The sequence below is a fragment of the Rhodopseudomonas rhenobacensis genome (genome assembly GCF_014203125.1).
Lineage (GTDB): Bacteria > Pseudomonadota > Alphaproteobacteria > Rhizobiales > Xanthobacteraceae > Rhodopseudomonas_A > Rhodopseudomonas_A rhenobacensis.
The window spans coordinates 55,813-113,483 of sequence record NZ_JACHIH010000003.1 but is presented as its reverse complement, the minus strand read 5'-3'; the positions used below and the strand labels follow the sequence as shown (position 1 = coordinate 113,483).

The following is a 57,671-nucleotide window of genomic DNA, read 5'->3' as shown; positions in this document are numbered from 1 at the left end:
TCCGGTCGTCTCGCCATTCGCCTGAGGGAGAACGGGATCTGCGGGGCGGGCGCCTGGCTGGTGCTGCGTTGGTCACGAGCCCGGCAGGCGCACGCCGATCGCCGCCAAGCGGCCACGCTCCGCCCCCGCGCGTGATCGGACGTTCCCCATCCGCACGACGGATTCGGCGCCACGCTGAGTTCGGATCCGCCATTCCCATCCCCTGTTCGGAGGCCCACCGACCCATCGCGGTAAGGCGGCTTGCGTTATCAACATACCGCGACACTCTGCATGCCAGGCGTGATTCGCAATTGATAGTTGATCGTTTTAGCAAGACACAATTTTTAATTGCTTTATTTATCTTTTGAAATGATTACGTGAAAATACTGATAATAAAAGAAAATATCCCAGTTGCGATTCAGTTTCTCTAGCTGTAAGCCGGCTTCTACAACTTTTGATGGAGGAATCGCCATGGCTAATATGTTTATGACAATCTCCCGTTGTCACGTGAAGGCTGGCAGCGAGAAGGACGCGCGCGCGCTTCTCGAAAAGGAAATGCTTCCTACCGACGGCAAGAAGCCGAAGGACGTCATCGAAGGTCTGGTCGGCTTTGGACTGATGAAGTCCAAGAAGGACCCGTCGATGTATGGCGTCGCCACGGTGTGGGAAAGCGAAGCTGCTTTCGACAAGATGTCCACCAATCCGCGGGCCAAGGACGGCGGCGGAATCGTCGAGAAGCTGCAGAAGCTTTGCGACGGCGACATCAAGGGCGAAGGCTTCTACATCGAAAGCCTCTGACGATTCCGGCGGCGGTCGATGACCGCCGCCAACTATCGCGCAAGTCGCTCGCAAATGCTGGTATCAAGATGCCAGGTTGCGGGTCGGGTGGTGATTCGCGCGCGACCGACACGTCGCGGCGCGAGGGCGATTCCAGGCATTTCGGCGCGGAATCATGACTTGAGGTCGACCACAGTTTCTTCCCGCCTGTGACGTGCGAACAGGCCGCGTGCGCTGCATTCTGCTTTTCAAAGGCAAATCATTGGCCCGAGGTCCGATCGAAGACATCTACGGCCTGACCGATATGCAGCGCGCGATGCTGGTGCGCTGCGCCAGCTATCCCGATCAACCTCTCTACATGGGCCAATGGTGGGCGCTGCTGACCAGCCCGCTCGATGCCGCTGGGTTTTGCGCCGCATGGGCGGCCGTGGTGACACGCCACGCGGCGCTGCGGACCGGCTTTCATTGGGAGCTCAAGGGCGCGCCGACTCAGATGGTCCTTGCCGCCCCGGCCTTCGAGGTGCAGCGAATCGACTGGACCGCGCAGGACGACTGGCGCTCCGCCCTTGATGCTCTGCTGGCGGATGATCGCGCCCACCCGTTCGATGTGCGGCGACCGCCGTTGATGCGGGTTCGGCTGCTGACGCTGGCGCCGGAGCGCCATTTGCTGGTGTGGACGCGCCATCATCTCACGGTCGATGGCTGGTCGCTGGGCGACATCCTGGATGAGGTGCTGACGCTTTACCGAGGCGGAGCAATTCCGCCCGCCGTTTCCTTCCGCCGCTATGTCGAATGGTGGCAGGGCCGCGATGTCGCTGCCGCGAACCGGCATTGGAGCGCGGTGCTGGCCGGCTATGCGCCGGACACCGTGATCCGCAGCTCCGCGATATCGGCGCCGCGCATCGGCGAGGTGGCGAGCGTACTTCCCGCCGATGTTGCCGAACGCCTCGATCAGGTCGCGCGAGCCGAGCGACTGACACTGAGCACGCTGCTGGAAGGCGCGTGGGCCCTCGTCCTGGCGCGCAGCAGCGGTGCCGACGACGTGGTGTTCGGTTGCGTGGAGACGGTGCGTCCGCCGGAACTGCTGGGCGATCGCTCGACCCATATGGTCGGACCGCAGATCGGCGTGCTGCCGAGCCGCGTCCACCGCGACACCACGCCGCTGCGGCAATGGCTGGCCGAACTCCAGCGCGCCCGCGCCGCGGGCCGCGAGGCTGGGCCGCTGGGCCTCGACACCATGCGCGAGTTGCTCGGCCTGCCGAGCGATGCGCTGCCGCTGCGCAGCCTGATCGCGGTTCAGACCTATCCGCTGGCGCTCGCCACGGCGTTCCGGGCGGCCGGCCTAGAGATCGCCGCCAGCGGCGACGTCACGCTGCCGGACATGCCGCTCAATCTGATGGTGGAGATCGGCGAAAACTTCGAGCTCCGCCTGATGTTCGACCACCAGCACGTCTCGGCTGAGGAGGGGCGCCAACTTCTCGACATGCTCGCGACCGCTCTGCGGCTGCTACCCGCCCAGCTCGACGCCGCGGCGAACACGCTCGACTTGATGCCGGAGCCGCTGCAGACGCGTATTGAAGCCGCGCTGCAAGGCCGGGCGCTGCCCACACCGGCGGGCACGGTGCTGGATCTGATTCTCGCGCAGATGAGCGCGCAGCCGGACGCGCCTGCGATCCGGGCGAACGGCCGTGTCTGGTCGTATGCAGAGCTCGGCGCCCGTGCCGCCGCGCTTGCGACGCGGCTTGCTACTGCCGGTGTGCAGCCCGGCGCGCGTGTCGCCGTGATGCTCGATCATGGCCCGGAGGCGGTCGCCGCCGTCCTCGGCATTATGTGGAGCGGCGCGGCCTATGTGCCGCTCGATCCCGATGCGCCGGCCGAGCGGCGGTCGATGATCCTTGTCAGCGCCGGCGTCGCGGCGGTGGTGACCCGCCGCGCGTCGGCCGCAGCATTTTCCGGCATCGCCACGATCATGGTGGAGGACATCGCGCCGGAATCGTCTGCTCTGGAAACGATGAAGCGACCGGCGGCTTCGGATGAGGCCTATGTGATCTTCACCTCCGGCTCCACCGGGCGGCCGAAGGGCGTCAGCGTCGGCCACGACAATCTGCGCTATCACGTCGCCGCCAGCGCGGCGGAGAATGCCGACCTGCCGATCGCGCGTTTCCTGCTGACGTTCCCGTTGTTTTTCGACGGATCGGTGACCGGACTGTTCTGCACCCTGTGCGACGGCGGCACGCTGGTGATGCCCGATGCCGCCGCGTCGCGCGATGTCGATGCGCTGGTCGCGCTGATCCGCAGCGCCGACGCGACCCATGTCTGCATGACGCCGTCGCTGTGGGCGATGCTGCTCGACGCCGCCGGCCCGCAGGGTTTTCCCGGCGTGCGCATGGCCAAGGTGGCTGCCGAGCCTTGCCCACCGGCGCTGGTAGCAGCTCATGCGCGCGGTGCACCGCATGCCGTGCTGTGCAACGAATACGGGCCTACCGAAGCGACCGTCTGGGTTTGCGTCGAGCGCTGTCGGCCGGAGACCACCGGCACCAGCGTCGCGATCGGCCATCCTATCCCCGGCACCTACCTGCATGTGGTCGATTGCGAAGGGCGGCCTTGCCCGTTCGGAACGGTCGGCGAACTGATTATCTCCGGGCCGGCGGTGGCGCGGGCCTATGTGGGCGCAGCGCTGGGCATCGACTTGCGGACTACGCTTTTGGGTGGCACGACGTATCGCACCGGTGATCAGGTCTCACTCGGCTTCGATGGGCGGCTGTCGTTCCATGGCCGTCGCGACCGACAGGTCAAAGTCGCCGGCTATCGGATCGAGCCCGGCGAGATCGAAGCGGCGCTGCAGACCCAGCCGGGCATTCTGGAAGCCGCCGTGGTGGTCGAACAGACCGACGGGCAGCCGGCGCGCCTGGTGGCGCATCTCGGCGCCGGATCCGACACGCCCGGTGACGCCGAGTTGCGCCGGCAACTCGCCACAAAACTTCCCGCCTACATGATCCCGCAAGCCTTCGTGCGACATCGACGCCTGCCGCGCATTGCGAGCGGAAAAGTCGACACCATGGCTTTGCCTCGCGCCACCCTGTCCGAGGCCAGTGAAGCCCCGCCGCAAGGGCCTCTGGAGACATCGCTGGCCGCGATCTGGAGCGAACTGCTCGGTGGCGCCAGGGTCAGCCGCCACGACCATTTCTTTGCGCTTGGCGGCAGCTCGCTGCTCGCCATGCGGATGATCGCCCGGGTGCGCCGGGATCTCGCGCTTCCGGCAACGCTGGCGGACCTGTTCGAGGCGCCGCAACTGTCCGCGCTGGCGGACCGGCTGAATGCGGCCTCGGACAAGGTCGCCCCGGGCCCCGCCTTGACGGTGCGTCCACGCACCCGGGTGGAGCTACCAACTTGACCGTCGCCCCACCGCCGGGATGCCGCTGATGGCGAACGGCTACATCGCGGGGCTGTCGTTCGGCCAACGCCAGATCCGGATCGCGGAGCTGTTGCGGCCGGGACGGACGCTGTTCGCGATGCCGCTGCTCGTGCGCATCTCCGGCCAGGTCGATGTTGACGCACTACGCGCCGCGCTGGATGCGGTGGTGCGGCGCCATGATGTTTTGCGCGCGGCCTTTCCGCTGGTGGACGGCGCGCCGGTGCAGACCGTGGCCGATGACGGCTCGTTCCCCTCGCCGGCAGTTCAAACCGAACTCCGCTTTGCCAGCGACGCCTTCGAGGCGGAACTGCGGGTGCGGGCGCAGGCCATGGTGGACGAGCCGTTCGATCTGTCGGCCGGGCCGCTCGCCCGGTTCTGCCTGCTCATGGCGTCGGATGCCGGCGCCGCATTGGTGGCGGTGTTTCATCACATCGTCTGCGATGGCGCCTCGCTCGAGCTGTTTCTAAGCGACCTGACCGGCACCTATGACGACGTGCTGTCGGGACGCAGCGACACCCGCCCCGCTCTGCCGCTGCAATTTCCCGATTTCGCCGATTGGGAGCAGGAGCACGCCGCCGGCCCCGCTTCGGACGCCGCCATGGCGGCGTGGCGCGAGGCCCTGCGCGGCGCCCCGGCGCGGCTCGACCTGCCCTATGACCGGCGGCCGGGCGAAAATGATAGCGCCGGCTCGGCTCAGGCGCATCTGCATGTGCCAGGCGACGTGTCTGCAGGCCTCGCGGCTTTGGCGCGGCTCCACAACAGCAGCGAATTCAGCCTGTATCTCGCTGTGCTGTTCGTCGTGCTGCGGCGATGGAGCGGCCTGGACGATCTCGTCGTCACCATTCCGGCCTCCAAGCGCGATCGCCCCGAACTCGCGGAACTGATCGGCCTGATGGTCGACACCTTGCCGATCCGGGCGGTGGTGGGCGCAGATGCGCGCTTCCCAGCACTGCTTGCCGACGTGCGGGATGCGTTGCGCGCCGCGATGGCGCATCGCGACCTGCCGTTCGAACGGATCGTGGAGGCGAGCGGCGTCGAGCGGCACGGCGAGGCGGCGCCCTTTATGCAAGTGCTATTCGGAGCCGCAGAGACACCGCCTGCTCCCATCACCGCGCAGGACGGCACGCGTTTCGAGATCCTGCCGGAACAGCTCGAGCAGCAAGCCAAGGCGGAGCTGTCGCTGGTCTATGCCGCCTCGGACGACGGCCTGCGGCTGTGGTGCCGCTATGACGCCAACCTGTTCGAGGCCGAAACCATCGACGCCCTGCTCGGCTGGTTCGGCCGCATCGCCGCAGCGCTGGCTGCGCAGCCGGAGCAATCAGTCCTGGAAATTCCGCTGCTCTCGCCGGTGGACGGCGCGGCGCTGATTGGTCGCTTCAACATCAGCGCGCTTCCCTACGAGCGCGACGCCAGCGCCATCGATCTGTTCTTTCGGGATGCGGCGCTGCATCCCGACGCGGTCGCTATCGAAGACAACGGCATCTCGTCGACCTACGGCGAACTCGCCGCGCGGGTGCGCCGGCTGGCCACCATACTCGCCGCGGAGGGAGTAGCGGCCGGCGACGTGATCATCGTTGCGCTGCCGGTCTCGGCGGCGCTGATCGAGGCGCAACTGGCGGTGCTGGCGCTGGGCGCCGCCTATGCGCCGCTCGATCCGTCGTATCCTGCCGAGCAGCGCGACCTCCGCGCCAGCTGCGCCGGAGCCCGCCACGCGATCGTGCTCGACACCGCGCTGGACATACCGGGATGCACCACGCTGCACTGGAGCAGGCTGCTGGCCGATGCCGAGACCGCAGATCCGCATCCGGGATGTGCGGTGGACGCGGCAAGTCCCGCCTATGTGATGTTCACCTCCGGCTCCACTGGCGCGCCCAAGGCGGTGTGCGTGCCGCATCGCGCCATCGTGCGTCTTTCGCGCGCGCGCGGCCTCGCGGCGCCGGGGCTGCGCGCCGCGGTCTATTCGAATCCCGCCTTCGATGCCTCGACGCTGGAGATCTGGCTTCCGTTGCTCAATGGCGGCACGCTGCTGCCGGTGGATCGCACATTGGTGATGGACCCGCGCGCGCTGCGGCTGTTCCTGGCCGAGGCGCGGATTTCGCTGCTGTGGGTCACCGCCGGCCTGTTCCAGCAGATCGCCGCCATCGACCCCTCCGCTTTTGCCGGCCAGCGCCTCGTCGTCACCGGCGGTGACGTGGTCAATCCGGTCGCGGCGCGGGCGGTTCTGGCGGCCGGCCGCGAGCAGGGACTCGTTCTACTCAATGGCTACGGCCCGACCGAAAACACCACCTTCAGCACCAGCTTCGATATCGACGGCCTGCGCGACGACGAGCTGAGCATCCCGATCGGCACGCCGATCTCCAACAGCACCGCCTATCTGCTGGACCCCGCCGGCCGGCCGCTGCCGCCGGGCCTCGTGGGCGAGATCTGGGTCGGCGGCGACGGGCTGGCGCTGGGCTACATGGGCGACGCGGAGCTGACCGCCGAGCGCTTTCGCCCGGATCCGTTCGCGTCCGCTGCCGATGCGCGGATGTATCGCACCGGCGACCTCGGCCGCTGGCGACCGGACGGCAACATCGTGTTCCTCGGCCGCGCCGACAAGCAGGTGAAGATCCGCGGCTTTCGCGTGGAGCTCGGTGAGATCGAAGCGATGCTGGCGCTGCATCCCGCCGTCGGAGCCGCGGCGGTGATCGCCCCCCGTCGGGCGAGCGGCGCTCGCGACCTCGTGGCCTACGTCACTGCAAAACCGGGCGCGGCGCTCACCGCAGCGGAGCTACGCAACTATCTGCAGGAGCGCCTGCCGCGGCAGCTCTTGCCGCAGGCCTATGCCATTCTGGACCGTCTGCCGCTGACTGCGAACGGCAAGGTCGATCCGCGCGCGCTGCCGCCGGTCGACGTCACCGATACACAGTCCGACGCACTCGTCGAACCCCGCACGCCCGAAGAACGAATTCTCGCCCGGATCTGGGGCGATCTGCTCGGCCATGGGCCGGTCGGCGTGCAGGACAATTTCTTCCATGTCGGCGGCGATTCGATCCTCACCATCCGGCTGGTCGCGCGCGCCTATGAGGCCGGCCTCGACATCGAGCTGAAGCACGTCTTCGAGCAGCCGACCATCGAGGGTCTCGCCGCCATCGCGATCCGCCGCAAGCGGGCGGTGCAGGCAGAGAGCCATGGCGCCCGCCTGAGCGTCGAGCTGGTCGCCGCCGCCTGTGACGACCGCAATCCGTGCCGCTTCGTCAGCATCGCGGTGGGGCCGAAGGTCTCCGCCGTGGATGTCGGCTATGCGATCCAGCGCCTGGCCGAGCGGCACGACGCGCTTCGCTTCGTCGTCGTGGAGGATGCGAGCGGACGTTCCATCGCCGTCTCGGATTTTCTGCCCGCAGTGCCGGTGCGCTTTGTCGACGTCCCTGCCGGGACGCTCGACGATTTCGAGCGCTGGATCGCGGAGACCAGCAGCCGGCTGTCGCGCGGCATCGACCTCGCGGCCGGCGTCACCATCGCGGCCACGCTGGTGAAGCAGGAGAGTTCGTCGGGCGCCGGCTGCACCGTCGTGCTCGCCTTGCACGAGGCGGTGGCCGACGACCGCGCGCTGCTGCTGCTCGCAACGGAGCTCGAAACCGCCCTGGCGGCGGGCCCTGACAGCGCGTGTCCGGCGGCTCCGCCGCTGAGCTTTTCGCATTGGCTCGGTTGGCTCGCGGGCTATGCGGCGAGCTCCGTGGTGCGCGAAGCGGCGATGGCCTGCGAAGCCGCGCAGGTCGATGCTCCGCCGGTCCTGCTTGATGCGACGGATCCCTCGGTGGCTCGGGCGCATCTGCTGTTGGACGGCGGCACGTCGCGGATCTTGCTGGAGGACCTGCCGGGCCGGCTCCGCGTCGCGCTGCTGGACGTGTTGCTGGTCGCTCTCGGCGAGGCGCTGGGCGGCGCTGCGGCCATCGAGGTCATCGACGGCCGCCGCACCCTGCCCGAGGGGGCGCCGGGAGCGGCCGGTCTGATCGCCAATCTGGATGCCGTGCTGCCGCTACGCGCCTGCGCGCCCGGGCGCGCGCTCGGCCTTCGCCTGCGCGACGCCAAGTCAGCGCGGCAACGCGCCGAACCGCTGGGCCTTGCCTTCAACGCGGTGCGGTCGGCGTTCCGGCTGGCTCAAGCGTCGATCGGCCTGGCCATCCTGCCGGCCCCGGCGCAGGACCCGGCAATCCGGCTGCATCCTCACACCCCGGTCTTCTCCCCCTCGGTCCGCGCCAGCCTGACGGCGCGGGTGACAGGGGGGCGCATCGCTCTCGCCTGGTCGGGGGCGTCTGCGGCCCAGGCGCCGGAGACGATTCTGCAAGAAATCGCCGGCACGCTCCTCGCGATCGCCAGCTGGGCCCGGGAGCAAAAGGCTCCGCTGCTGACGCCCGAGGACTTTCCGCTCGCCGGTCTCGACGCCGCGACGCTGGACCGCGTGGCGGGAACGGCTACCGACATCGAGGACATCTATCCGCTGTCGCCGATGCAGCAATCGATGCTGCTGCATTCGCTGAGCCGGCAAGACTCGGTGGTGAATTTCGAGCAGAGCTGCATGCGGTTTCGCGGCCCGCTCGACATTACCGCTTTGCGCAAGGCCTGGACGCTGGTGTTCGACCGCCATCCGGTGCTGCGCACGGTGTTTTGCTGGCGCGAATTGAGCCGTCCGCTGCAACTCGTCCGCCGATTAGCCCGTCCGCCCGTGGAGCTGGAGAGCTGGCCCGCCTTCAGCGCCGAGCGGCTCGAGCAGCGTCTGGCGCAGGACCGCGCTGTCGGCTTCGACCTCGAAGCCGGTCCGCTCGCACGCCTGATCCTGATCCGCGTCAGCGCCAGCGAGTCCTACCTGATCGCCAGCTTCCACCACATGCTGGCAGACGGCTGGTGCCTCGCCCAGCTGGAGCGGGAGGCGCGTTCTGCCTACGAGGCGTTCCGCCGCGGCATCCCGCCAGCGCTGCCGTCGCCGGCGCGCTTTCGCGATTTCATCGCCTGGAGCGGCACGGTCGAACGGGCCGGGAGGCGCGAGGCCTTCGTGCCGCTGCTCGAAGCAGTGCCGTCGCAGCCGGCGCTTTGTCCGCCCGGTAACGGGGCGGCGTCCTACGTCACCGTTCGGCGGCAGCTGTCGGCGCAGGACAGCAAGGCGCTACGCGATCTGTCGCGGCGACGCGGACTCACCATCGCGGCGCTGGCGCATCTGGCCTGGGGCCTGTGGTCGGCGGCGCGGCGCGGCTGCTGCGACACCGTGTTTTGCACCACGGTGTCTGGCCGGCCGCCGCAGGTGCCGGGCGTGGAGCAGATGGTCGGCCTGTTCATCAACAACCTGCCGGTGCGGCTGCGGTTCGATGCCGGCAGCGCGGTGCTTGGCCTCGCGGAAGACATGCAGCGGCAGATCGCAGCGCTGCAGAGTCAGGCGCAGGTCTCGCTGACGGACATCGTCGAGGCGGCCGGCCTCGGCGATCGCGCATCGGATTTGTTCGATACGCTGCTGGTGGTGGAAAATATGCCGTCCGGCTCCGACGCCTGGACCGGCGCGGGCGGGCTGCGGGTGGACAGTGTCTACAACGCATTGAAGTCCGCCTACAGCCTCACCGGCGTGGTGGTGCCCGGCGAGCGCGTCGGCCTGTCGATGGTGCTGCCGGACACCGACGGCATCGCCGAAGCGACCGGCGAGCGGATGATCGATGAATTCGCTGCCGTGTTCGCCGCGCTGCCCGGCGCCATCGATCGGTCGGTGTTGACCATGCCGCTGCCCGCTGCCGCTCCCGCCGCTCGCGCGATCGCCATGAAGCCCAGCGAGGCCGCCGACAGCGACGCACCGATTCCGCTCCGCCCGCGCCGTCCGGACTCATCCGAGCAGGCCGTTCTCGACGTGCTGTCGAGCATCATCGGCCGCCGACTGGGCCTCGCGGAAGATGTTCTGGCGACCGGGTTGACATCGCTCGGCCTCGCGACCGCCGCGGCTCGCCTGTCTGTGAGCCTCGGACGGCCGGTGCCGGTCACCGCGCTGATCGAGCATCGCAGCGCCGCGGCGCTGGCCCGTGCCTTGACAACAGTCGCGGTCTGGGATGCCGTGGTGCCGCTCACCGCCGGGCGCGGCGAGCCTTTCGTCTGCGTGCATCCGATCGCCGGCGATGTCAGCGCTTTCCTCGACCTCGCCCGTGCCTTTCCGCCGACAACACCATTCTGGGCGCTGCAGGCGCCCGGGCTGGAGCCCGGACAGCAGGCGCCCGGCTCGATGGCGGCGCTGGCTGCGGCCAATCTCGCCGCGCTGGCCCGCCGCGGCCATGCCGCCCCGCGGCTGCTGGGCGGCTATTCGTTCGGCGGCATCGTCGCCTATGAGATGGCGTGCCAGCTCGCCGCGCGCGGCACGCCGCCCGAACGCCTCGTCATCATCGACACGCCCGCTCCGCTCGGCAGCCACTCCATCCTGCCGCGCGACCCCGATCGCGCCGAGGCGGAATGGCTGCTGCGAATGGCCGGCGTGCGCGCACGACACCACGGCACGGCGTTGCGCCTTGGTATCGACGACCTGCTGCCGCTCGACACCGAAGCCCGTTTTGAGTTTGCTACGGCGCGGATGCTGGACGCCGGACTGATCGCCCCGGAATCGGATGCCGCCTGGCTCGGCCGCAGCTATCGCGCCAGCCGCGCGCTCTATGATGCGTTCCTGGCCTATGCCCCCGCACCGGGCGCGCCGCGCGATCTGCCGATGTACTTGGTGCGGGCCTCGTCGCTGCGCGGCGGCGACCTCAGCGAAACCGATAGAGCCATCGTGTCGGCGCCCGACATGGGCTGGTCCCGCCTGGTCGATGGCATTCGCGGTGTGCGCACGATCCAGGGCGATCATGTGTCGATGCTGTCAGGGACGGCTGCCGCACAGACGGCCGCGGCGATCGCCGGCTTTCTCGCCCGCCCACGCGCTGCGTTCGGATAGGATCACGCATGGGAGCACCAGCGATTCGCCACAGAGGAAACAACGAGCACAGCTCAGGTCGATGCGGCTTAGCTCCGGCCGCGCCGCTCCGGCGGATCTGGGCGGTCGCGGGCTCGCTGCTGCTCTCCGGCTGCATGGTGGGGCCCGACTTTGAACCGCCGCTGCCGCCGGATGTGAGCGGCTACACCCCGCAGGCCGGGTTGCGGCCGGCGATGGCAAGCGAGATCACCGGCAGCGCGTCGCAGCGGTTTGTGGATGGCCTCGAAATCGGCGGGCAATGGTGGCGGGAGTTCAACTCTCCGCAGATCAACGCCTTCGTCGAGGAGGCGGTGCACAACCACCCGACTGTGCGGGCCGCCCAATATGCGCTGCGCGCGGCGCGTGAAACCGCGCTGCAGACCCGGGGCGCGCTGGCGCCGCAGATCGCAGGCGTCGGATCGGCGACACGCCAGCAGGTGCCCGCCGCCGCCGGCGGCACCACCGGCGCGCCGTCGATCTACAACCTCTACTACGCGACGGTGAATGTCAGCTACACGCTCGATGTGTTCGGCGGTCTGCGGCGGCAGGTCGAATCCGCCGAAGCGCTGGCGCAGTATCGGCGGTTCGAGATGGAGGCGACCTATCTGGCCCTGACCGCCAATGTGGTGACCTCCGCGATCTCGGACGCCTCGCTGCGGGCGCAGATCGCGGCCTCGCAGGCCATCATCAAGGCACAGACCGATCAGCTGCAGCGCGTGCAGCGGCAGTTCGAAGTGGGTGCCAACTCGCAGGCCGAAGTGCTCGCCCAGCGCGCGACGCTGGCGCAGACCCAGGCAACGCTGCCACCGCTGCAGAAGCAATTAGCTCAGGGCCGCAATCAGCTGATGGCCTATCTCGGCCGGCTCCCCAGCCAGGACCGCGGCGAGAGCGTGAATCTGTCGAGCCTGCGGCTGCCGCGCAAGCTGCCGGTGAGTTTGCCGGCGCATCTGGTGCGGCAGCGGCCGGATATCCGGCAGGCCGAGGCGACGCTGCATCAGGCGGCGGCGCTGGTCGGCGTCAACATCGCTAACCTGCTGCCGCAATTCACCATTACGCCCTCGGCGGGAACCGACGCGCTCACCGTCGGGCAGCTGTTCACGCCGCAAAGCGCCGCCTTCACCCTTGCGGCAAACCTGGGGCAGAAGCTGGTCGACGGCGGCCAGGCCTATCGCACCAAGGAGGCCAGCGTCGCCAGCTTCGAGCAGGACTACGCGCTCTACCAAGGTACCATCATCACCGCCTTCCAGAACGTGGCGGACGCGCTGCGCGCCGTGCAATTCGATGCAGCCACGCTCCGCGCCCAGTCGTTGGCGGAGAAAGCCGCGCTGGACAGCCTGACCATGGCGCAGGAGCAGTTCAAGTCCGGCGCGATCGGCTACGCCATCATCATCACCGCGCAGCAGACCTACCAGAACGCCGTCATCTTGCGGATCCAGGCTCAGGCGATGCGCTATGCCGACACCGTGGCGCTGTTCCAGGCGTTGGGCGGCGGATGGTGGCATCGCTTCGACGAAACCCGGGAGGCGTTCCCGCGCAACGGCGGTTACTTCCAGGGACCGGACGGCCCCGCGCTGTCCGCAACCCGAGACGGCGTGATCAACGAACCCGCGCCATCGCCGGCGCCCGACCCCGAGATGGAGCGCCCCCGGTGAGTAAAAAGAGTGTCATCGGGTTGCTTGCGGTCGCGCTGCTGGCGGGAGCATCGTACTACGTCGTCAAGCACGGCATCCCCGGCCGTCACGCCCCGGCGCATCGCGGCGCGCCGGCGCAGACGGTGGCGGCGCAGACCGCTCAGATGCAGACCTGGCAACCGGCCATGGAACTGGTCGGAGAGCTGCGCGCCTCCAAGGGCGCGGATCTCGCGCTGCAAGTCTCCGGCATCGTGCAATCGCTGTCGTTCGAATCCGGCGACACCGTGCAGGCCGGCGCGCCGCTGCTGCGGCTGGTCGCCGACGACCAGGCCGCCAAGCTCGACTCGCTCAAGGCCACCGCTGAAGTGAACGCCCTGATCCTGAAGCGCGACACCGAGCAGCTCAAGATCAAGGCCGTGAGCCAGGCCACGGTGGACAATGACGAAGCGAATCTCAAGAACGCCAAGGCTCTGGTGGCGCAACAGCAGGCGCTGGTCGCGCAATACAGCCTGACGGCGGCCTTTGCGGGACGTCTCGGAATCCGCGGCGTCGATCTCGGCCAATATCTCAGCGCCGGCACGACGATCGTCACGCTGCAGGCGCTCGATCCCTTGTTCGCCGATTTCTTCGTGCCGCAACAATTCTTCGGCCGCCTGAAGGTTGGGCAGCCGACGAAAGTGAAGGTCGACTCGTTTCCCGGGCAGGAGTTCGCCGCCGCCGTCAGCGCCATCAACGCCAAGGTCGAGACCGGGAGCCGCAATGTGAAAGTGCGCGCGGTGTTGAACAACCCGGACGGGCGGCTGGTGCCCGGCATGTTCGCCAAGGTCGCGCTCGAGATCGACGCGGCCGAAAAATTCGTGACGCTGCCGCAGACCGCCATCGTCTCCAATCCCTACGGTTCGACCGTGTTCGTATTGGACAAGGGCGCCGACGGCAAAGGCCTGGTGGCGCGGGAGACCTTCGTCAAGCTCGGGCAGGCGCGCGGCGACTTCGTCGCCGTCGTCTCCGGATTGAAGGAAGGCGAGACGGTGGTGGTGGCCGGCCAGATCAAGCTGCGCAACGGCACGCCGGTGGTGATCGACAACAACAACATTCCCGAGGCCAAGCTCGATCCCAAAGTGTCGGACTGACAGGAGCGGACGATGCCCATCACCGACCTTTTCGTGCGGCGCCCGGTGCTCTCGCTGGTGGTGAGCGCGCTGATCCTGGTGATCGGCCTGCGCGCGATGTTCTCGCTGCCGATCCTGCAATATCCGCAGATGCAGAACGGCGTGGTGACGATCACCACCACCTATGCGGGCGCCGATTCCGACATCATCGCGGGCTTCATCACCTCGCCGCTGGAGAATGTGATCGCCCAGGCCAACGGCATCGACACCATGACCTCGTCGAGCCAGACCGGGGTCAGCGCGATCACCGTGCATCTGCGGCTGAACTACGACAGCGGCAATGCGCTGACCGAGATCAGCACCAAGGTGAGCTCGGTGCTGAATCAGTTGCCGGCCGGCACCCAGCAGCCGATCCTCGCGCTGAAGATGGGCGCCACCATCGATGCGATGTACATCGCCTTTTCCAGCACGGTGCTGGCCGAGAACGAGGTGACGGATTACGTCGCCCGCGTGGTGCAGCCGAAGCTGCAGGCGGTGGCCGGCGTGCAGGTGGCGGAAATCCTCGGCGGCAAGAACTTCGCGCTGCGCGCCTGGCTCGATCCGGACAAGATGGCCTCGCTCGGCCTCACCGCCACCGACGTGGCGAGCGCGCTCAAGACCAACGACTACATCTCCGGCGTCGGCACCACCAAGGGCCGGCTGGTTCAGGTCAAACTGTCCGCCGCCACCAACATGCAGTCGGTGCAGGCGTTTCGCGACCTCATCATCAAGACCGTCGGCGGCGCCGTGATCCGCCTGAAGGACGTGGCGAACGTCTCGCTGGGCAGCGACGACTACGACTCCCGGACCAGCTTCAACGGCAAGTCCGCGGTCTATATCGGCATCCAGGTCGCCCCCTCGGCCAATCTGCTCGATGTGATTCAGGGTGTGCGGCAGACGCTGCCCGGCATCCTCTCGGACCTGCCCAGCGGCCTGTCCGGCACCGTGCTTTACGACGCCACGCAGTTCGTCAACACCTCGATCCGGGAGGTGGTGATCTCGCTGTTCGAGGCGGCCTTGATCGTCACCCTCGTAGTGTTTGCGTTCCTCGGATCATGGCGCTCGGTGTTCATCCCGATCGTCGCCATCCCGCTGTCGCTGATCGGCAGCTTCGCGCTGATGCTGGTGCTCGGCTTCTCCATCAACCTGCTGACGCTGCTTGCCCTGGTGCTCGCGATCGGTCTGGTGGTGGACGACGCCATCATCGTGGTGGAGGGTGTCAACCGCCATATGGAGCTCGGCCTGAAGCCGATCGACGCCGCGATCACCGCGGCGCGCGAACTGTCCGGTCCGATCATCGCGATGACCGCGGTGCTGATCGCGGTCTATGTGCCGGTCGGTTTCCAGGGCGGGCTGACCGGCTCGCTGTTCACGGAATTTGCCTTCACGCTGGTGGCGGCCGTGCTGGTGTCGGCGGTGGTGGCGCTGACGCTGTCGCCGATGAGCTGCGCCCATCTGCTCGCACCGCACGATCCGTCGGCGCGCACGCTTGAGGCCCGCATGGTGCGCGGCATCGACGGCGCCATGAGGTCCGTCACCGGGGCCTATCGCACCGCGCTGACCGCCTCGCTGCGGCTGTTGCCGCTGACCATCCTGTTCGGCGCCGTGGTGCTGACGAGCGTTACTTGGCTGTATTCCCACTCGACCTCGCAGCTCGCGCCGCCGGAGGACCAGGGCGTGATCCTGACCATGATGTCGGCGGCGCCGAACGCCACGCTGGAGCAGCGCGAAACCTATGTGCAGCAGATCTACGGCATTCTCGACAAGCGGCCGGAGACCGACCTGGTGTTCCAGATCGACATGCCCGGTCAGGTGATCGGCGGCTGGGTGCTGAAACCCTGGGACCAGCGCAGCCAGTCGGCCTTGGCGCTCGCTCCCTTGATCCAGCAGGAGTTCAACAAGATCGCCGGGGTGCGGGTGGCCGCCTTTCAGTTGCCGCCGCTGCCGGGCTCGAGCGGGCTGCCGATCCAGTTCGTGCTGAAATCCAACGATTCCTATGCGCGGCTCTATCAGGCGTCGGAGAACTTCCTCAGCGAAGCCATGAAAAGCGGCAAGTTCATCTTTCTCGACGGCGACATGAAGATCGACCAGCCGCACGCCAGCATCCATTTCGACCGCGACAAGGTGGCGTCGCTCGGCCTGACCATGACCGACGTCGGCGCTGCGATGTCGACCATGCTGGGGGGCAGCTACGCGAATTATTTCGACCTCGGCGGACGATCGTACAAGGTGATCCCGCAGGTGATGCAGCAGCATCGGCTCAACACCGACCAATTGCTGAACTACTATATCCGGGCCGCGGACGGCACCTCCGTCCCGCTCTCCACCATCGCCCGGATCGAGATGAAGACGGTGCCGCAGTCGCTCAACCATTTTCAGCAGCTCAACGCCTCGACCATCTCCGGCATCGCCATGCCGGGCGTGTCGGACGGCGACGCGCTGGCCGAGTTGCGGGCGGTCGCCGCCCGGGCGCTGCCGTCGGGATACAGTTACGACTACGCGGGGTCGTCACGGCAGCTGGAGAACGAATCCAACGGCTTCGTCACCACCTTCGCGCTGGCGCTGTTGATCATCTTCCTGGTGCTGGCGGCGCTGTTCAACAGCTTCCGCGATCCGCTGGTGATCCTGGTCTCGGTGCCGATGTCGCTCGCCGGAGCACTGTTCTTCATCTGGCTCGGCGTCGGCGGCGCCAGCATCAACATCTACACCCAGGTCGGGCTGGTGACGCTGATGGGCCTGGTCAGCAAGCACGGCATCCTGATGGTGGAGGTGGCCAACACTTTGCGCGAGGAAGGCCGCAGCAAGCACGATGCCATCATCGAGGCGGCCACCATCCGGCTGCGCGCGATCCTGATGACGACGGCCGCGATGGTGCTGGGCGTGACGCCGCTGATCGTCGCCACCGGGGCCGGCGCCAATTCGCGCTTCAACATGGGCCTGGTGATCGCCACGGGTCTGGCGATCGGCACGCTGTTCACCCTGTTCGTGGTGCCGGCGTTCTATCTGCTGCTCAGCCACCGCGACCAGCCGGAGCCGGCGCCGGCCGTGGCGTCGGCCTGAGATGATGGCGTCCGGCGCAGCGTTTCCAGGAATCGAGCGGGGCGCAACCTTCGTGTTGCACGAAGGCAGCCGCACGCTCAGCTGCGCGGCTTCGCTGGTGGCCGCACCGCTGGCAGCGCTGGAGGCCGACGCGCGCGACGTCCTCGGTCCCGACGAACAGGCGCTGCTGACCGACCGCCTCGCGCCAAGCCGCCGGCAGTCTTTCCTCGCCGGGCGACGCGCGGCCAAGACCGCTTTGAGCGTTCTCGCGCCGGGCGTTTCCCTCCGCGAGATCAGCGTGCTGCCGGGCCTGCTGCAGCAGCCGGTGGCGGTCGTGCCGGGCCGGTCGAATCTGCAGGTCACGCTGTCGCACGCCGGCACCGCGGCGATTGCCGTGGCGCACCCCGAGGCGTGTCCCATGGGGGTCGACCTCGAACGCGCCGCGCCGGAAGCGCAATCCGCCCTCGGCGAGCAGACCACGCCCCGCGAACGGGCGCTGGCGCAGGCCGTGCTGCCTTACGACGAGCATCAGCGCCTGCTGCTGCTGTGGTGCCTCAAGGAAGCGCTCTCCAAGGCGCTGCGTTGCGGGTTGACGGTGCCGTTCCGGCTGCTCGAGGTTGCGAGCCTTGTGCCGCTGCCAGGCGGCGTGCGCGCCCGCTTTGAAAATTTCACCCAATACGAGGGCATCGCGTTCTGCGAAGCTCCCTTCACTTTGGCATTAGTGCTGCCGCACAGCGTGCGATGGCAGAGCACTGATGCAGCCGATTCTCCTCAGATCCTTCGCGAGTGGCTCAGCGACGTCGCTGCCGTTGGATGATGATCCACCGGATTGAGAGGGGCGGGATCGGCTTTCGACGATCCCACCTGCCGGGCCGGCGTTGCCGCCGCCCCGGCCGTCTCGCGCTCGATCAGAAGATCTTGATCGCGTTCTGCAGCGTGATCCACACGCCCCAGGCCAGCGGAATCCCGACGAACGCCCAGAACGCCGCGGTGCGGGCATCGAGGCCGCCCTTGCCGATGCCGTGCGAGCCGCCGCTCGCCACGGTGGCGCCCTTGGCCTGCAGCGCCAGCACCTCCTCCGGCTTCATGAACCACTTGTCGGCGAGCGGCCGCACCAGCGCGTTGCAAATCAGTCCCAGCACCAGCATCCCGGCCAGGATGTACATGGTGAAGTCGTAGACCTGTGCGCGCTCCACGCCGGCCGCGATCTGCGCCTCGCGGATGTAGTTCACCACCACCGGGCCGATGATGCCCGCGGTGGCCCAGGCGGTCAGCAGCCGGCCGTGGATGGCGCCGACGAACTGGGTGCCGAAGATATCGGCGAGATAGGCCGGCACGGTGGCGAAGCCGCCGCCATACATCGACAGGATCACCGCGAAGGCGGCCACGAACAGCACCTTGCTGCCCATCGCCGCAAACGTCGGGATCGCCGCGTAGAGCAGGATGCCGAGCACGAAGAAGGTGTAGTAGGTGTTCTTGCGGCCGATATGATCCGACAGCGAGGCCCAGAAGAATCGCCCGGCGATATTGAACAGCGACAACAGCCCGGTGAAGCCCGCAGCGATCGCCGCGATCGCGGTCTTCTGTTCGACCGAGAGCTGGTTGAAACTCAGCTCAGGCAATCCGATCAGCTTGCCGGCGAAGATCTCCTGCAGCATCGGCGAGGCCATGCCGATCACGCCGATGCCGGCAGAGACGTTGAGGCACAGCACCGCCCAGATCATCCAGAACTGCCGGGTCTTGTGGGCGTCGCGCAGATGCACCTGATGCGCCGTGATATAGGCGTTGGCTTTTTCCGGCGGGGTCCAGCCGTCGGGGCGCCAGTTCGCCGGCGTAATCCGGTAGCTGAACGCGCCGATCATCATGAACACGAAATAGATCGCAGCCATCGCCAGGAAGGTCTGCCAGACGCCGACGTCGGTCGGGGTCTTGAAGTAATTCAGCAGCATGTTGGCGAGCGGGGCGCCGATCATCGCGCCGCCGCCGAAGCCCATGATCGCCATGCCGGTGGCCATGCCGCGGCGATCCGGAAACCAGCGCACCAGCGTCGAGACCGGCGAGATGTAGCCGAGCCCAAGCCCAATGCCGCCGAGCACGCCGGAGCCGAGCCACAGCAGCCACAATTGGTGGGTGTAGATGCCGATCGCGCCCAGCACCAGGCCGCCGCACCAGCACAGCGCCGAGACGAAGCCGGCCTTGCGCGGGCCGGAACGTTCCAGCCAGCCGCCCCAGATCGCCGCGGAGACGCCGAGCAGCACGAAGAACAGCGTGTACATCCAGCCCAGACTCGCCACCCGCCAGTCGCAGCTGGTGGTGACCAGCTCCTGGAAGATGCTCATGTCGGTGCAGACCTTCGGCGCGTTGATGCCGACGGCGCGCGACAGCGGCAGCCAGAACACGCTGAAGCCATAGGCCATGCCGATGCACAGATGGATGCAGAGTGCGGCCGGCGGCACCAGCCAGCGATTGTAGCCGGCCTGCGCGATGATCCGCTCGCGGTCGAGTAGTCCCGGCCTTGCGCCGGAAATTTTGCGCGCACCTTCGATCGTGGTCATGAGTGTCCCTCCCCTGCAGCCGCCCTTGGTGGGTCGGTCTGTCGTTACTCGTTAGCTCGGTGGCGGCCTCAGCGCCTCCACCGCGTCGCGCACCTGCGGATCGAGGCCGGCGCCGCCGGCCTCCAGATGTTTGAGGATCGCCTGGCGCATCCGCGGATCCCAGAATTTTCGGATGTGTTCGGCGGTGCCGGCCACCGCCATGTCGGGGCCCTGGCTGCGGAAGAAGGTGCCAATCTGGTTGGCCATGTGGACCAATCGATCAGGCGACATCGGCGGCTTCTCCTGGCGCAATGCGGTCGTGATGGGTGAACACTTCGAACCCATCGGCGCGGGCGATCGCGGCGAGCGTGATGCCGGCGGTCTCCGCCATCCGGATCGCCAGCGCGGTCGGCGCCGACACCGAGACGATCACCGGCGCGCCGATCGCCGCGGTCTTTTGTACCATCTCAACCGAGACCCGGCTGGTCAAGACCACCATGCCGTCGGCGGCTGCGATCGACTGCCGCGCCATCGCGCCGGCAAGCTTATCAAGCGCATTGTGGCGGCCGACGTCCTCGCGCAATGCCGCAATGCCGCGCGACGGCGACCAGAACGCCGCGGCGTGCACCGCGCGGGTCTCGACGTTGAGCGCTTGCAGCGCCGGCACCGCCTGCATCGCCGCCATGATCTGCTGCGGCGAAAACTGCCGCTGCGTTGCGACGATCGCCGCCGGGCGCAGCGCCTGGGTGATCGAATCGATGCCGCACAGCCCGCAGCCGGTGGGGCCTGCGATATTGCGCCGCCGCGCGCTGAGCCGCTGCGCGATCTCGCCCGACAGCCACATCCGCAGCTCGATGCCGTTGTCGAGCATCACCACCTCGAGCGACTGGATCTCGGCGGCCGAGCTCACAATGCCTTCGCTCAGGCTGAAGCCGACCGCGAAATCCTCCAGATCGCGCGGCGTCGCCATCATCACCGCGTAGCTACCGCCATTATAGGTCAGCGCCACCGCGGTCTCTTCCGGCACCGCGCGGCTACCTTGCGTAAAGCCGCTGTCGCGCCAGATCCGTCGGGAGACGTGTTGAACGGGGTCGTGCACCAAGGGCTGTTACTCCGCGGCTTCGATGCTGGAGGCGATGCGGCGCGCCTGGCGGGCCTGCTTGTCATAGGCTTTCTGCCACTCCGACGGACCGTTCGACGGCGCCACCTGCACCGCGGTGACCTTGTATTCCGGGCAATTGGTGGCCCAGTCGGAATACTCAGTGGTGATCACGTTGGCCTGGGTGTCGGGGTGATGGAAGGTGGTGTAGACGACGCCCGGCGCGACGCGCTCGGTGATCAGCGCGCGCAGCGTGGTTTCGCCGGCGCGGCTCGCCAGCCGCACCCAATCGCCATCCCGGACGCCGCGCTGCTCGGCGTCGTGCGGATGGATCTCCAGCCGATCCTCGTCGTGCCACACCACATTGGCGGTGCGCCTGGTCTGCGCGCCGACATTGTACTGGCTGAGAATCCGCCCGGTGGTCAGCAGCAGCGGATAGCGCGGCCCGGTGCGCTCGTCGGTGGCGACATATTCGGTGATGACGAATTTGCCCTTGCCGCGGACGAAGTGATCGATGTGCATCACCGGGGTGCCCTCCGGCGCATTGTCGTTGCACGGCCACTGGATCGAGCCGAGCTCGTCGAGACGGGCGTAGGAGACGCCCGCGAAGGTCGGCGTCAACGCCGCGATCTCGTCCATGATCTGCGAGGGATGCTCGTAGCTCATCGGATAGCCCATCGCCTTGGCCAGTTCCAGCGTGACCTGCCAGTCTTCCAAGCCGTTGCGCGGCGTCATCACCTTGCGGACGCGCTGGATGCGGCGCTCGGCATTGGTGAAGGTGCCGTTCTTTTCCAGGAAGGTCGAGCCCGGCAGAAAGATATGCGCGTAGTTGGCGGTCTCGTTGAGGAACAGGTCGTGGACGATGACGCATTCCATCGCCTCGAGCCCGGCGGCGACGTGCTTGGTGTTGGGATCGGATTGCAAAATATCTTCGCCCTGCACGTAGAGCGCCTTGAACGAGCCGTCGACCGCGGCGTCGAGCATGTTGGGAATCCGCAGGCCCGGCTCCTTGTTGAGATGCACGCCCCACAGCGCCTCGAAACTCTCGCGCACCGAATCGGTGCCGATATGCCGATAGCCCGGCAGTTCGTGCGGAAACGAGCCCATGTCGCAGGCGCCCTGCACGTTGTTCTGGCCGCGCAAAGGATTCACGCCGACGCCGGGCCGGCCGATATTGCCGGTGGCCATCGCCAGATTGGCGATCGCCATCACGGTGGTCGAGCCCTGGCTGTGCTCGGTGACGCCGAGCCCGTAATAGATCGCGCCGTTGCCGCCGGTGGCGAACAGCCGCGCCGCCTGGCGCAGCTCGGTCGGATCGACGCCGGTCGCTCCTTGGGTCTGCTCCGGGCTGTTCTGCGGCAGCGCCGCGAAGCTGGCCCAGCCCTCGAACTCGTCCCAATCGCAGCGCTCGCGCACGAAGGCCTCGTCGACCAACCCTTCGGTGACGATGACATGCGCCATCGCGGTCAGCACCGCGACGTTGGTGCCGGGCTTCAGCGGCAGATGATGCGCCGCCTCGACCCGCGCCGAGCGCACGATGTCGGTGCGGCGCGGATCGACCACGATCAGCTTGGCGCCGGCCCGCAGCCGCTTCTTCAAGCGCGAGGCGAACACCGGATGGCCGTCGGTCGGGTTGGCGCCGATGATCAGCACCACGTCGGTGTGCTCGACGGAATCGAAATCCTGCGTCCCGGCCGAGGTGCCGAAAGTGGTGGAGAGGCCGTAGCCGGTCGGCGAATGGCACACCCGGGCGCAGGTATCGACATTGTTGTTGCCGAAGCCGGCGCGGATCAGCTTCTGCACCAGGAAGGTCTCTTCGTTGGTGCAGCGCGACGAGGTGATGCCGCCGACTGCGTCGCGGCCGTATTTCGCCTGGATCCGCTTGAACGCCGAGGCGGCGTAGGAAAACGCCTCGTCCCATGACACTTCGCGCCACGGATCGGTGATGCGTTCGCGGATCATCGGGTTGAGGATGCGCTCCTTGTGGGTGGCGTAGCCCCAGGCGAAGCGGCCCTTGACGCAGGAATGGCCGCGATTGGCCTTGCCGTCCTTGTAGGGCAGCATCCGCACCACTTCCTCGCCGCGCATTTCCGCCTTGAACGAGCAGCCGACGCCGCAATAGGCGCAGGTGGTCACCACCGAATGCTCCGGCGCGCCAATCTCGATGATCGATTTTTCGTTCAACGTCGCGGTCGGGCAGGCCTGCACGCAGGCGCCGCAGGACACGCATTCGGAGCCGAGGAAACTCTCCTGCATCCCCGCCGACACCACCGAGCCGAAGCCGCGGCCGGCGATGGTCAGCGCGAAGGTGCCCTGGACGTCCTCGCAGGCCCGCACGCAGCGCGAGCAGACGATGCATTTCGAGGCGTCAAAGGTGAAGTACGGATTGGAGTCGTCGACGCCCGGATTGGGATGAGTCTCGCCCTTATAGCCATAGCGCACGTCGCGCAGGCCGACCGCGCCGGCCATGTCCTGCAATTCGCAATCGCCATTGGCCGAACAGGTCAGGCAGTCGAGCGGATGGTCGGAGATGTAGAGCTCCATCACGCCCTTGCGTAGCGCCTTCAGGCGCTCGGTCTGGGTGCGGACGGAAATGCCTTCCGCCACCGGCGTGGTGCAGGACGCCGGCGTGCCGTTGCGGCCTTCCACTTCGACGAGGCACAGCCGGCACGAGCCGAACGCGTCCATCATGTCGGTGGCGCAGAGCTTGGGAATTTGCGTTCCGATCTGCATCGCCGCGCGCATGATCGAAGTGCCTTCCGGCACGGTGACGCTCTGGCCGTCGATCGACAGCGTCACCATGGTCTGCGAGGGAGAGCGCGGCGTGCCGAAATCGATTTCGTGAATCAGCGACATGATGGGCTCCTATTCCGCAGCCTGCAGGCGCGGCGGCGCTAGTCCAAAGTCTTCCGGGAAATGCTTCAGCGCGCTCAGCACCGGGTACGGCACGAAGCCGCCGAGCGCACACAGCGAGCCGAGCTTCATGGTCTGGCAGAGGTCTTCGAGGAGCGCGATGTTCTGCGAGGCGCGATCGCCATTGATGATCTTGTCGATGGTTTCGACGCCGCGCTGCGAGCCGATCCGGCACGGCGTGCATTTGCCGCAGGATTCGATCGCGCAAAACTGCATCGCGAAGCGCGCCTGCTTGGCCATGTCGACGGTGTCGTCGAACACCACGACGCCGCCATGGCCGACCAGGCCGCTGCGCGCCGCGAAGGCCTCGTAGTCGAACGGCGTGTCGAACAATTCGCGCGGGAAGTAAGCGCCGAGCGGGCCACCGACCTGCACCGCGCGGACCGGCCGCCCCGAGGCGGTGCCGCCGCCGATGTCGTCGACCAGTTCGCCGAGCGTGATGCCGAACGCCACCTCGAACAGCCCGCCATGCTTGATGTTGCCGCCGAGCTGGATCGGCTTGGTGCCGCGCGACCGGCCCATGCCGCAATCGGCATAGGCCTGCGCGCCGCCGGCGAGGATGAAGGGAATCGCCGCGAAGCTCAGCACGTTGTTGATCACGGTGGGCTGGCCGAACAGCCCCTTATGCGCCGGCAGCGGCGGCTTGGCGCGGACCACGCCGCGCTTGCCCTCGATGCTTTCCAGCATCGCGGTCTCTTCGCCGCAGATGTAAGCGCCGGCGCCGACCCGCACCTCGATGTCGAAATCGTGTCGCGAGCGGCCGATGCCGGGGCCGAGATAGCCGGCGCGGCGGGCGCCGGCGATCGCCGCATTGATCGCCTCGACGGCGTGCGGATATTCCGAACGGATGTAGATGTAGCCGCGCGTCGCACCCACCGCGATGCCCGCGATGGTCATGCCCTCGATCACCATATAGGGATCGCCCTCCATGACCATGCGGTCGGCGAAGGTGCCGCTATCGCCCTCGTCGGCGTTGCAGCAGATATACTTCTGCACAGCGTTGGCCTGCGCAACGGTGCGCCACTTGATGCCGGTCGGGAAACCGGCGCCGCCGCGGCCGCGCAGCCCGGACTTGATGACGTCGTCGATGATCGCCTCGGAGGTCAGCGCCAGCGCGCGCTCGAGCCCTTCATAGCCGCCATGGACGCGATAATCCTCGACCGAGCGCGGATCGATCACGCCGCAGCGCGCAAACGTCAGCCGGGTCTGCCGTTTCAGCCAGGGGATCTGCTCAGTGAGGCCGAGCCGCAGCGGATGCGGCCCGTCGGCCGCAATAGCATCGAGCACCGAACCGACGTCGCCCGGCGTCAGCGGTCCGAACGCGATTCGTCCTGCGCCGGTTGAGACTTCCAGCATCGGCTCCAGCCAATACAGCCCGCGCGATCCGGTGCGCACCACTTCAAGGCTGACGCCGCGTTTGCGCGCGCACAGCTCCAATTCGAGCGCGACCTCGTCGGCGCCGACCGCTATCGCGCCGGCATCGCGCGGAATGAAGATTTTCAGCTTCATCGCTGCGCCTCCACCAGCAGGGCATCGAGCCGCGTCGCGTCGAGCCGGCCGATCAGCCGGCCGTCCAGCATTGCGGACGGCGCGGTGGCGCAGAGGCCCAAGCAATACACCGGCTCGAGACTCACCACGCCGTCGGCGCGGGTTTCCCCCAACGTCATGCCCAAGGTGCTCTCAGCTCGCGCGGCCAGCGCATCGCTGCCGGCGGACTGGCAGGCCTCGGCACTGCAGAGTTTCAGCACGTGGCGGCCGGCCGGGGCTTTGCGGAAATCATGGTAGAAGGTGAACACGCCGTGGACTTCGGCGCGCGACAGATTGAGCGCCAGCGCGATCATCGGAATCGCGTCTTGCGGCACGTAGCCGAACGCCTCCTGCAGCGCGTGCAGGATCACCAGCGTGGCGCCCTCGTGGCTCTTCAGCTCGGCGATGATCTCCGCCGCGCGCTCGGAATCCCATGCTTCGTAGCCCAAGGCCATTTCGCTCCCGACGTGTTATTTTGACCTATGAGACTGAGAATCTTGGCAAAGATCAATATCGCAATCCGATGCTGCGATACGGAATCCGTATCGTTGCGACGCAGCGCCGCCGGACCGCGTGACGTACGATGGAACTGATGGGGAAGCGTGCCCCGGACGCAGCGCAGCGCGCCGCTCTTGCGGCGTGGTGCGCTGCAGAGCCGGGGCCGTTACGGAACGCAGCGCCTTGTAACGGTCCCGGCTCGCCTCGCAGCGCAAGAGCGCTGCTCGGCGTCCGGGACACGAACTGCAACCGATCAAGCTTCCAGCGTCGGCGCCACTTCGCGGGCGACCTGCACCAGCGCGGCGATCAGCGGAGTCAGCGGTTCGCGCGGCGGGACCACCAGGCCGATCGAGTAGCTCACCAGCGGATCGACGATCGGAATGCTGCGCACCGCCTCGGAAAACCCCAGCGTTTCGGCGAGTTTTGCCGGCATCACGCTGGCCCAGCGGCCGGTCTTGACGTGGGTGTAGAGCACGATGATGGAGTTCGAGGTCAGCGTCGGCTGCGCCTCGGTGCCGACCGCCTTCAGCGCGCGATCGATAATCCGACGGTTCTGCATGTCCGGCGTCAGCAGGCACAACGGCACCTGCCCGACCTCGCGCCAGGTCACTTGATCGCGATCGCCGAACAGCCCGTCCGGCGAGGTCAGCAGCCGATAGGTCTCGTGATACAGCGGCACCGAGCGCACTTTGCCGAGCGGCTCGTTCTCGATGTAGGTCAGCCCGGCGTCGACCTCGAGGTTTTCCAATAGCCCCAGCACTTCCGCCGAGGTGCAGGACACGATGCGGAACCTGACGTCGGGATGCCGCGCGCGAAACGGCGTGGTCAGCGCCGCCACCATGCCGAGCACGGTCGGGATCGCGGCGATGCGGATCTCGCCGGACAGCCCGTCCTTCAGCGTCTTGATCTCCTGGCGCATCGAGCGGACGTCGCCGACGATCCGCCGCGCCCAATCCAGCGTGCGCTCGCCCTCCGGGGTGAAGCCCTGAAACCGCGAGCCGCGCTGCACCAGCATCACGCCGAGAATCTCTTCGAGCTGCTTCAGGCTGGTCGACATCGTCGGCTGGGTGACGCCGCAGGACTCCGCGGCGCGGCCGAAATGGCGCTCCTTGGCGAGCGCCAACAACAATTCGAGCTTGTCGATCAATTCCTGCCCCGGGCGCTTCTTGATTAGTTGGCGTGGCGCCGACGACTGTATGCGAGCGGATAGGGTTTTTCTATCGCGATCGCCGCGCGGCCGCGGCAACCTGGTGCGGTGGCGCGGAACCGCGGCGCGATTCGTCAAGCGGTCTTGACAAGCCGTGCACCGGATACCGGGCCGGTCGAATTCCAGCGGCAAACGCGCCGATCCCGGGGAATAGCCGTACGAGGCTGCGCAAGGCGTGCTAGCGTACGGATAACAACAACAGGAGAACGACATGGCCAAGGGCGAGCAAAAGGGCAACCGCGAAACCAAGAAGCCCAAGAAGGAAAAGGTCAAGACCATCGCCGCGGCGGCGAGCCAGAAGGGCGGCGGCACTTGGCAGCCGACCTTGGGCTCCGGCAAGAAGAAATAACCAACCACGCTGCAGCGCACAGGCGGCTACACGACCTCATCGCCTGATCGCAGGCGGTGACGTCGTCGGTCGTTTGCGACCGTTGCCACGGCCGGCCGATCGGCGCAAACTGACGCTCGCCGCGCAGACGGCTCGGAGGATTAGATGAAGCACGAACTCGACGATCGCCACCGCGATCAGGACGGCCAAATCTCCAAGAAGCACGGCAATACGCTGGTCGGCACGCTGCGCACGATCTACGGCCGCGGCTTTGCCGCGGGCCATCCGGATACCGCCAAGCTCAGCGACGTGCTCGGCGAACTCAACGAGACCTCGTTGAGTCAGCTGCGCCATGACCATGGGCCGGGCCATCTGGAGAAGAAGATCGCCAAGGCGAGCAAGTAGTGGCGAAGGCGTCGGACTACACCGTCCTGACGTTCCAGCGCAAACCCGGACGCTGGCGCGCCAACGTCACGCCGGTGGCGACTGCCGGCGGCGCGCGGCAGAGCAAGACCATGCTCGGCTTCGTCACCGCGGAGGATTGCGACACCGAAGAAGACGCGGTGAAGGCGGCCAACCAGGCGATCCGCGAGCTGGGGTAGAACCGAGCACGCGCGGCGTTGGTTGATGCGCGGCGCACTCACGTCTGTCATTCCGGGGCGCGAGAGCGACAGCTCGAGCGAACCCGGAATCTCGCAACCCGGATCTCACGCCACACCCGCAGCAAGATTCCGGGTTCGCTCGCAAGTGCTCGCGCCCCGGAATGACCCTTTGACTTGGTTGGACGCCTCCGGCCGAGGCGCCATCGCGCTCAGCCGCTCAATCCCAGAACCGCTTCGCCGACGCCAGTTCGGCGCCGGTAGAGGCCGCGGATTGCAGCAGATGCTCGATCTTGACGCGATCGCCCGGCGCCGGCTCGTGCGCGTCGACGCCGGCGCGCTTGCCGTTCGGGGCTGCGACCGAGCGCGCCAGTTTCTGCTGCACGGCGAGATCGTTCAGCGCGCCCAATCGGTCGAGCAGTTCCTTCAGCGTCGACTGGAACGCGGCCAGCCGGTCGCCGGTCTTGCGGCCTTCGAACAGCGTCTCGAAGAACCCGATCGCGTAGTACAGCTTCTTTGCCGAAATGCGCAGCCGGTGGCGCTTCTCGACGTCGAGATCGAGCAGCCGTTCGGCTTTGCGCATCACCCGCCGGGCGCGCCGCTCCACCACGTCGGCGGCAAACTCCGCCGCCTGGCGATGCGCCGGCTTCAGCGCGGGTCGCGCCGACCACGCCCCGGCCTCGATCCAGTGCTGGACATCATGCAGCAAGGTCCGGTAGCGCAGCGACTGCACCGCCGCCTTGGCGCCGACGAACGCCCGGGCCCGCCGCGCGGCGATTTCGGCCACGAGTTCGGCGCGCCCCGCCCCGCGCTGCCGCTTGATCCGCAGTTCCAGCAAGTGCAGGTCGCGCGCCGGCCCGAGCCGGCTGGTCAGCCATTTCAGCTCGCGCTTCAGCCGCGCGGTCTCTTCGTCCTGCAGCAATTCGCCGAACGCTGCGATCGACGCGCGCAGCCGCCGCAGCCCGATCCGCATCTGGTGCACGCCGTCGGGATTGAGCTCGCGCACCGCGGCCTCGTTGCCGACGACATGGCGCAGCACCGAGCGCCCGATCATGCGAAACGCATCGACCGTCGCGATGCCGCGCGGCAGCAAAATCTTCTCGGCCTTGGCGCCTTCGGTCGATTGCAGCGCCACGGACGCACGGCGGGGTACAGCCCTGCCCTTGAATTTGGGGGTACGGCCTACGCTCGCCTTAGCCATCTCGTCACGATCATCACCAATGGCCGGCGACTGAGCCGAATGCCAGTTATCGACGACGCGGGCGTTGCAGCCGGCAGTGGTCCACCGGGCGACGCCCGCCGCCGGGGTTCATTATCAACGTTGGGTGGAATTTTTCAAGGAACCCGCGCGGCTGGCGGCAATCAGCTGGCGCATAGCTACGCACCGCAGTCGTTACTTGTCATCTAACTGTCACAATCGAGCGACTGCACCATCGGCGCGGTTGTCGGCGGTTAGAACGCCACCTTGATCCCGCCGCTGAGCGCCAGATCGTCACCGCCGCTGCGCGCGAAGGTCGACCCCACCGTCAGCGTCGCCGAAACATTTCCGGACACCAGCGCCGAGACGCCGGCCGCGACCCGGCCATAGGTCCGGCCCTCGCCGCCGACCGGGGTGAGTACCGGCAGCAATGGCGCCGATACCAGCGTGGTGGTGATACTACGGCCCTCGCCGATGAAATCATGCGCCGCGGTGAGGTTGACGAACGGGCTGTAGATGCCGCCGCCGATCGCGAACGGGTAGCGCAGCTGCACCCCGGCATCGCCGGTCAGCGCCTCGACGCGCTGCCGATCGACGGTCATGGTCAGCAGTACGTCGCCGGTCTCGGTGTAGCCGGCGATTTCCGCGTTGCTGTAGGTCAGGCCGGCGATCGGTCCGACGCGGAGCTGCCCGACATCGAACAGGTAGCCGGCCTTGCCGGCCACGGTGACCACGTCGGCGCTGGTATTGCCGCGAATGGTATCAATGATGCCCTGCCGCGCCAGCGAAAAATCGTGGCGGCCGTAGCCGAGCAGGCCATCGGCAAACCAATGCGCATCGGCATAGGAGCCGTAGCCGGCGAACTGATAGGCATCGATGCGGTCGCGGGCGTTCTGCACGCCGAGTTTGACGTCGGGCTGCGAATAGCCGAACACGCCGCCGACCCGCCAGTTGGGATCGATGCGGTATTCCGCCCCGAAGATACCGCCGACCGAATTGTAGTCGTAGCCCGAGCCGTAGATCTGCCGGTCGCGGCTGCCATGGGCGTAAGCAGCCTCGCCATAGACCGTCCAGCGATCCGCCGGCGCCATCAACGGCGCAACCTTGGTCGGCCCGGCATAGGCCAGCGCCGCGCCGAGCCCGAACGGCGCGAAGCTGCGCGAGGCGTCCAGCCGGTTGAACACCGACCCGGTGAAGCCGGTCGTCAGTGCGGTGGAAATGCTGCCTTGCGGCACCACGGTGGTCGGCGCGTCGACCTGGTTGGCCATGTAGCTGGCGATCAGCGCCATCGCGGTGCCGGTCGGGTGCACCGAGTTCTCGTAGAAGCAGCCGGTGACCTTGGGAATCGCGCCGCCGCCATTGGCCTCGCAGCCCGGCACCGTGCTGAAGCCGTACATCGCCGCATTGTCGTAGATGCGCTGTTGCAGGATTTCGTAATTGAACATGAAGATGCGGACGCCCGACTGCGCCATCGGCCGCAGCAGGGTCTGCAGCTCGTTGAAATAGCTGTGCGCAAAAGCGTCGCGCGCCGGATCCTGGATCGCCGGGCCGCCCTCCGGCTGCGGGAAATATTTCGAATTGCCGGCGCTGAACCAGGCGATGTTGCGGGCGCCCGCGGCCACCATCTGCTGCACGCCAGAGGTCGCGACGTTGTTGTAGGTGACGCCATCGAACGTGCCATTGATGGTGCCGACGCCGGTGCCGTTGACGGCGCGCGCCGCCGCCTGCGTCCCGAGCGTGGTGGCGGCGCGGACGTCATTGACCAGCAGCGACGAATCGTTGCCGCCGATCGACAGCGCGATCAGGTCGCGGTCGCCGAAGCGGACGCCATCATGCGCCATCCGGGCCAGCTCATAGGGAAAGCCGTAGTTACTGCCGAGAAAGCCGAGGGTGTTGGAATTGTCGGTGCGGGCGCCGCCGATCGCGTAATTGATCATCTGCGGCGCGCCGTAGAGCGATTGCAGCGTCTGCACGAAGGTGGTGCTGCCGGTGAAGGAGCAGACGCCGGGATAGACGCAGGGCACGCCGCCGAGCCGGAACGCGCCGCCCGGCGCCGCGCCGGTGTCCGCGTAGCTGTCGCCGAAGCCGTAGACGCGGGTGAACTGCGCCTCAGCCGAACCCAGCGTCGCGCCAAGCGCCAGCGCCGTCACCGCGCTCACGGCGACGCCGTGTTTCACCGCGGATGTCGTGAGCCGCCGCCTGTCGCGTCGTCGTGTCGCGCGCGTAAACCTGTCGGCGCTGATCTTCGGCATGTCGAATCACCTTGTTGCACGGCGCTCAGCGATGCGTGATCGGGCGATGCAAGCAAGATGGTAGAACTACTAATCGGTTCGACGAGAGTGATTACGGTATCGGACTACGCAGCAAGTTACTCATACTCGGGTCGGCAGACGAAGATATGCCCTCGTCGCCGGTCAGACAGCCTTCGAGGGACTGACGTGATCGCTGGCGGACGGCAACGGCAGCGTGATCCGCACGATCAGGCCATGCGGCCTGCGGTCGTTCAGCGACAACACGCCGCCATGGGCGATCGCCACCGCCTGCGCGATCGACAGGCCGAGCCCGAAGCCGGAGGCCTCGTCCATGTTGCGGGCGTCGTCGCCGCGCACGAAGGGCTGCAGCATCGCGCTTTTCTGGGCGTCGGAAATGCCGGGGCCGTCGTCGGCGACGTCGATCGTCACCGCCTGCTGGGTGAAGCTGAGCCCGATGGTGGCTTCGGCGCCGAATCGCACCGCGTTCTCGACCAGGTTGGTCACCGCGCGGTGCAGGTCGTCGGGACGCGCCATCATCGTGGCGTGCGCCGGCCCCCGGTAGCCCACCGCCTGACCGGCGTCGGTGAACTGGTCGGCGATCAGTTGCAGCGTGGTGGCGATATCGGTCAGCGTCATCGCCTCACGATTGCGATCGTTTCGGAGGAACGACAGCACCGATTCCAGCATCGAACGCATCTGGTCGAGATCGCGCAGCATATGATTGCGGCAGGCCTCATCCTCGATGAACTCGCAGCGCAGCCGCAGCCTCGTGATCGGGGTGCGCAGATCGTGGCTGATCGCCGCCAGCATCTTGGTGCGGTCGTCGACCAGCGCGGCGATGCGGGCGCGCATGTCGTTCAGCGCGCGGGCGACCGAGCGGATTTCCTCAGGGCCGCGCTCCGGCAGCGGCGCCGCGGCGTGGTCGAGACGGAAATTCTCCGCGGCCCGGGCGAACGACGACAATGGCTGCGACAGCGCCCGCGCCGCCCACAGTCCCAGCAACGTCAGGCTGACGATGACGAACAATAGCGAGACCATCACCGGGCCGCCGAGCAACGGCGGCCGCCGCTCATCGGGCAACAACCGCAGCGCGATCAGCTCGCCGTCGGGGAGCGCGACGCCGAGACGGTCGTCGGCCGCGCCCTCCAGCCGCAGTTGGCGATAATCCCGGCCGAGGTGTCGTAGCGGCGGCGGGCCATCGCCGGGCTCGAGCGCGACATGCTCGCCGGGCGCGGCCGGAGCGATCTCGAATTGCGGAAACGACCGCGTCAGGGCGGCCAGCAGCGCCGGTCGGTCGGTGGTGGGAGCTTTGCCGAGAATCTGGACCAGCGCGGTGAGTTCGTTGCGGCCGTGATCGAACGGCTCCGGCTCGCCCGGCCGGTTGATGAAAAACGTCACGGCGACGATGGCGTGGATCACGGTGATGGAGATCACCACGATCGCCGCGATCTGGCCGCTGATCCGCTTCGGGACGATCCAGCCGAGCCGGCTCATGTCCCCGCTATAGGTGCTGTGATCAGCGGTTCGACCACCGGCGTGAACATGTAGCCGCCGGAGCGGATCGTCTTGATCAGCATCGCATCTTGCGGATCGGCCTCGATCTTGCGGCGGATCCGGCTGACCAGCACGTCGATGCTGCGGTCGAACGAGCCGGAATTGCGCCCTTGCGTCAGATCGAGCAGCACCTCGCGCGACAATACGCGGCCGGCGCGCTCGCAGAACGCCCGCAGCAGATCGAATTCCGCGCTGGTCAGGGCGACGCGGGCGCCGGCCGGGTTGCGCAGCTCGCGCAGCCGGAAATCGATATGCCAGCCGTCGAAGGCGAACGCCGTCGCCTCGGGCGTGGAACTCGCGTTGAGCGCCGTGGCCTGGCGGCGCAGCACCGCGTTGATGCGGGCCAGCAATTCGCGCGGGTTGAACGGCTTCACCATGTAGTCGTCGGCGCCCATTTCGAGCCCGACGATGCGGTCGACGTCCTCGCCGCGCGCCGTCAGCATGATGATCGGCAGCTGGGATTTGGCGCGGACCTTGCGGCACAGGCTGAGGCCGTCCTCGTCCGGCAGCATGACGTCCATGATCATCAGATCGACCCGGCGATCCGCCATCGCCTGGTGCATCTCGTGGCCGTCGGCGGCCGCGGTGACGTGGCAGCCATTGGCGCGCAGATATTTCGCGATCAAGGCACGGGTTTCGCGGTCGTCCTCGACCACCAGGATATTGGGAATAGCGACCATTCGATCCCTTTTCGCGAATCCGCGCCGCATGCAAAGGGTTTTTGGTTTCCCGATGTTTCCCGGGGTTCCGCCTGGCAGCTTACGCCATCGGCGGGCGCGGCACGACGGCGAAAAACGCGGTCGCGATCACGGGTTGCGGCGCGCCCGGCGCCACAGCGACCTTGCGGTCCGGGCCAGGTGCTGGCGGAGACCCGAGGCCGGGCCAAACCCCGGGCGGAGATCCGCCCGAGGCGATCGGCGATCGGCTCAGTTGCGACCGCGCAGCCACGGCGCCATGCGGGCGAGCGTGCCGTCGTGCCGGAAATATTGATGCCACAGCGCAGCTGCGACGTGCAGCAACACCAGCACGAGGATGCCATCGATGATCAGGCCGTGGGCGTTGCTGAACGCCTTGGCGAGCTCCGGCGATTTCTCCATCAGCGGCGGAATCCCGAGCAGGGTGACGCCGCGGCCGGCGGCGATCACCATGGCGAGGCCCGTGACCGGCATCGCGATCAGCAGCAGGTACAACAGGCCGTGCACAGCCTTGGCGGTGATGTCGAGCAGCCGCGAGATGTGGATCAGTTCCGGCGCCGGATGCGTCACCCGCCACAGCGTGCGCAGCAGCACCAGCGCCAGCACGACGACGCCGCCGGCCTTGTGCCAATCCATCACCATGCCGCGTTGCTCCTGCGGCAACGCCTCATGGAATTGCCCGCCGACGAACAACACGACGATGAACAGCGCGATGATCCAGTGAAGCGCGACGGAGACGCCGTCGTAACCGACGGCGGCTTTGCCGGTGGACTCGATGGTGGTCATGAGATGTCCCGAGAGTAGTTGGTTCGGGCGATTTTATGCCACGCGTATCTTGCCAAGTCATGACGGAAGATTGCACATGGATTGCAACAGCTGAGACCAAGCCCGTCAGGCTCCCGGTTCTGCGACGATGCGCTGTTTCGTCGCAGCTTTGGCGTCGTGCAACCGCGCGCCGTGGACCAAGCCGTAGATCGCCGGGATCACGATCAGCGTCAGCAGCGTCGAGGACATCATGCCGCCGATCATCGGCACCGCGATGCGCTGCATGATTTCCGAGCCGGTGCCGCTGCTCCACATGATCGGCAGCAGCCCGGCCATGATCGCCACCACCGTCATCATCTTCGGCCGCACCCGTTCCACCGCGCCGGTCATGATGGCGGCCGCGAGGTCCTGCCGGCTCACCGCTTGGCCCTCCGCGGCGCGCCGCGCGGTGATCTCCGCCAGCGCGTGGTTGAGGTAGATCAGCATCACCACGCCGGTTTCGGCGGCGACGCCGGCCAGCGCGATGAAGCCGACTACCACCGCGACCGAGAGGTTGAAGCCGAGCGCCCACATCAGCCAGATGCCGCCGACCAGCGCGAACGGCAACGAGGCCATCACGATCAGCGTGTCGGCGATCGACCGGAAGTTGAGGTAGAGCAGCAGGAAGATGATGCTGAGCGTCACCGGCACCACGATCTTCAAGCGCGCCGCGGCGCGCTCGAGATATTCGTATTGCCCGCTCCACATCACATAGGTGCCGGCCGGAAACGCGATCGAGGCCTGCACGGCGGCCTTGGCGTCGGCGACGTAGCCGCCGAGGTCGCGGTCGCGGATGTCGACATAGATGTAGACCGCGAGCTGGCCGTTCTCGGTGCGGATCGCGGTCGGGCCGCGCGACGGCGTGATGCTGGCGATCTCGCCGAGCGGCACCGCGCCGCCGGCCGGCATCGCCACCAGCACGTCGCTGGCGATCGATTGCGCACTACTGCGCAGGTCGCGCGGATAGCGCATGTTGACGCTGAAGCGTTGGCGGCCTTCCACCGTGGTGGTCACGGTCTGGCCGCCGAGCGCGGTGGCGATGACATCCTGGACATCCTGCACCGCGATGCCGTAACGCGCCAGCGCCGCGCGATCCGGCACCACGTCGAGATAGTAGCCACCGAGCGCGCGCTCGGCATAGGCCGACGAGGTGCCCGGCACGGCTTTCAAGACCTGCTCGATCTGCTTGGCGAGCTTGTCGATTTCAACGAGGTCGGTGCCCATCACCTTGACGCCGATCGGGGTACGGATGCCGGTCGACAGCATGTCGATCCGCGACTTGATCGGCATGGTCCAGGCATTGGAAACGCCGGGGAATTGCAGCGCGCGGTCCATCTCGGCGGTCAGGCTGTCGAGCGTGACGCCGGGGCGCCATTGCTCCTTGGGTTTCAGGTTGATGATGGTCTCGAACATCTCCAGCGGCGCCGGATCGGTGGCTGTCGAAGCGCGGCCGGCCTTGCCGTAGACCGACGCGACCTCCTGAAACGAGCGGATGATCTTGTCCTGGGTCTGCAACAGCTCGGCCGCCTTGGTGACGGAAATGCCGGGCAGCGTGGTCGGCATATAGAGCAGCGTGCCTTCGTCGAGCGCCGGCATGAACTCGGTGCCGAGCTGCCGCGCCGGCCACATCGTCACCGCCAGCACCGCCAGCGCCAAAACGATCACCAGCACCTTGGCCTTCAGCACCGCCTTGATCGCCGGGCGATAGATCCAGATCAGCAGGCGGTTGATCGGATTCTTGTGCTCCGGGATGATTTTTCCGCGCACGCACAGCACCATCAAGGCGGGCACCAGCGTCACCGACAAGATCGCCGCCGCCGCCATCGAAAACGTCTTGGTGAAGGCCAGCGGGCTGAACAGCCGGCCCTCTTGCGACTCCAGCGTGAAGATCGGCATGAACGACACGGTGATGATCAAGAGGCTGAAGAACAGCGCCGGCCCGACTTCGGCCGCGGCCTCGATCAGCACCTCGACGCGCGGCTTATCGGGCGGCGCGCGCTCCAGATGCTTATGGGCATTCTCGATCATCACGATCGCCGCGTCGATCATCGCGCCGATGGCGATGGCGATGCCGCCGAGGCTCATGATGTTGGCGCCGAGGCCCAACGCCTTCATGGTGGCGAAGGCCATCAGGATGCCGACCGGCAGCATGATGATCGCCACCAGCGCGCTGCGCACATGCAGCAGGAACACGATGCAGACCAGCGCCACCACGATGCTCTCCTCGATCAGCGTGTGCTTCAGCGTGGCGATCGCGGCCTTGATCAGGTTGGAGCGGTCATAGACCGCGACGATGTCGACCGAGGCCGGCAGGCTGGAGGCGATCTCCTTGAAGCGCTGCTTGACGTTGTCGATGACGTCGAGCGCATTGACGCCGAAGCGCTGCAGCACGATGCCGCTCGCCACCTCGCCCTCGCCGTTCAATTCGGTGAGGCCGCGGCGCTCGTCGGGCCCTAACTCGACGCGGGCGACGTCGCGCAGCAGCACCGGCGTGCCGCCGGAGCTTTTCAGCACCACATTGCCGAGGTCGTTGATGTTCTTCAGATAGCCCTTGCCGCGCACCACATATTCGAACTCCGAGAGTTCGACGGTGCGGCCGCCGACGTCGGCGTTGCTGGCGCGGATCGCGTCGCGCACCTTCTGCATCGGAATGCCGAGGTCGCGCATCCGTTGCGGATCGAGCACGACGTTATACTGCCGGACGAAGCCGCCGACGCTGGCGACCTCGGCGACGCCTTCGGCCTTGGCCAGCGCGAATTTCAGAGTCCAGTCCTGGATCGTCCTGGTGTCGGCGAGGTTCAATTCCTTCGACATCACCGCGTATTGATAGACCCAGCCGACCCCGGTGGCGTCCGGGCCGATGGTCGGCGTGACGCCGGCCGGCAGCCGCGAGGTGGCCCCGTTCAAGAACTCCAGCACCCGCGAGCGCGCCCAGTAGATATCAGTGCCGTCTTCGAAGATCACATAGACGAACGACACGCCGAAGAACGAGAAGCCGCGCACCACCTTGGACTTTGGCACAGTCAGCATCGCGGTGGTCAGCGGATAGGTGACCTGATCCTCGATCACCTGCGGCGCCTGGCCGGAATATTCGGTGTAGACGATGACTTGGGTATCGGAGAGATCCGGAATGGCGTCGAGCGGCAGATGCAGCAGCGCATAGAGCCCGGCCGCGGCGGCGAAGCCGGCACCGAACAACACCAGCAACAGGTTACGCGCCGACCAGGCGATCAGACGGGCGATCATTTCGCGGCTCCGGCGTCGGAAAAGCTTTTCAGCGCGGCCTTCAGATTGCTCTCGGCGTCGATCAGGAAGTTGGCCGAGACCACCACCGCCTCGCCGTCGCTGACGCCGCTACGCAGTTCGACATAGCCACCGCCGCGATGACCGAGCTTGACGTCGCGCGGCGCGAAGCGGCCTTCTCCCTGCTGCACCAGCACCACCTGGCGCTCGCCGGAATCCAGCACCGCGCTGTCCGGCACCGCGAGCACCGGCTGCGGATTGCCGGTGTCGATCTCGGCGTCGAGATACATCTCGGGCAACAGCGCCATATCGGGATTCGGCAATTCGATGCGAAGCCGCGCGGTGCGAGTGTCGCGATTGACCTGCGGATAGATCACGCTGACGCGGCCCTCGAACACCCGGCCGGGATAGCCGCGGGCGCGCACGCTCACCGCCTGCCCCACCGACAGCGCACCGAGATCGCGCTCGGCGACGTCGACCAGCGCCCACACCTGGGAGATGTCGGCGATCCGGAACAGCACGTCTCCCGGATTGGCGCGGGCGCCCTCGATGGCGTTGCGCTCCAGCACGATGCCATCGCGCGGCGCCGACCATTGCAGCACGGTCGGCACCGGGCCGCCCTTTTCCATCGCGGCGATCGCCGCCTCCGGCACGTCGAGATTGACCAGGCGCTGCCGTGAACCGCGGCCGTAGCTGGCGATGCCGCCGGTGGTCTTGGAGTTGATGGTGGCGACGTATTCGGCGGCCGCCGAGGAGATGGTCGGCGAATAGACCTGCATCAACGGCTCGCCCTTGCCGACCTTGCTGCCGGTGGTGACGTTGGCCACATTCTGGATGAAGCTCTCCGAGCGCATCGCGATCACCGAGACCCGGCGCTCGTCGAGCTGGATCGCGCCCGGCGCGCGGATCGTCGTGCGGATCAGCCGCATCGCGGCGCGCTCGGATTTTACGCCGGTGCGCTGGATCTTCTGCGGCGACAGCGACACCGAGCCGTCGTCGGAATCCTCGCCCTCATAGACCGGGATGTAGTTCATCCCCATCGAGTCTTTCTTCTGCACCGGGGAGGTGTCGGCGAGCCCCATCGGATTGCGATAGTATTTGATCTTGCGTTCGCCGCCGGCGGTCATCGGCGCCGGCGCCGCCGCGGCAGGCGCCGCGGCCTCCTCGACGTCGTCGAAATTGAGATCGGCGGCGGGCGGCACCGCGCGAAACGCGCGGCCGTCCGCCGTGGTCTTCGGCGTCGGCGAATACACCGGCTTGCCGTCGGGGTCCTGGTAATAGATCGGCTCGTCGGCGCTCTGCCCCGCCGCCGGCGACACCAACGCGGCGACGATGTCGCGTGCATGGGTTAGATGTCCGGCGCCACCGGACAGCGCGCCAGCCGCCGCCGCTATCACAGCGGCGGCGGCTGCGCAGGCGAGGCCGGCGCGGCTCATTTGTTCGCCGTGATGACGAGCTTGGCTTCGAGCGTGCCGGTCTCGCCCTGCAGCTTGGCGCCGAGCGACAACAGCCATTTGCCTTCCATGCCGAAGGTGGCCTTGAACTTGTAGACCCCGGGCTCGGCATTGCCCGGCTGCAGCGCGATCTTGGTGGCCATTTCGGCCATGCCTTCCGGCGCCATGTCGAGCCGGGTCGCAAAGATCACCGCGTCCGACACCGGCTGGCCGGTGACCTTGTTGATCAGCTTGACGCTGACGATCTTGTCCTTGCCCGCGGCGATCACGGGGTCGAGCAGCTTGAATTCGTAGTCCTTGACGTCGGCGCGGGCGAAGCCTGCGGTGGCGAACAGGCCAAAGCCGATGAGCGCGGCGGCGAGCACGCGCGAACGAAGCGTAGTCATTTAAGAATCCTCGAAATGATGGTCGAGCCGCAAAGCGGCATGTTGAACCGCGCGATCGGGTCGCACGGCAGCACACGGTGCAAAAGCGCCGTTCAGACCAGGGTTCGAGGCGGATATTCTGGAGGCGAATGGCCCATGCCGTCGGCGCGGGCGTCGGTGTGGCGCGGCAGCGCGTTGCCGGGCAGTACGAAGGCCGGCTGCAGCAGCGCGATCGGCATCGCGACGAATCCGGACGACATGCAGCTGATCATCGCCACGCATTTGTCGCAGCCCGACGGCGCCGGCGCCTGCGACGGACAGCACGGCATCTCGCTTGCCATCTCGGCGGAAGCCATCTCGATGGAAGCCATCGCGGTGTCAGCGGCCATCTCGACCGCGCTCATGTGGTGAGCGTCAACGGCAACGGCCTGCTCGGCGGCCATCATCATGCCAGCCTGCATCGCGCCATGCGTCGACGCCTCGGCCATCGCGGGCCGGGACAGCGGCGCCATGGCGAGGCCGGCGATCATCAAGATCGCCAGCAGGCGGCGGATGGTGGCTAGGCTTTTCACGCGGTTAGTCTCTCACAACGCCCGTGCTTTGCAAAGCCCGGGCGGCCTCCGGTGGATGCCGGGTGCCGCGCCGCCTGCCCGGTCGCAATCACCCCTCGGCCGTGCTCACGCCGCGCGGCGCTCGCGGGCGCCGCGGTGCAGGAACTGCAGGAACTCGCGCACCGTCTGGCCGAGCGTGGCGGACTGTTCGGCCAGCGTGCCGGAGGCGTGCAGCGTCGTATCGGCATGCTTTTCGGTCTCGCGGGCGTCGGCGCTGACCACGGTAATGTTACCGGAAATCTCCCGGATGCCGGCGAATGCCTGCTCGATGTTGCGCGCCACCTCGGAAGTGGCGGCGGTCTGCGCCTGCACGCCGAGCGACACATTGCTGGTGATCTCGTCGACCTCGCCGATCGCGCCGCCGATGGTCGACATCGCGTCGACCGCGGCCTTGGTGGTGGACTGCACCTCGGCGATGCTGAGCGAGATCTCGTGGGTGGCCCGCGCGGTCTGCGCCGCCAGCGACTTGACCTCCTGCGCCACCACGGAGAAGCCGCGGCCGGCCTCGCCGGCGCGCGCCGCCTCGATCGTGGCGTTGAGCGCCAACAGATTGGTCTGCGCGGCGATTTCGTCGATCAGTTGTACGATGGCGCCGATCCGTTCGGTGGCGGTGGAGAGGCTGCCGACGGTGAGCCGGGCTTCTTCGACCCGCGCCACCGCGGTCTTGGCGATCGCCGCCGAGCGGGCGACGTTCTGCGCGATCTCGCCGGCCGAGGCGGTCAGTTCGGTGGTCGCGGCGGCGACGGTTTCCATGTTGGCGGCGGCCTGTTGCGAGGCCGCGGAGACTGCATTGGCGCGCTCGCGGGTGGCGGTGGCGCCGCGGCCGAGGCTGCCGGCGGTTTGCCCCATATTGTTGGAGGCCGACGACACCGTCTCGATCACCGCGCTGACCGCGCCTTCGAATTGCGCGGTGTTGGCGTTGAACGCGGCGACGCGCTGCTCGATCACCTGCATCGCCTCGTTGATGGTGCGGCTGGCGATCAACAGCGAGCCGCGCAGCCCCTGCGGCAGGATGTGGCGATAATACTTGTCGTCGCGGATCGCCCCCATCGCCGCGCTGGCCTCGCGGACGAAGGCGTCGCAGCGGTCGGTCATGTCGTTGAACTCGTGCAGCAACGCGCCGATCGCGCCGCGCTCGCGGATGTTCAGCACCCGCGCCTCGAAGTCGCCGTCGCGCAGCCGCCGGCACACCTCGGTGAGATCGACGATCACGCGGTGCAGCTTCGACAGCGAAACCCCGAGCCAGCCGAGCGCCAGCAGCGCCGTCAGCAACCCGCCCAGCGCCACCGCGTGGGATTCGACCAGCACGCCGGCGAGTGCGATGAGCAGCGCCGCCGCCGCAACGGCGAGGCCAAGGCCGGCTCTAGAGAGAGAAGACGAGTTGGTCATAGGTCATGTTCTTTGCGGTGACGAAATCGGTGAGGTGGCGATAGCCCTGCGCCAAGCCGTCCTTGGCGTTGCGCTGGCTGTTCTCCTCGCGCAGCAGCGCGGCATAGACCGGCTGCAGCGCGGCGATCACCCGGCGCTCGGGGACGCGGCGGTTGGAATGAAAGCCGACGACGCGGCCGGTGGCGTCGAACGACGGCGTGACATGGGCGAACACCCAGTAGAAATCGCCGCGTCGCGACATGTTCTTCACATAAGCGAAGATCTCGCGGCCGTCGTTGAGCGTGTCCCACAACAGCTTGAACACGCAGCGCGGCATGTCGGGATGGCGGATGATGCTGTGCGGCTGCCCGAGCAGCTCGGCCTCGGTGTAACCGGCGAGGTCGCAGAACACCTTGTTGGCGTAGGTGATCCGTCCCTTGAGGTCGGTCTTGGAGACGATGATATCGTCGGCGTCGAAGAACAGTTCGACGTTTGTTGGCGCAACCGAAACTGCCACGTCATGCATTCCGTCTTGAGAACAATGTTGGTAGTATTACGATCTGTCTAGTTAAGGAAACCGCAACGACATCCTTGGTTCTCCTCGCACTTTCGGCCAAATTGCCGCATCGAGCCGATAGTTGCGAGCAGGTCTCACAACTAATCGTACGGGCGACACAACCCCTGCTCGCATTCCGCCGGCGCCGGTTGCAATCTGATCCGCGCGCTTGAACGGCAGCGGCATGATGGTCGGGATGATGGCTGCCGAGACGTTCACCGCAGGCCAGACCACTCGCGTCGGATGAACCGCCGCACGCCCGCTCAGAAGAAGATGTCGTCGGTGCTGTCGGCGCTGGGTTCGGCGACGCTGGCCTGGGTCTCGATGAAGGCGAAGCGATCGGCAAATCTTCGGTGCACGTCGCGTTCCTTGACCATGGTGTATTGCAGATACAATTCGGCGAACAGCGTGTCGATCGCCTGGCTGGCGTCGGGCGTCAACTGATCGGCGCGCGGTCGTTGGCGTTCGAGCTGCAGCGCGACCTCCGACAGCGACGCGAACTTCGCGCCCAATTCGGTCATCGCGGCGTTGGCGCCGACCACGAGTTTTTCAAACACCGCGCTTTCGCTGGTCAGATGGTCCATCAAGCTGGCGAGATGTCCGTTGCCGGCCTCGATCTCTCCGAGAGCCTGGCCGATCGAGCCTTGCATCTCCTCGACGTGCAGCGCCTCTTCGGCTTCGCGCAGTCCCTTCAGTCGATCGGCCGCCTGTTCGATCGCGTCGACCACCGGGCTGAGGAGTTTTGCCGCCGCCGAGATCCGATCGGCCGTGGTCTTCAATTCATTGGCGATCACCACGAAGGCGCGGCCGCGTTCGCCGAGATGGCTGGCTTTCAGCCCGGCGTTCATGCCGATCAGGGTGATGTCGATCACGGTGTCGCCGAGCGAGGAGATCGCCGCGCGAAACTCCTTGAGCATGCTTTCCAGCACCGCGATCGACTGATCGACCGCCATCTTGGCGCAGCCGCAGGCGGCGATCAGCGACAGCGCGGTGCTGAGCCGGGTCTTCATCACCGCCAGGAGCGAACTCATATCGTCGCCCTGACCGCCGCACAGCGAGCGGCCGTGACCGACCATCTGGGCGGCATCGAGCCCGAGCGCGGTCAACGACCGCTCGATGGTGCCGACGTCCTGGGAAAATCCGGTGATCGCGTCCTTGAGCTGCACGGCCTGCAGGGCGTGCACGAACGGCGCCACGATCGCCAGATCGGAGGCGTCGCGGCCGGCGGCCGGCGCGATCCCGCCGCTCGGCCGCACCTGGCGCAACGCCCGGCAGATGTGCTCCAACCGCTGCCGCGTGCTGTCGCCGGCCTGCAGCGACACGATGGCGTTGCCGACCGCGCCGCCGATGTTGCCAGCGCTGGCGCGCGCCAGTCCGGCGAGCCGCGCGCTCTCGGCCTGGCGGGCCGCGATCTCGTCGCAGGCCGACGTCAGCTCGGCGCTCGCGGTCAACAGCCGGCCCTTGTAATGCGCCTCGAAATTCGACTGGCCCTTCAGCGCCGCGGCGATGGCGCCGGCCAGTTGCTCCTGGTCCTTGGCGCAGGCGACGATCGAGCGCTGCACCGATTGGGCGAGCTCGGACGCCTCGCGGGTGAAGCTCAGGAAGCCGCCGCGATCGCCATCCAGCGACGCCGCCTCGATCCGAGAGCTGCGCGCGATGATGGTGATCATCTCGATATGCTTGAGAATATCCTTGAGATAGACCGAAGCCTTGGTGGCGCTGCCGGAGATCTCGCCCAGTAGGCCGGTTTCCGCCGGCAACGCATCGGCGAGGCTGCGCAAGCGCGAGGCGATGTCCTTGCACGCCTTCGACGCGCTGGCGATATTGGCGCCGGACAATTCCTCGCCGAGCAGGCCGAGATCGGCATTCAATCCGTCGAAGATGCCATGCGCCCGGCCGAGGTCGCCGCCGACCCGCGCGAACACCTCCTCGATTCGACTGCCGACGTCTTCGATCGCGGCGACGGCTTGGGTTTCGAGCGTTTCGGGATCCGCGTGGTCCATTGTCAGACCGTCGACGCCGGCTGCCGCGCGTCCTGCCACAGCATGATTTCGCGCGGGATCTGCGCCAGCGGCACCACCTTGTCCACCGCGCCGAGCGCGATGGCTTCCTTCGGCATGCCGAACACCACGCAGCTTTCCTCGTCCTGGGCCCGCGTGCTGGCGCCGAGCTTGTGCATCTCCAGCAGACCGCGCGCGCCGTCGTCGCCCATTCCGGTCATGATGATGCCGAGCGCGTTGGCCCCGGCATATTGCGCCGCCGAGCGAAACAGCACGTCCGCCGACGGCCGATGCCGCGACACCGGCGGGCCGTCCTTGATGGCGATATGATAGCGCTGGCCGGTGCGCTGCAGCAGCATGTGACGGCCGCCCGGCGCTATATAGGCGCAGCCCTGCACCACGGCGTCGCCGTCCTGCGCTTCGCGCACCTCGATCTCGCACAGGCTGTCGAGCCGTTTGGCGAACGCCGCGGTGAAGCCCTGCGGCATGTGCTGGACGATCAGAATCGCCGGCGCCTTGACCGGCAGGCATTCCAGCACGTCGCGCAATGCCTCGGTGCCGCCGGTCGACACCCCGATGCAGACCAGCCGCTCGGTGGTCGGACGCGCCCGGCCGCTGACCGGCGGCGGCATGATGGCGTCCGCGGTCAGCTTGGCCTCCACCACCATCCGCGGCGGTCGCCGCGGACGTATCCGGGCGCGCGCCGCGGCCTTGACGGCATCGCACATCCGCGTCGACGCCTCGAGCAGCGCCTGCGTGGTGTCGATCCGCGGCTTCGGCACGATATCGAAGGCGCCGGCCTCGAACGCCTCGAACATCACGTCGGAGCGCTCTTCGGTCAGCGTCGAGCAGATGATCACCGGGATCGGCCGCTGCGCCATGATCTTGCGCAGGAAGGTGATGCCGTCCATCCGCGGCATCTCGATATCGAGAATGATGACGTCGGGGATCTCGTCCTGCAGCCTGCGCGCCGCGGCGAACGGATCGGCGGCCGACGCCATCACTTCGATGTCCGGATCGCCGTTCAGGATCGTGGTCAGGATCTGGCGAACCGACGCGGAATCGTCGACGATCAGCACGCGAATTTTTGGCCTCAGCATTGTATTTGGCATACCATCTAGACCTTGAAAATCGTCGGCTGCACCTGTTTGATTTTGATCGACTGGTTCTGAATCATCGATTCGGAATGCCCGACGATCAGGTAACCGCCCGGCCGCAAATGACTGCAGAGCCGCTCGACGACCTTGCTCTGAGTCGGCTTGTCGAAATAGATCAAAACGTTGCGGCAGAAAATCACGTCGACGTCGCGGTCGACCGGATACACCGCGTCCATCAGGTTCATGCGCATGAACGCCACCGAGCGGCGCAGCTCGGGCACGATCCGCACCTCGCTGCGCGACTTGTCCTTCGACGACAGGAAGTAGCGCTTGGCCATCGCCTCCGGCACCGGCGCGATCATCTCCCTGGTGTAGATGCCCTCCTCGGCGAGCTGCAGCACGCCGGTCGAGATGTCGGTGCCGAGAATGCGAAACTGGAAGCCGACGCCGCTGCGCTGCATGTCGTCGAGCACGATGGCGATGGTGTAGGCCTCCATTCCGGTCGAGCAGGCCGCGCTCCAGATCTTCAGCGGCCGGCCACGGGTCTTGCGCAACAGCTCCGGCACCGCGGTGTCGCGCAGGAAGTCGAAGTGAAACGGCTCGCGGAAGAAGTCGGTCTTGTTGGTGGTCACGCAGTCGATCAGGTGGATCAGCTCGGCGTCGAAATGATCGTCCTCGAACAGCCGATCGACATATTCGTTGATATCCTGATAGCCCAGCGCGCGAACCCGCTTCTGCAATCGGCCCTCGAGCATCAACCGCTTGTTTTCCGGCAGGCGGATTCCGACCTGCTGTTCGACCAGTTCGGCGATCTCGCGAAAATGCCGGTCGGACAGCCGCGGAAGCGGTTCGATCATCAAAGGCTGCATCGGGTCAGGCCGCCTCGGCTTCGACCGGAGCACCAGGGACGACGCCGCCGGTGGTCATCAGCTTCGCCAGATCGAAAATGATGACGAAGTTCTCGCCCTTCTTGCCGATCCCGGCGAGATAGTCCGACTTCCAGCGCCCGCCCACCGTCGGCGGCGGCTCGATCTGGCTTTCGTCGATGCCGGTGACCTCGAACACGCAGTCGGCGACGAAGCCGACGCCGACGAACTGATCGCCCATCGGCACGTCGAGGATGATGATGCGGGTGGCTTCGGTCGCCGGCACGCTCGGCAGATCGAGCTTGATCCGCAGATCGACGATCGGATAGCTGGAGCCGCGCACGTCGATCATGCCGAGCAGGAAATTCGGCGCATGCGGCAGTTTGGAGATCGGCCGCATGTCGAGGATCTCACGGACGTTGCGAATCCCGATGCCGAAGGTCTCGCCGTCGAGCCCGAGCGTGAGATATTGCGTCGTTTCGGCCATGATGTACTCCTTAATCCAATCTTGTTAGTTGGTCGCGCCGACCGGCGCGACCGCGGTGATCAGCGATGAAAATCCGCATCGCGGTCGTCGGCGGCATCGTTCATTTCCAGCGCGAAACCGCCGCCGCCCGCGACTTTCAGCGCCCGCACCGGCCGCGGTGCCGGCTTCTTCGAACGATGGGCGCCCATCGCCGCGGCCTTGCCGCGCAGTTGCGCCACCGCCTTGTCGAGAGGGGCCGGCTGGACGCCCTCGTTCGGACGGTCGATCTTGAAGTAGGCGATGGTCGATTGCAGTTGCTCGGCCTGCGACGCCAGTTCCTCGGAGGTCGAGGAGACCTGCTCGGAGGCCGAGGCGTTCTGCTGGCCGACCTTGTCGAGCTGCTGGATCGCCTGGTTGATCTGCGACGAGCCGACGTCCTGCTCGCGGCAGGCGGCGGTGATTTCTTCGACCAGCTGCGCGGTCTTCTTGATGTCCGGCACCAGCCGCGACAACATCGTACCGGCTTCCTGCGCCGCCTTGACGGTTTCGCTCGACAGCGCACCGATTTCGGCGGCCGCGGTCTGGCTGCGTTCGGCGAGCTTCCGAACCTCGGAAGCCACCACCGCAAAACCCTTGCCGTGTTCGCCGGCGCGCGCGGCTTCCACCGCGGCGTTGAGCGCCAGCAGATCGGTCTGGCGGGCGATCTCCTGCACGATGGTGATCTTGTTGGCGATGGTCTGCATGGCCTCGACCGCGCGGCCGACCGCGATGCCGCTGGCCTCGGCGTCCTTGGCCGATTGATGCGCAATCTTCTCGGTCTGACCGGCGTTCTCGGCGTTCTGCTTCACATTGGCCGCCATCTCTTCCATCGACGAGGAGGCTTCTTCCGCGGCCGAGGCCTGTTCGGTGGCGCCCTGCGACAGCTGCTCGGCGCTGGCCGACAATTGCTGGCTGCCGGCGGAGACGTTCTGCGCCGCGGTGACCGCGTCGGTGACCACCGTGCGCAGCCGTTCCACCGTGCCGTTCAGCGAGATGATCAAATCGCCGACCTCGTCGTTGCTGGTGGCTTTGATGGTCTGAGTGAGATCGCCCGCCGCAACGGCGTCGGCGAGCTTGACGGCGCGGCCGAGGCTGCGGCTGATATTGATGGCGATCCAGGTCGCCGACGCAATCGCGATCAGCAACGAAGCGGCGATGATGCTGATCAGCAGCAGCTTTGCGAATTCCGCTTCCTCGGCGCCGGCGCTTCCGAGTTCGACCATGCGCTGATTGGCCAATTTGGTGAACTCTTCGAACGCCTCGACGGTTTCGTTGAAGGCTATGCGGCCCGCGCCGTTGCTGATCGCCAACGCCTTGATGTTGCCGCCCTCTTTGGCAAGGCCGATGATCTTATCGACAGCGCCGGAGTATTTTTCATGCTGCCGGGCGATCGTGGCGGTCGACGCGCCGATGCCGTTCAGTTGCGACACGGTCTGGGTCACGGTGGACTTGAGGCCGCCCAGCTGGGCGGCGGCGGCCTTATAGGAGTTTTCCAGTTCGTCGATCGTCGACGCGGTGAACGTCGACAGCGTCTGCCGGCCGAGCCGCGCCGCCTCGAAGCGCGTGGTCTGCAACGCCACCATGGCGCGCAGATTGTCAGTCTGGCCCGGTGCCTTGTTGAGTTCCTGCGCGGCGGCGTCCAGCGCGGCGTTGAATTCGAGCAACGCCGGCAATCCTTCCGCAAGCCAAAGTTCGGAGGCGCGATGGCTGGAATTGAGCAGTCCGGCTTTGCCGGCTTGCTGCTGCAGCTCGTTGAATTGCTTGAGCTTGACCGCAGCCTGATCGAGCAGCCGCTTGCCGGCCTCGGTGGCGATCGCGTAGAGTTCGTCGCGCGACTTCATCACCGCGCCCTGACGCTCGATCATCTGCCGATAGTTGGCTTCGGTGTCCTTGTCGAACACCGACATGATCATCCTTGTTTCGGAACGCTGCTGGCCCTGCATGTCGTTCATGATGTCCGACGCCAACTTCATGCGGGCTCCCTGCTGAACCATCCTTTCCTGCGATGCTTCCAGCGAACTCAGCTTGTTGTAAGCGATGCCGCCGGTCATCAGCGACAACAGCGTCACCGCGCCGAACGTGCAGGCCAGTTTTGCCTTGACGGAAAATCGCATTGTGGTGTCCCCATGAGTCGATTTTAGATCGGATTCTCGAGCGTTCCTTGCCGGAACGGTGGCGAAGTCGTCACGCCTCACTACCCGGATCCGAATTGATCGATCCGCAAATGAATGCATTACTTGTGGGAAAACTTGGAGTGATCCTTTCTACGTCCGGTTAACATAGCGCTGCGGAGAACTACGGGACCTTACCGGGACCGAATCCCGGCCGGCGACGGACGGCCCCGCCCGGGCGGGGCCGCCTGTGCGTCAGCGTTGAAACTCGGCGTCGCGGTCGTCCGCGGCGTCGTGCATCTCCAGCGCGAAGCCGCCGCCGGCGACCTTGAGCGGACGCGCGGCCCGCGGTGTCGGCTGAGGCGGTCGCGATGGCGCGGCCATCACCGCCGCCTTGCTGCGCAGCTGCGCCACGGCCTTTTCCAGCTCGATCGGGACATTGGCCTGCCGCTCTTTCGGGCGGTCGACCTTGAAGTAGGCGATGGTCGACTGCAGCTGCTCGGCCTGCGAGGCCAATTCCTCGGAGGTCGAGGAGACCTGTTCGGACGCCGCGGCGTTCTGCTGGCCGACCTTGTCGAGTTGCTGGATCGCCTGGTTGATCTGCGAGGAGCCGACGTCCTGCTCGCGGCAGGCGGCGGTGATCTCGCCGACCAGCTCCGCGGTCTTCTTGATGTCCGGCACCAGCCTCAGCAGCATCGAGCCGGCCTCCTGCGCCGCCTTGACGGTCTCGGTCGACAATTCGCCGATCTCGGCGGCCGCGGTCTGGCTCCGCTCGGCGAGCTTGCGCACTTCCGACGCCACCACCGCAAAACCCTTGCCGTGTTCGCCGGCGCGGGCGGCCTCCACCGCGGCGTTGAGCGCCAACAGATCGGTCTGGCGAGCGATCTCCTGCACGATGGTGATCTTGCCGGCGATGGTCTGCATCGCCTCGACGGCGCGGCCGACCGCGATGCCGCTGGCCTCGGCGTCCTTGGCCGATTGATGCGCGATCTTCTCGGTCTGCCCGGCGTTCTCGGCGTTCTGCTTCACATTCGCCGCCATCTCTTCCATCGACGAGGAGGCTTCTTCCGCCGCCGAGGCCTGTTCGGTGGCGCCTTGTGACAGTTGCTCGGCGCTGGCCGAGAGTTGCTGGCTGCCGGCGGAGACGTTCTGCGAGGCCGTCACCGCATCCGTCACCACGCCGCGCAGACGCTCCACGGTGCCGTTCAGCGAGATGATCAGGTCGCCGACCTCGTCATTGCTGGTCGGCTTGGTGGTCTGGGTCAGGTCGCCCGCCGCAACCGCGTCGGCGAGCTTGACGGCGCGGCCGAGGCTGCGGCTGATATTGATGGCGATCCACAGCGCCGAGGCCACCGCGATCAGCAGCGAGGCGGCGATGATGGCGGCCAGCAGCGTCTTCGCCGAGGCCGCTTCCTCGGCGCCGGCGGTTGCGAGCTCGTTCATCCGCTTCTTGATCAGGATGATGTAGTCCTCGAACGCCTCGAGGCTGTCGTTGAACGCCTTGCGCCCTTCGCCGGTGGTGATCGCCAGTGCCTTGATGTTGCCGGCCTCGCGCGCCGTGGCGAGGATCTTGTCGGCAACGCCGGAAAACCGCTCGTAGTCGCGGGTGATATTGTTGACCGCGACGCCGAGACCGCCGAGTTGATTGAGCGCCTGCCCGATGCTGGACTTCAGCTCGGTGGCCTGCGCGACGGCGGTCTTTTGTTCGGCCTCGAGCTGCTCCACCGACGACGCCGAGAAGGTGGTCACCACCAGCCGGGCGAGACGCGCCGCCTCCAGCCGCGCGCTCTGCAGTGTCAGCAGCGCACGAACGTTTTCGATCCGATCCGGCGCCTTGTTGAGGTCGGCAAACGCCACGTCGATGCTGGCGTTCAATTCGCGCGCGGCGCTCAATCCCTCGACCGACCACAGCTGCGCCGCATGATTGTTGGAGTTCAGCAACGCCAGCTTGCCGGATTGCTTCTGCAAATCATACATGTGTTTGAGCTTGTCGGTGGCCAGGCCGAGCTGACGCTTGCCCTCCTCGCTGGCGATCGCCGTGAGCTCGTCCTTGAGCTTGAGGGCCTTGTCGTGGCGCTCGAGCAAGGCGCGATAATTGTCCGCGGTGTCCTTTTCCGAGGTGGCGTTGATCATCCGGTTCTCGGCGCGTTGGGCGGATTGAATTTCGCCCATCAGGTCGGCGGTCTTCTCCATCCGCAAACCCTGCTGGACCAGGCCTTGCTGCGCGGCCTCCAGCGAAACCAGTTTGAGATAGGCGACTCCGCCGGTGATCAACGACAGGATGGTGACGGCGCCAAACGTGGTTGCAAGCTTGGCCTTGACAGAAAATCTCATGGACATCTCTTGATCCCCCTTCACGGGATGGTCGTGGCGGCGGCCGCCGGCCGAAGCCTCGCGGCGCCGCCGCTCAGTTAGCGATGGAACTCGGCGTCGCGATCGTCGACGGGGTCGTTCATCTCGAGCGCAAAGCCGCCGCCGCCGGCAACCTTCAGCGCGCGTGCCGGCCGCGCGGCCGGGCTCTTGGCGGCGCGGGGCGGCGCCGCCATCGCCGTGGCCTTGTTGCGCAGTTGCGCCACCGCCTTGTCGAGCCCCTCGGCCCTGTCGCTGCTGGCGGCCTTGGCGTGATCGATCTTGAAGTAGGCGATGGTCGACTGCAGTTGCTCGGCCTGCGAGGCCAGTTCCTCGGAGGTCGAGGAGACCTGCTCGGAGGCGGCTGCGTTCTGCTGGCCGACCTTGTCGAGCTGCTGGATCGCCTGGTTGATCTGCGAGGAGCCGACGTCCTGCTCGCGGCAGGCGGCGGTGATCTCTTCGACCAGCTGCGCGGTCTTCTTGATATCGGGCACCAGGCGCGACAGCATCGAGCCGGCCTCCTGCGCCGCCTTCACGGTCTCGGTCGACAGCGCGCCGATTTCGGCGGCCGCGGTCTGGCTGCGTTCGGCGAGCTTCCGAACCTCGGAAGCCACCACCGCAAAACCCTTGCCGTGTTCGCCGGCGCGCGCGGCTTCCACCGCGGCGTTGAGCGCCAGCAGATCGGTCTGGCGGGCGATCTCCTGCACGATGGTGATCTTGCCGGCGATGGTCTGCATCGCCTCGACCGCGCGGCCGACCGCGGCGCCGCTGGCCTCGGCGTCCTTGGCCGATTGATGCGCGATCTTTTCGGTCTGACCGGCGTTCTCGGCGTTCTGCTTCACATTGGCGGCCATCTCTTCCATCGACGAGGAGGCTTCCTCCGCCGAGGAGGCCTGTTCGGTGGCGCCCTGCGACAGCTGCTCGGCGCTGGCCGACAATTGCTGGCTGCCCGCAGAGACGTTCTGCACCGCGGTGACCGCGTCGGTGACCACGCTGCGCAGTTTCATGACCATGCGTTCCAGTGCGATGCCGAGCGTGTCCTTGTCGGACTGCGGCTTGGCGTTGACGGTGAGGTCGCCCGAGGCGATGGTATCCGCGACCTTCGCGGTCGCGTTCAGGTTGGTCGCCATGCGATTGAGCGATTTCACCAGGTCGCCGATCTCGTCGTCGCTCGACACCTCGATCTGCTGGCTGAGATCGCCGATCGCAACCGCGTCGGCGAGGCCGACGGCACGGCTCAGCCCGCGGCTGATATTGACCGCGATCCACGCTGCCGAGGCGATCGCAGCGAGCAGCGAGGCGATGATGATGCTGATCAGCAGCGTCTTGGCGAAATTCGCTTCCTCGGTGCCGGTGCTCGCGAGTTCAGCCATCTGGTTGTTGGTGAGCTTGATGTACTCCTCGAGCGCCGTCTGGGTGTCGTTGAACGCCTTGCGGCCCTCACCGTTGGTGAGCGCGACGGCTTTGATCTTGCCGCCCTCATGCGCAGTCTCGATCACCTTTTCGGCGGAGCGCACGAAGTGCTCGGCCTGCGCAGTCAAGCCGCTGGAGGCCACGCCGAGTGCCGCCAGTTGGGTCGAGGTCTGCGCCACGCCGGTCCTGAAACCGTCTCGCACCGGGATCGCCGCCTTGGCTTCGGCATCGAGTTCATCGACCGAGGTCGCGCCGAAGGTGGTGGTCGCATAGCGCGCAAGCCTCGCCGCCTCGTACTTGACGGTCTGCAACGCGGTGATCGCGCGCTGCCCCTCAAGCGAAGCCTGCGACTTGCCGATCTCGGCGACGGCGCTGTCAACCGCCGCGTTGAATTCCCGCAACTTCAGCAGGCTTTCCGAGCTCCACAGTTCGGCGGCGCGCGTATCGGACCGCAACAGCGCCAGCTTGCCGACCTGCTCCTGCAATTCGTTCAGTCGCTGCAGCTTGGCGCCGGCCTGCTCGATCAGCCGCTTTCCAGCCTCGGACGCCATTGCGTAAAGATCATCCTTGATCTTCACGCTGGTTTCGCGCCGATCCATCATCATCTTGTGCTGGTCCAAGGCATCTTTATCGGAGTTGGAAAGGATCATGCGGGTTTCCGCCCGCAGCTGGCCTTGAATGTTGTTCATCAGGTTTGCGGTCTTCTTCATGCGCTCCGCCTGGGCCACCAACCTCAGCTGCGACGCATCCAGCGCCGTCAGCTTGGTGTAGGCGATGAAACCAGTGACCATCGACAACGCAATCACCACGCCGAACGCACACGCCAGCTTGGCCTTCACAGTGAAACGCATCTGTCAGTCCCCTTGTCCCAATGCAAATTGATCGTCAGCTCAGGATCCGTTCCATGTTCGGAACGATCACAAATTCGTCGCGCCACTTGGTGATGAAGCTGATGAATTCCGGATTCCACCGCATCCCGACCCGCGGGGTCGGCTGCGCGTCGGCGCGCGAGATCTGCGTCACCTCGTGAACCTTGTCGGCGACCACGCCGACCAGCACCGGATCGCGATCGATTTCGATTTCCAGCACCACGATGCGGGTATCGGCGGTGGCCGCGGTCTTCGCCATGCCGAAGCGCGACCGCAGGTCGGCCAGCGGGATCACGTTGCCGCGCACGTTGACGACGCAGGGCAGATAGGGCCGCGCGCCGGCGACGCGGGTCGCCGGCACCGGATCGATGATTTCGCGCACCAGCATGGTGTTGAGGGCGAACACTTCGTCGCCGATCCCCAGCATCACCACCTGCATCTGCTCGGATTCGGCCTCGGCCCGCGGCCGCGTTTCGACGATCTGGTCCATTATGCCGCCTCGTTGAGATGTTTGCCGTCGCCGACGTTCGCGCCGATCGCCAGCAGCTGCGCGACGTCGAGGATCAACGCCGCGCTGCCGTCGCCGAGGATGGTGGCGCCGGAGAACATGGTGACGTCGGAATGCAGCTTCGACAGCGACTTGATCACCGACTGGTGGCTGCCGATGATCTGATCGGCGATCAGCCCGACCCGGGTCTCGCCGGACGACGCGATGATGATCTTCTGATGACGGTCCGGCTGGCCCGCGACGTCGAACAGATCGCGCAGCCGCAGGAACGGCACCAGGTCGCCGCGCATGTTGAGGAAATCGCGGCCGCGCACGCGCTCTTCTTCGGCGCTGAGTTCGGCGCATTCCTCGACCGCGGCCAGCGGAATGATGTAGCGGCCTTCGCCGACCCGGATCAGCAGGCCTTCGATGATCGCCAGCGTCAGCGGCAGTCGCAGCGTCACCGTGGTGCCGCGGCCCGGCTGGGTCGAGATGTCGATCGAGCCGCGCATCGCGTCGATGGTGCGCTTGACGACGTCCATGCCGACGCCGCGGCCGGACAATGTCGAAATGGTCTGCGCGGTGGAGAAGCCCGGCTGGAACAACAGCTGATGCACGTCGTCGTCGGACAGCACCGCGCCGGGCTGGATCAGGCCCTGCTCTTCGGCCTTGGCGCGGATCCGGGCGGCGTTGAGCCCGGCGCCGTTGTCGCGCACCGTGACCAGCACCTGGGCGCCGGAATGAATCGCCGCGATCTCGATGCGGCCGATCTCCGTCTTGCCGGCGGCGGCGCGGCTCGCGGTGTCTTCGATGCCGTGATCGATGGCGTTGCGGATCAAATGCACCAGCGGATCGGCGAGGCGCTCGATCATGGTCTTGTCGAGTTCGGTGTCTTCGCCGGAGGTGACGAAGTCCACCGGCTTGCCGAGGTCGCGCGACAGGTCGTGCACCAGGCGGCGGAAGCGGCCGAACAGCGAGCCGATCGGCACCATGCGGGCGCCCATCGTGGTGTCGCGCAAGCCGGCGGCGAGGCGTTCGATTTCCTCGGCGATCGCCTTGATCGAAATGTCGTCGGTGGTAGCGGCCAATTGGCTGAGCCGGGCCTGGGCGATCACCAACTCGCCGACCCGGTCCATCAACTCATCGAGCCGCTGCGCCTGCACCCGAACCGTCGCCAGTCCCTTGTCGTCGAAGCGGCGCTGCTCGTCGCCTTTCGACTTGGCCGGCGCCGCGGCCGGCTTTTCCGGCTCGGGGCGCAGCGGCGCCGCGGCCTCCGGCGCGCTTGGTGCGAGCGGCGGCGCTGCGATCACCGGCGCCGGCGCTTCGATAGCGGTCTCGACCTCGGCGCCGGCGTCGGTCAGCGGCTCGCAGCTCAACACCATTTCGTCCTGCACGAACATAAAGACGTCGTCGATCGCGGCGCGGTCGCAGTCGCTGTTCAGCGTGACGTCCCATTTCAGGAAGCACAGCTCGGGCTCGAGTTCGTCGAGCAGCGGCACGTCCTCGGTCCGCGCGGTCGCGAAGGCGGTGCCGAGCTTGCGCAGATCGTCGAGATAATCCAGCGGGTTGGAGCCGTTGCGCAGCACGTCGCGATCGAACTCGATATGCAGCTGCCAGCCGCGGCTGCGCGCCGCGGCCGCGGTCGGCGCGACCGCCGCGGCAGCCGCTGCGCTGGGCGCCTCGGCCGGCACTACTGCGGCGGCGGGGGCGACGAAGCGGCGCAGCTCGTCGAGGATCGCATCGCCGATGATCGAGTCGGTGCCCTCCGGCGCCTCGATCAGCGCGCGGATGTAGTCCTTGGCGGACAGCGCCACCGAGATCAGGTCCTTGCTGACCGAAATCTCGCCCTTGCGGACCTGGTCGAACGCGGTCTCGAACTCATGGGTGAAGGCCGCGACCTTGTCGAAGCCGAACATCGCGCCCGACCCCTTGATGGTGTGCAGCGCGCGAAACGCGGTGTCGATCAGTTCGCGATCGTCGGGACGCGAGCCGAGGTCGAGCAGCGCGCCTTCCAGCGCCTCGAACAAATCGCTGGCCTCTTGACGGAAGACCTCGACCGGATCGAGCGTCGTCATGACCGCACCAGCTTGTTGACCACGGCCTGCAGCTGGTCCTGGCTGAACGGCTTGGTGATCCAGCCGGTGGCGCCGGCCTTCTTGGCCTCCTGCTTCACCGTGTCGTTGGACTCGGTGGTAAGAAACACGATCGGCAGGCCGGTCAAGGCCGGGGTCGCCCGCAGCGCCTTGATCAGCTCCATGCCGTTCATCACCGGCATGTTGAGATCGGTGATCACCAGTTGCGGACGGCTGGCCTTGGCCTTTTCGAGGCCCTGGGCGCCGTCGCCGGCTTCGATGACGTTATGACCAAGCGGCGCCAGCGCCACCTTGATCATCTGGCGGATGCTGGGGGAGTCGTCGACGGTGAGGATGGTGGCCATTACTTCGTCTCGCTGTGCTGGGCGTCGGACCGTTCGGAGAACGCGCTGCTGGGAATGCCGGCGCGCTGAAACGTGCACTTCAGGCTCTGCGACACCTCGGTGAGGTCGAGCCGGCCGCCTTGTTCGTCCGCGGTGCGCGTCGCCGAGAGCAGCAGCTGCACCGAGGTGACGTCGGCCTTGTCGACGGCCGAACAATCGATCTGCAGGTCGCGCTGCTGGGTGAGCAGACTGCGGATCCGATCATAGATCGCGCGAATGCCGCCGATGCTGCAGTCCGCGGGAAGGCGAAGCGAAGGCGGCGGCGATTGTATTTCCATTTTGTGAACTCATGACCGGTTGATGACAGGAGCATGTGGGAGGGAAGTAGGATCGGTCCTGTTGAAACGGCGGGCGCCACGACGCGGCGCAACCAAGTGTAACTACGTAGTTCTTTGGTCCCGTTAACGCCCCAATTCAACTTTGACGATTTAATCTCGTACAAGCGTATCCTCGGCAGAGGCGAAGTCCGCTGGCAGGCGGGAATTCCTGCCGAACTACGCGCCCTGAGGCGTATCCTGAGAGTGCTGCAACCGAGTTAATTTGGCCACCCGTAGATTTACGAGAGCCACGGCGAGCGCGCGTACTACGCGTCAGCGCGCCCAGCCGCTGCGAACCCGCGGTGAACGCGGGTCGGCGGCTCGGCGAGGCCGCAGCGCGGTCATTCAACTAAGATTTGGCGCGGATCGGCTGAAAACCGCTCAGCATTGACGGGCGCCGGGAAATCGGCCCCGCTTCCCCCGGGAAGCCGGGCAGCTATGCCGTGGGCAAATGCGGCCCTGCAATTCCGCGCTGCTACTTTGGTCGGGGGTCTGGACCACGATCAGCTGCAGCTGCCGCAGGCTGCGCCGACGCTGATCGCCCGCTGGCGCGGGTCGTTGATCGGCATGCCGTCTGCGGACGGCACCGTGGGTATGGCACTCAGTTGCGCCACGTAATCCGCCGGCAGGCCCTGGGCCAGCGCGCCGGCGACGATGTGCGCCAGATAGGCGTCGGTCGGCGGCTCCTGAATGCCGAGCATCGCCCTCTTATATAAGAGTGTCCAATGGCTCACTCCGTTGACGTCGATCACCTCGGCCGGCCAATGGAAATACGGCCCGTTGCCGTCGAGCCGAACGTCGAGCCAGGAGTCCAACCGCTCGCCGTCATAAAAGGAAAGCCGGTAGACCACGCCCCAGAGCTCTTCGCCGGGAGCTTCGACCAAGGTCTCCTCGCCGCCGCCCCAGCAGCCGGATCGGCCGTAGAAGCCGAGACGATATCCCGGCAGCCGCGCCACCGCGACCGGCTTCGGCGTGTAGCAGCGCTGCGCGAGCTGCGCCGGGTTCATGTCCGAGCCGTACATGAAGTACAGATGATGAGACTTTTCGCCAAATGCCAGCATGTCGTCAGCCCTTCGTGATCGCCGCGGCCGGTCTATCCCCGCCGGCCGATGCTGATGGTGAATTCGCGCCGGCCCTGGACCAGCGGCTCGGCGACCGCGGCCAACTGCAGCCGATCCAGCTCCTGCGCCAGCCAGCGCGGCTGGTGATCACAGACGATGTCGAGCCTGTCGAAGCCGCCGGCGTTGAGGAACGGAATCAGCAGTTGCCGCGAGTTCAGTTCGGGATGGCTGTTCAAGACGGCGGTGAGGTGAAGCCGGAAGTGGCCGTCGCCGACCTTGACGGGCGCGGTCTCGATTACCACCGCGGCCGTATCGACCGCCGCTGCGCTCGGACAGACGCCGCAGGCTTCTTTCGCCGCCGCAGCAGCGGCCCT

General features: G+C 66.8%; 42 protein-coding genes (2 of these 42 only partly in view). 11 read left to right on the top strand and 31 right to left on the bottom strand.

The annotated features are described in order from the left end of the window. From HNR60_RS04050 to HNR60_RS04015, 8 genes are all read left to right on the top strand, one after another. On the top strand, window positions 1-25 hold the final stretch of the coding sequence (locus HNR60_RS04050; protein WP_184254569.1) for a phytanoyl-CoA dioxygenase family protein. 842 nt of this gene lie to the left of the window's left edge; the window shows 25 of its 867 coding nt (coding positions 843-867); the start codon falls outside the window, past its left edge; the stop codon is at window positions 23-25. A 509-nt stretch (window positions 26-534) separates the two neighbouring features. Continuing rightward, window positions 535-777, top strand: a complete 243-nt coding sequence (locus HNR60_RS04045; protein WP_041802982.1) for an antibiotic biosynthesis monooxygenase family protein — start codon at window positions 535-537, stop codon at window positions 775-777. 208 nt (window positions 778-985) lie between these two features. Next, on the top strand, window positions 986-4,150 hold the full coding sequence (locus HNR60_RS04040; RefSeq protein ID WP_347339303.1) for a non-ribosomal peptide synthetase: 3,165 nt from the start codon (window positions 986-988) through the stop codon (window positions 4,148-4,150). 28 nt (window positions 4,151-4,178) lie between these two features. After that, on the top strand, window positions 4,179-11,105 hold the full coding sequence (locus HNR60_RS04035) for a non-ribosomal peptide synthetase (protein WP_184254567.1): 6,927 nt from the start codon (window positions 4,179-4,181) through the stop codon (window positions 11,103-11,105). A gap of 8 nt (window positions 11,106-11,113) precedes the next feature. Then, a complete protein-coding gene (locus HNR60_RS04030) occupies window positions 11,114-12,775 on the top strand; it encodes an efflux transporter outer membrane subunit (RefSeq protein WP_184254565.1) in 1,662 nt (553 codons plus the stop codon). Beyond that, window positions 12,772-13,884, top strand: coding sequence for an efflux RND transporter periplasmic adaptor subunit (locus HNR60_RS04025; RefSeq protein ID WP_184254563.1), 1,113 nt, complete (start codon window positions 12,772-12,774; stop codon window positions 13,882-13,884). Before HNR60_RS04030 ends, HNR60_RS04025 begins: the two co-directional genes overlap by 4 nt. A gap of 12 nt (window positions 13,885-13,896) precedes the next feature. Continuing rightward, window positions 13,897-16,962 carry an efflux RND transporter permease subunit gene (locus tag HNR60_RS04020; protein WP_184254561.1) on the top strand — a complete coding sequence of 1,022 codons (3,066 nt, stop codon included), beginning with the start codon at window positions 13,897-13,899 and terminating at the stop codon, window positions 16,960-16,962. Window position 16,963: 1 nt separating this feature from the next. After that, entirely contained in the window at window positions 16,964-17,758 is a 795-nt protein-coding gene (locus HNR60_RS04015; protein WP_184254559.1) for a 4'-phosphopantetheinyl transferase family protein, read from the top strand. A 91-nt stretch (window positions 17,759-17,849) separates the two neighbouring features. Here HNR60_RS04015 and HNR60_RS04010 read toward each other — a convergent pair whose 3' ends face one another. The 7 genes from HNR60_RS04010 to HNR60_RS03980 all read right to left on the bottom strand — a co-directional run bounded on the left by HNR60_RS04010 (window position 17,850) and on the right by HNR60_RS03980 (window position 26,659). Next, entirely contained in the window at window positions 17,850-19,496 is a 1,647-nt protein-coding gene (locus tag HNR60_RS04010; protein WP_184254557.1) for an OFA family MFS transporter, read from the bottom strand. A gap of 51 nt (window positions 19,497-19,547) precedes the next feature. Next, window positions 19,548-19,766: a formate dehydrogenase subunit delta gene (locus HNR60_RS04005; protein ID WP_184254555.1), complete on the bottom strand. Its 219-nt coding sequence runs from the start codon at window positions 19,764-19,766 to the stop codon at window positions 19,548-19,550. Continuing rightward, a complete protein-coding gene (fdhD, locus tag HNR60_RS04000) occupies window positions 19,756-20,574 on the bottom strand; it encodes a formate dehydrogenase accessory sulfurtransferase FdhD (RefSeq protein ID WP_184254552.1) in 819 nt (272 codons plus the stop codon). The genes HNR60_RS04005 and fdhD overlap by 11 nt, the downstream gene beginning before the upstream one ends. A gap of 9 nt (window positions 20,575-20,583) precedes the next feature. After that, complete coding sequence (gene fdhF, locus HNR60_RS03995) at window positions 20,584-23,430, bottom strand: formate dehydrogenase subunit alpha (protein WP_184254549.1); 2,847 nt, start codon at window positions 23,428-23,430, stop codon at window positions 20,584-20,586. Window positions 23,431-23,439: 9 nt separating this feature from the next. Further along, window positions 23,440-24,996, bottom strand: coding sequence for a formate dehydrogenase beta subunit (locus HNR60_RS03990; RefSeq protein ID WP_184254547.1), 1,557 nt, complete (start codon window positions 24,994-24,996; stop codon window positions 23,440-23,442). Continuing rightward, entirely contained in the window at window positions 24,993-25,469 is a 477-nt protein-coding gene (locus tag HNR60_RS03985) for a formate dehydrogenase subunit gamma (protein WP_184254545.1), read from the bottom strand. Before HNR60_RS03985 ends, HNR60_RS03990 begins: the two co-directional genes overlap by 4 nt. Before the next feature lie 296 nt (window positions 25,470-25,765). Beyond that, complete coding sequence (locus tag HNR60_RS03980; protein WP_184254543.1) at window positions 25,766-26,659, bottom strand: LysR family transcriptional regulator; 894 nt, start codon at window positions 26,657-26,659, stop codon at window positions 25,766-25,768. A gap of 271 nt (window positions 26,660-26,930) precedes the next feature. On the opposite strand from HNR60_RS03980, the gene HNR60_RS03975 reads away from it, so the two are divergent. The 3 genes from HNR60_RS03975 (at window position 26,931) to HNR60_RS03965 (ending at window position 27,649) form a co-directional block, all read left to right on the top strand. Continuing rightward, entirely contained in the window at window positions 26,931-27,068 is a 138-nt protein-coding gene (locus HNR60_RS03975) for a hypothetical protein (RefSeq protein WP_184254541.1), read from the top strand. A gap of 144 nt (window positions 27,069-27,212) precedes the next feature. Continuing rightward, window positions 27,213-27,452, top strand: a complete 240-nt coding sequence (locus HNR60_RS03970) for a hypothetical protein (RefSeq protein WP_184254539.1) — start codon at window positions 27,213-27,215, stop codon at window positions 27,450-27,452. Further along, the gene (locus tag HNR60_RS03965) at window positions 27,452-27,649 is read left to right on the top strand and encodes a hypothetical protein (RefSeq protein ID WP_184254537.1); all 198 of its coding nucleotides are present in this window, start codon (window positions 27,452-27,454) and stop codon (window positions 27,647-27,649) included. The genes HNR60_RS03970 and HNR60_RS03965 overlap by 1 nt, the downstream gene beginning before the upstream one ends. Before the next feature lie 217 nt (window positions 27,650-27,866). Here HNR60_RS03965 and HNR60_RS03960 read toward each other — a convergent pair whose 3' ends face one another. From HNR60_RS03960 to anfO, 24 genes are all read right to left on the bottom strand, one after another. Then, window positions 27,867-28,781, bottom strand: a complete 915-nt coding sequence (locus HNR60_RS03960) for a CHAD domain-containing protein (protein WP_347339301.1) — start codon at window positions 28,779-28,781, stop codon at window positions 27,867-27,869. A 317-nt stretch (window positions 28,782-29,098) separates the two neighbouring features. Beyond that, on the bottom strand, window positions 29,099-31,096 hold the full coding sequence (locus HNR60_RS03955; RefSeq protein ID WP_184254533.1) for an autotransporter domain-containing protein: 1,998 nt from the start codon (window positions 31,094-31,096) through the stop codon (window positions 29,099-29,101). A 162-nt stretch (window positions 31,097-31,258) separates the two neighbouring features. After that, window positions 31,259-32,590, bottom strand: coding sequence for an ATP-binding protein (locus tag HNR60_RS03950; protein ID WP_184254524.1), 1,332 nt, complete (start codon window positions 32,588-32,590; stop codon window positions 31,259-31,261). Beyond that, window positions 32,587-33,330, bottom strand: a complete 744-nt coding sequence (locus HNR60_RS03945) for a response regulator (RefSeq protein WP_184254522.1) — start codon at window positions 33,328-33,330, stop codon at window positions 32,587-32,589. Before HNR60_RS03945 ends, HNR60_RS03950 begins: the two co-directional genes overlap by 4 nt. Window positions 33,331-33,576: 246 nt before the next feature. Continuing rightward, complete coding sequence (locus HNR60_RS03940) at window positions 33,577-34,131, bottom strand: cytochrome b (protein ID WP_184254520.1); 555 nt, start codon at window positions 34,129-34,131, stop codon at window positions 33,577-33,579. Between the two features lie 105 nt (window positions 34,132-34,236). Then, window positions 34,237-37,395 (bottom strand): efflux RND transporter permease subunit, encoded by a 3,159-nt coding sequence (locus HNR60_RS03935; RefSeq protein ID WP_184254518.1) that lies wholly within the window; start codon window positions 37,393-37,395, stop codon window positions 34,237-34,239. Beyond that, window positions 37,392-38,828, bottom strand: coding sequence for an efflux RND transporter periplasmic adaptor subunit (locus HNR60_RS03930; protein ID WP_184254515.1), 1,437 nt, complete (start codon window positions 38,826-38,828; stop codon window positions 37,392-37,394). Before HNR60_RS03930 ends, HNR60_RS03935 begins: the two co-directional genes overlap by 4 nt. Next, window positions 38,825-39,232, bottom strand: a complete 408-nt coding sequence (locus HNR60_RS03925) for a FixH family protein (protein WP_184254513.1) — start codon at window positions 39,230-39,232, stop codon at window positions 38,825-38,827. The genes HNR60_RS03930 and HNR60_RS03925 overlap by 4 nt, the downstream gene beginning before the upstream one ends. A gap of 92 nt (window positions 39,233-39,324) precedes the next feature. Further along, complete coding sequence (locus HNR60_RS03920) at window positions 39,325-39,783, bottom strand: hypothetical protein (protein ID WP_184254512.1); 459 nt, start codon at window positions 39,781-39,783, stop codon at window positions 39,325-39,327. 105 nt (window positions 39,784-39,888) lie between these two features. Then, entirely contained in the window at window positions 39,889-41,211 is a 1,323-nt protein-coding gene (locus tag HNR60_RS03915) for a methyl-accepting chemotaxis protein (protein WP_184254510.1), read from the bottom strand. Further along, window positions 41,186-41,716 carry a PAS domain-containing protein gene (locus HNR60_RS03910; RefSeq protein ID WP_184254508.1) on the bottom strand — a complete coding sequence of 177 codons (531 nt, stop codon included), beginning with the start codon at window positions 41,714-41,716 and terminating at the stop codon, window positions 41,186-41,188. The genes HNR60_RS03915 and HNR60_RS03910 overlap by 26 nt, the downstream gene beginning before the upstream one ends. Window positions 41,717-42,009: 293 nt before the next feature. Beyond that, window positions 42,010-43,749 carry a methyl-accepting chemotaxis domain-containing protein gene (locus HNR60_RS03905; RefSeq protein ID WP_184254506.1) on the bottom strand — a complete coding sequence of 580 codons (1,740 nt, stop codon included), beginning with the start codon at window positions 43,747-43,749 and terminating at the stop codon, window positions 42,010-42,012. Between the two features lie 2 nt (window positions 43,750-43,751). Beyond that, window positions 43,752-44,846, bottom strand: coding sequence for a protein-glutamate methylesterase/protein-glutamine glutaminase (locus HNR60_RS03900; protein ID WP_184254504.1), 1,095 nt, complete (start codon window positions 44,844-44,846; stop codon window positions 43,752-43,754). Between the two features lie 17 nt (window positions 44,847-44,863). Beyond that, window positions 44,864-45,712: a CheR family methyltransferase gene (locus HNR60_RS03895; protein WP_184254502.1), complete on the bottom strand. Its 849-nt coding sequence runs from the start codon at window positions 45,710-45,712 to the stop codon at window positions 44,864-44,866. 4 nt (window positions 45,713-45,716) lie between these two features. Beyond that, complete coding sequence (locus HNR60_RS03890; RefSeq protein WP_184254500.1) at window positions 45,717-46,196, bottom strand: chemotaxis protein CheW; 480 nt, start codon at window positions 46,194-46,196, stop codon at window positions 45,717-45,719. A 59-nt stretch (window positions 46,197-46,255) separates the two neighbouring features. Next, the gene (locus tag HNR60_RS03885; protein WP_184254498.1) at window positions 46,256-48,328 is read right to left on the bottom strand and encodes a methyl-accepting chemotaxis protein; all 2,073 of its coding nucleotides are present in this window, start codon (window positions 48,326-48,328) and stop codon (window positions 46,256-46,258) included. A gap of 252 nt (window positions 48,329-48,580) precedes the next feature. After that, on the bottom strand, window positions 48,581-50,659 hold the full coding sequence (locus HNR60_RS03880; protein ID WP_184254496.1) for a methyl-accepting chemotaxis protein: 2,079 nt from the start codon (window positions 50,657-50,659) through the stop codon (window positions 48,581-48,583). Window positions 50,660-50,736: 77 nt separating this feature from the next. Next, window positions 50,737-52,938 carry a methyl-accepting chemotaxis protein gene (locus HNR60_RS03875; protein WP_184254494.1) on the bottom strand — a complete coding sequence of 734 codons (2,202 nt, stop codon included), beginning with the start codon at window positions 52,936-52,938 and terminating at the stop codon, window positions 50,737-50,739. A 34-nt stretch (window positions 52,939-52,972) separates the two neighbouring features. Continuing rightward, complete coding sequence (locus tag HNR60_RS03870) at window positions 52,973-53,446, bottom strand: chemotaxis protein CheW (RefSeq protein ID WP_184254492.1); 474 nt, start codon at window positions 53,444-53,446, stop codon at window positions 52,973-52,975. Next, a complete protein-coding gene (locus tag HNR60_RS03865; RefSeq protein WP_184254490.1) occupies window positions 53,446-55,518 on the bottom strand; it encodes a chemotaxis protein CheA in 2,073 nt (690 codons plus the stop codon). The genes HNR60_RS03870 and HNR60_RS03865 overlap by 1 nt, the downstream gene beginning before the upstream one ends. Then, complete coding sequence (locus tag HNR60_RS03860) at window positions 55,515-55,880, bottom strand: response regulator (RefSeq protein ID WP_184254488.1); 366 nt, start codon at window positions 55,878-55,880, stop codon at window positions 55,515-55,517. The genes HNR60_RS03865 and HNR60_RS03860 overlap by 4 nt, the downstream gene beginning before the upstream one ends. After that, window positions 55,880-56,197, bottom strand: coding sequence for an STAS domain-containing protein (locus HNR60_RS03855; RefSeq protein ID WP_184254486.1), 318 nt, complete (start codon window positions 56,195-56,197; stop codon window positions 55,880-55,882). The genes HNR60_RS03860 and HNR60_RS03855 overlap by 1 nt, the downstream gene beginning before the upstream one ends. 542 nt (window positions 56,198-56,739) lie before the next feature. After that, window positions 56,740-57,297: a gamma-glutamylcyclotransferase family protein gene (locus HNR60_RS03850; RefSeq protein WP_184254484.1), complete on the bottom strand. Its 558-nt coding sequence runs from the start codon at window positions 57,295-57,297 to the stop codon at window positions 56,740-56,742. 32 nt (window positions 57,298-57,329) lie between these two features. After that, window positions 57,330-57,671: the 3' end of a Fe-only nitrogenase accessory protein AnfO gene (anfO, locus tag HNR60_RS03845; protein ID WP_184254482.1), read on the bottom strand. It continues 399 nt past the right edge of the window; 342 of the gene's 741 nt are visible here — the last part of the coding sequence; its start codon lies off the right edge, out of view; its stop codon occupies window positions 57,330-57,332.

Coding starts and splice junctions, on each gene's coding strand:
- HNR60_RS04045 (WP_041802982.1), top strand. CDS start 535: ATGCTTCCTACCGACGGCAAGAAGCCGAAGGACGTCATCGAAGGTCTG.
- HNR60_RS04035 (WP_184254567.1), top strand. CDS start 4,179: ATGGCGAACGGCTACATCGCGGGGCTGTCGTTCGGCCAACGCCAGATC.
- HNR60_RS04030 (WP_184254565.1), top strand. CDS start 11,114: ATGGGAGCACCAGCGATTCGCCACAGAGGAAACAACGAGCACAGCTCA.
- HNR60_RS04020 (WP_184254561.1), top strand. CDS start 13,897: ATGCCCATCACCGACCTTTTCGTGCGGCGCCCGGTGCTCTCGCTGGTG.
- HNR60_RS04015 (WP_184254559.1), top strand. CDS start 16,964: ATGATGGCGTCCGGCGCAGCGTTTCCAGGAATCGAGCGGGGCGCAACC.
- HNR60_RS04010 (WP_184254557.1), bottom strand. CDS start 19,496: ATGACCACGATCGAAGGTGCGCGCAAAATTTCCGGCGCAAGGCCGGGA.
- HNR60_RS04005 (WP_184254555.1), bottom strand. CDS start 19,766: ATGTCGCCTGATCGATTGGTCCACATGGCCAACCAGATTGGCACCTTC.
- fdhF (WP_184254549.1), bottom strand. CDS start 23,430: ATGTCGCTGATTCACGAAATCGATTTCGGCACGCCGCGCTCTCCCTCG.
- HNR60_RS03990 (WP_184254547.1), bottom strand. CDS start 24,996: ATGAAGCTGAAAATCTTCATTCCGCGCGATGCCGGCGCGATAGCGGTC.
- HNR60_RS03985 (WP_184254545.1), bottom strand. CDS start 25,469: ATGGCCTTGGGCTACGAAGCATGGGATTCCGAGCGCGCGGCGGAGATC.
- HNR60_RS03975 (WP_184254541.1), top strand. CDS start 26,931: ATGGCCAAGGGCGAGCAAAAGGGCAACCGCGAAACCAAGAAGCCCAAG.
- HNR60_RS03970 (WP_184254539.1), top strand. CDS start 27,213: ATGAAGCACGAACTCGACGATCGCCACCGCGATCAGGACGGCCAAATC.
- HNR60_RS03955 (WP_184254533.1), bottom strand. CDS start 31,096: ATGCCGAAGATCAGCGCCGACAGGTTTACGCGCGCGACACGACGACGC.
- HNR60_RS03950 (WP_184254524.1), bottom strand. CDS start 32,590: ATGAGCCGGCTCGGCTGGATCGTCCCGAAGCGGATCAGCGGCCAGATC.
- HNR60_RS03945 (WP_184254522.1), bottom strand. CDS start 33,330: ATGGTCGCTATTCCCAATATCCTGGTGGTCGAGGACGACCGCGAAACC.
- HNR60_RS03940 (WP_184254520.1), bottom strand. CDS start 34,131: ATGACCACCATCGAGTCCACCGGCAAAGCCGCCGTCGGTTACGACGGC.
- HNR60_RS03935 (WP_184254518.1), bottom strand. CDS start 37,395: ATGATCGCCCGTCTGATCGCCTGGTCGGCGCGTAACCTGTTGCTGGTG.
- HNR60_RS03930 (WP_184254515.1), bottom strand. CDS start 38,828: ATGAGCCGCGCCGGCCTCGCCTGCGCAGCCGCCGCCGCTGTGATAGCG.
- HNR60_RS03925 (WP_184254513.1), bottom strand. CDS start 39,232: ATGACTACGCTTCGTTCGCGCGTGCTCGCCGCCGCGCTCATCGGCTTT.
- HNR60_RS03915 (WP_184254510.1), bottom strand. CDS start 41,211: ATGACCAACTCGTCTTCTCTCTCTAGAGCCGGCCTTGGCCTCGCCGTT.
- HNR60_RS03910 (WP_184254508.1), bottom strand. CDS start 41,716: ATGCATGACGTGGCAGTTTCGGTTGCGCCAACAAACGTCGAACTGTTC.
- HNR60_RS03905 (WP_184254506.1), bottom strand. CDS start 43,749: ATGGACCACGCGGATCCCGAAACGCTCGAAACCCAAGCCGTCGCCGCG.
- HNR60_RS03900 (WP_184254504.1), bottom strand. CDS start 44,846: ATGCTGAGGCCAAAAATTCGCGTGCTGATCGTCGACGATTCCGCGTCG.
- HNR60_RS03895 (WP_184254502.1), bottom strand. CDS start 45,712: ATGCAGCCTTTGATGATCGAACCGCTTCCGCGGCTGTCCGACCGGCAT.
- HNR60_RS03890 (WP_184254500.1), bottom strand. CDS start 46,196: ATGGCCGAAACGACGCAATATCTCACGCTCGGGCTCGACGGCGAGACC.
- HNR60_RS03885 (WP_184254498.1), bottom strand. CDS start 48,328: ATGCGATTTTCCGTCAAGGCAAAACTGGCCTGCACGTTCGGCGCGGTG.
- HNR60_RS03880 (WP_184254496.1), bottom strand. CDS start 50,659: ATGAGATTTTCTGTCAAGGCCAAGCTTGCAACCACGTTTGGCGCCGTC.
- HNR60_RS03875 (WP_184254494.1), bottom strand. CDS start 52,938: ATGCGTTTCACTGTGAAGGCCAAGCTGGCGTGTGCGTTCGGCGTGGTG.
- HNR60_RS03870 (WP_184254492.1), bottom strand. CDS start 53,446: ATGGACCAGATCGTCGAAACGCGGCCGCGGGCCGAGGCCGAATCCGAG.
- HNR60_RS03865 (WP_184254490.1), bottom strand. CDS start 55,518: ATGACGACGCTCGATCCGGTCGAGGTCTTCCGTCAAGAGGCCAGCGAT.
- HNR60_RS03860 (WP_184254488.1), bottom strand. CDS start 55,880: ATGGCCACCATCCTCACCGTCGACGACTCCCCCAGCATCCGCCAGATG.
- HNR60_RS03855 (WP_184254486.1), bottom strand. CDS start 56,197: ATGGAAATACAATCGCCGCCGCCTTCGCTTCGCCTTCCCGCGGACTGC.
- HNR60_RS03850 (WP_184254484.1), bottom strand. CDS start 57,297: ATGCTGGCATTTGGCGAAAAGTCTCATCATCTGTACTTCATGTACGGC.